Below are 56,117 nucleotides of genomic sequence, written 5' to 3'. Positions count from 1 at the left end.
CGCCTACCGCATCGACGGCGCCTTGTTCTTCGCCGCCGCTCACCGCTTCCTGCTCGAATTGGCGGACGTCTCCGACGTCAAGGTCGTCATCTTGCGCATGTCACGGGTGACCGCGATCGATGCCACCGGCGCCATCGTCCTCAAGGACGCCATCGACAAACTCGAACACCGCCATATCACCGTCTTGATTTCCGGTATGAAACCGGACCACCTCCGGCCACTGAAAGCCCTCGGTGTCTTCACCACCTCCGACAGCGAACGCCGACACATCTTCTCCGACACACCACGCGCCATCGAATACGCCCGCATGCTGGTGCTTCCGAGGAACCAGTACCTATCGATGAACATCGAGGAATGAAACACCATGTCCCAGAACGGAACCATCGCACATCCCACCTTCGCCCAGCACCTCAAGTACCTCGCCGGACGCACCCTGCCGGACGAGTTCATTCCGTGGGTGATCGAGGACATCACCGGCCCCGGCGCCGCCCGCCGCTACGCGACACGGTGCATCGTCCCCTTGCTGCCGATCCTGCTGGGGCTGTTGCTGATCCCCGGCCCCTGGATCATCCGGATCAGCATGGTGCTCCTGCTCTTCCTGCCCTTCGTCTATTTCCTTCTCGCCTTGAAAAAGATCTACCTGCGGCACCGTCTGGTCAGCCACGGATTGAGCCCCGCGCTCCTCGACGTGCACGAGAAAAAGAAAATGGACGAGGAAAAGCAGGCCTACGAATCCCGCTACCGCCCATGACAGCGCGGCCGTTGACGGCGAATGATCCGATGAATCCGCCCCTTCCCTCCCTGACCGCGGCGATGGCATCCGCTGCCGCTGTGGTGCTGGCGATGACCGCAGTGTTCTACATCCTCACTGCCTGAACAGACGCACGACAACATCCGATAACAGGCCATTTCACCGACGCGGTCTCGGCAATCGACCCCCGAGACCGTCGCAAAAGACTGGAGAACGCGTTGAACACGACCACTGTGATTGTTGCGGGAGCTCGTACCCCGATGGGTCGACTCCTCGGATCGTTGAAAGACCTCTCCGGGTCCGACCTCGGCGGCATCGCCATCAAAGGCGCCCTCGACAAGTCCGGAGTCGCCCCCGAACAAGTCGACTACGTCATCATGGGACAGGTCCTCACCGCCGGCGCCGGCCAGATGCCCGCCCGCCAAGCCGCCGTCGCCGCCGGCATCCCCATGAACGTCCCCGCCCTGAGCATCAACAAAGTGTGCCTCTCCGGCATCGACGCCATCGCCCTCGCCGACCAACTCATCCGCGCCGGCGAATTCGACATCGTCGTCGCCGGCGGGCAGGAATCGATGTCCCGCGCACCCCACATGCTCGAAAAAAGCCGCGAAGGCTTCAAATACGGCGACGTCACCCTCCGCGACCACATGGCCTACGACGGCCTCCACGACATCTTCACCGACCAGGCCATGGGCCTGCTCACCGAACAAGTCAACCAACAAGAAACCACCCACATCACCCGCGCCGAGCAGGACGCCTTCGCCGCCGCCTCACACCAGAACGCGGCCCGCGCCTGGAAAGACGGCTACTTCGACAACGAAGTAGTCCCCGTCTCCATCCCCCAACGCAAGGGCGAGCCGATCGTCTTCGCGCAGGACGAAGGCATCCGCGCCGACACCACCACCGAATCCCTCGGCAAACTGCGTCCCGCGTTCAGCAAGGACGGCACCATCACCGCCGGCTCCGCCTCCCCGATCTCCGACGGCGCCGCCGCCGTGATCGTGATGAGCAAAACCAAAGCCGAAGAACTCGGCCTGACCTGGATCGCGGAAATCGGCGCCCACGGCGTCGTCGCCGGACCCGACTCCACCCTCCAGTCCCAACCCGCCCGCGCCATCGCCAAGGCCTGCGCCAAGGAAGGCATCGACCCCACCGACCTCGACCTCGTCGAAATCAACGAAGCGTTCGCCGCCGTCGGGATCGCCTCCACCCGCGAACTCGGCCTCGACCCCGCCAAGGTCAACGTCAACGGCGGCGCCATCGCCGTCGGACACCCCCTCGGCATGTCCGGCGCCCGCATCGCCCTGCACCTCGCCCTCGAACTGCAACGCCGCGGCGGCGGCATCGGCGCAGCCGCACTCTGCGGCGGCGGCGGACAAGGCGACGCACTCATCATCCGCGTCCCCAAGGCGTAAGCGTCCACGTGTGCACGGCCGACGAGTCACCAGAACCCGGGCAAGGTTTCGTCGGTGTATCGCGGCCGGTGGCGGGCACGTCGACTCTGCCTCAGCGCCGTGAACCCGGCGAGACGTGTCACGAATCGAAGAATCAGTATGCCGAACAAGGAAGAGGATGGCCCCCGTGAACAATGCACTGCCGCCGTGCCCACAATGCTCCAGCGAATACAGTTACGAGATGGGGGCGCACTGCGTGTGCCCCGAATGTGCTCACGAATGGATATCTCACCAGGGATCGCAGATTGTCGACCGGTCCATCGTTGTCGACTCCGTCGGAAATGAGCTTTCCGACGGGGACGCGGTCACCGTTGTGAAGAACTTGAAAGTCAAAGGCAGTCCGACAGGAATAAAAGCTGGAACCAAGGTGCGTAACATACGCCTGGTCGACGGTGCCGACAACCACAATATCGAATGCAAAATCGCCGGAATCGGGTCGATGCAACTGAAATCCGAGTTCGTCAAGAAAGCATGACAACCCAGGCGAGGCTACGGCGCGGTGAGGAATTCTCGTGTCCATGATCCGGGTACATGTGGTCTTCGCCGTTCTCGCGGTCCTGGGCCTCGCAGTTGCCGCGCCCTACGCTGCTCTGGCTTGCACGGCATCGCCATACCGGCGCTGTCGGCGGTGGGTGCTCGCGTGTTTCGGGTTTGTGATGATCGCTGTCGCGGCGATAGGCATTGTCGTCACCGGCATCTAGCCCGCCGCATTCCGTGCGTTGGCACATCGGGTCGTGTCGATACGAGTCCGGTCTGGGAGATTCGCCGTCACAGATACTCACCGACGAAATGTGTGCGCCAGATTGTCTTCGAAGATTTTCGCGCACGGCGACGAACGTGGTTGTCCGGTCGGTACGGTCTTTTCCCGTTCCGGAATCACGCTTGTCGAGTGAGCGCGCGTCGGTATCGTCGTCGAGGTATCGCGAGAAGAACAGTAGCGAACCGCTGATGACGTAGACCAGGACCAGAGGAGGAAATTTCACCGCCGGCGCCGCCAACGCCGCGGTCGATATCGTGACGAATACCGTACGACGGATGACGTGTCTGATGTTCGTATTCCTCTCTCCTCTATCCCGTTTCACCGCTCACATACCCCCACTGAACGTCGGGACGGCTCGGGTGATCCTCGCTTGAGAGGCTCGGCGAGGATCACCGCCGTGGATACGACTGGATCAGAGAAGTTCGAGGATGGTGGCGTTCGCTTGCCCACCGCCCTCACACATGGTCTGCAATCCGTAACGCGTTCGTGTGTTTCGCATGTGATGGATCATCGTCGTCATCAAGCGTGCACCACTACCACCGAGGGGATGCCCTAATGCGATCGCTCCGCCGTGCGGATTGAGCCGCTTCGGGTCTGCCCCTGTTTCGGCCAGCCAGGCAAGGGGCACCGTGGCAAAGGCTTCGTTGACCTCGAAAACTCCGATATCGGACAACGTCAAACCGCTGCGCCACAAGGCTTTCTCCGTGGCCGGAATCGGTGCGGTCAGCATGATCACCGGATCGGCGCCCGCCAGGACGGCAGTATGGACTCGAACGATCGGTGTCAGCCCCAACTGCGTGGCCTTCTCGCTGGTCATCATCAACAGTGCGGCCGAACCGTCGGAAATCTGGGAACTGTTTCCCGCCGTCACCACCCCGGTGTCGGAGAACGCGGTCTTGATCCCGGCCAGGGTTTCCGGCGTTCCGCCGCGGCGGATCCCCTCGTCGCGGGCGATCTTGGTGCCGTTGGCGAGCACGATCGGCAGGATCTGGTCGTCGAAGCATCCGTCGTCTTGCGCGTGCGCGGCTTTCGCATGCGAGGCGAGCGCGAAAGCGTCACATTGACGGCGCGACAGACCCCACTGCTCGGCGATCATTTCCGCACCGACCCCTTGCGAGGGGGCGACGCCGTGATAGCGCGCCAAGAACCAATCTCCCAGGGGATTCATCCCGCCGGACGAGGATCCCATCGGAACCCTGCTCATGGATTCGACGCCACCGGCGACCACCACGTCGTACTGGCCTGCAATCAACCCTGCGGCAGCGAAATGCACCGCCTGCTGTGATGACCCGCACTGCCGGTCGATGGTCACCCCGGTGACGGTGTGCGGCCACCCGGCCGCCAATACGGCGGTCCGTCCGATATCACCGGTCTGCTCACCGGCCTGACTGACGCATCCCCAGATGACATCGTCGACGACTGCGGGATCGAGGCCGGTGCGATCGGCCAGCCCCACCAGAATCTGGGCCGACAAATCGGCCGGATGAATGGTCGAGAGCACTCCGTTACGGCGACCCAAAGGGGTTCGCACGGCTTCGACGATCACTGCATCGCGCATTGTGTGTTCCTTCATCCATCAGCCGGCGAGATGCCCGGCTTCCCTCGGAGCTCACCAAACCCATGCGACCGAGTTGGTCACCGAGAGTCGCAAGCATCCCTGACCACAGCTACTTGCTAATCTTCTTAACTAGATATTATGGCAAGATGGCGTGAGCTTAGCCCTACCTGTCCGAGAGCACCAGAAGCCGAACACCACCCGTTCATTCGAAGGGACGTCATTGATGGCCAGCACGCAGGAAACCATCGTCACCGAGCTCGCACAGATCGTCGAAGAGGTCACCGGAATCGAACCGTCCGAAATCGGTATCGGCACGTCCTTCGTCGACGATCTCGGTATCGACTCACTGTCCATGGTGGAAATCGCGGTACAGACCGAAGACAAGTACAGCGTGAAAATTCCCGACGAGGATCTGATGGGTCTGCGCACGGTCGGCGACGTCGTGGACTACATCCACACCCTCGAAGCTGCGGCAGCGCTCGAACTCGCCGCGCCGAGCAGCGACAGGTGAGCACCACCGAGGCACGCTCCTGGCTCGGCCGCGCACCCAACGTCGTCGTCACCAGCCTCGCAGCGACCACATCGGTCGCCGGGGACGTCGCCGGCACATGGAGGGCGCTCCTCGCGGGAGAGAGCGGAATCGGTCTTCTCGACGATTCGTTCGTCGAGGAATTCGACCTGCCGGTCCGTATCGGCGGTCACTTGAAGGTCTCTCCGGACGATGCCCTCACCCGGGTGGAGATCCGGCGGATGAGTTGGCCGGCGCGGGTCGCGTTGACACTCGCTCGCACGGCATGGATCGACGCGGGCTCACCCGACGTCGACAGGGATCGTCTGGCTGTGGTCATCGGCACCGGACTCGGAGGCGGCGACACCCTGATCGATGCGGTCGACCGGCTCAGAACCGGCGGCTACCGCAAAGTGTCCCCCTTCGCAGTGCAGATGGTCATGCCCAACCGCCCCTCCGCGACGGTGGGCCTCGAACTCGGCGCCCGCGGCGGGGTGATGACCCCGGTGTCGGCATGCTCGTCAGGCGCGGAAGCCATCGCGCAGGCTTACCGGATGATTGCGATGGGTGACGCCGACATGGTCGTCGCCGGCGGAGTCGAAGGCCGCATCGATTCGTTTTCCATCGCCAGCTTCGCCACGATGCGCGCGCTGAGCTCGAACAATGCCGACCCTGCCGGTGCGTCGCGTCCGTTCGACAAGGACCGGGACGGTTTCGTCTTCGGCGAGGCCGGAGCGCTGATGGTCCTCGAAACCGAGACGCATGCCCTCGCACGCGGTGCGACGATCCATGCGCGTCTGCTCGGCTGCGGTACCACCTCCGACGGTTACCATCTTGTCGCTCCCGACCCCACCGGCCGCGGAGCCGCTCGCGCGATGACCCACGCCATTCAGCGAGCCGGGCTGACACCCGCCGACATCACCCACGTCAATGCCCACGCCACCGCCACCCCGGCCGGCGACATCGCCGAAGCACAGGCCATCACCACAGCGGTCGGCACACACGCGGCGATCTACGCCCCGAAATCTGCCCTCGGGCACTCCGTCGGAGCCGTCGGAGCGCTCGAAGCGGTTCTCACCGTCCTCGCCGTCCGCGACGGCGTCATTCCCCCCACACTCAACCTCGACACGCTCGACCCGAGGATCGACCTCGACGTGGTCACGACAGCGCCGCGCATCGGCCCCGTCGACTATGCCGTCAACAATTCCTTCGGCTTCGGAGGACACAACACCGCTCTCGTCTTCGCTCGCCCTTGACCCACCTCACGAAAACAGGACCCATGCCGACCGTCACCCTCAACCATGTTCCCGTCAACTACGTCGTCACCGGCTCCGGCCCGCGTGTACTGCTGATCATGGGAGCCGGCAGCCCCGGCCGAGTATGGAACACCTACCAGGTTCCTGCACTGGTGAAAGCCGGCTTCGAAGTCGTCACGATGGACAACCGCGGAATCTCGAGCATGGCCGGAATCGACGGGATGAGCATCGCCGACCTCGCCGCCGACGCAGCGGCACTGATCGAACATCTCGGCGGACCCGCCCACGTGATCGGCACATCACTGGGCTCACGAGTAGTACAAGAGCTGGCGATCACCCGCCCCGAACTGCTCGCCAAAGCGATCATGCTCGCCGCCACCGGCCGACCACACCCCGTCGAAGCCGCCCTCAACCGCGGACAAAAGGCCCTCCACCAGGCAGGGATCGACTTGCCCCCTTCCTACACCGCGGCCATCAGCGCGGTGCTGAACCTCTCCCCGCACACCCTCGCCGATCCGCAGAAGGCCCAGGAATGGCTCGACATCTTCGAATACTCCGCCCCCACCACCACCTCTGCCGGTGTCCGCGCCCAGACCGCGATGGATCGATCCCACAATCGACTGACCGATCTCGCCGCGATCCAAGCACCGACCCCCGTCATCGGATTCGGTGACGACCGCTTGACCCCGCCGGCGCAGGGCATCGAAGTCGCCGCAGCCATCCCCGGTGCCCGATACGAACAAATCGCCCAGTGCGGTCACTTCGGCTACCTCGAGCGACCCGAGGAGGTCAACGCTCTGTTGATCGCTTTCCTCCACGGCCGGCCCTTGCCGCAGCAGCCATGACGGACCGGCACCTTCCCTGCCGCAGCGAGCGACTGTCCGCACGCGGCGAGAACACACCACCTCAGGACAACATGACCGCTGATCACCCCGACCTCGACGCACCCAACCGACAACACGCCACGAATCCGATGCTGCCGGCCGGCGGGAAAGTTGTTGTGATCACGACAGATCCGATGTGGAGTCTCCTGCGTAGATTGCACCGCAACCGCAGGACCTGGGGTGAGGGATACGCCGCGCTCATCCGCTACCGCACCGCACTACGCGCGGAGCACACCGCACTCTCGTTCAACGACGTTCCGCGGTTGGTCGAAACCATTCTCGCGCTCCCGGATCACGTCGAGACCGTATTCCTGATCGGACTGCCGCCCTACGGGACCGCGATCGTTCAGCACGAAGTGGCTGCACATCACGGCCCCCTCGTCATCGCGGACAACGAGACCATGACCGCGTCACTCGCGGCCCTGACGCTGACCGCCCTCGACAGGCAAGGCGTGTGGCCGTGGATGGCGACTGTCTACATTTCGCAGTCCCGGCACGCGCCACTACTCGAAGATGTGCTGACCCAGTGCGGCATCGGCACCGTCACCGACATCGATACCACCAACTCAACACGCGAGGACACCCGCCGGATCATCGAACAGTGCGATGTGTTGATCGACTTGTCCACCACCGAGAAATCGATCTCACCTCTTCGGTGCATTCGCCCGCCAGCAGATCCCTTCGAATACTCGTCGTTGCCGCTCGCGGGCCTGCTCAGTGCAGGCTGCGGTCACCGCATCACCATGATGACCCCGAATCTGATCGCCGCATCGGCACGCGCTCTGCACTCGCGCACCGCCGCGCACCGCTTCCTACCGGACATCACCGATCGCACCCTCGTGCGAACGGTCTCCGAGCACGTCGGAGCAGCTATCACGGTCTCCGCGCTTCACACCAGGCTCCAGCGATGAGAACCCGACCACCGGTGCACCGCCACGGAACAGCACCACCTCGACCCGCAGTAGTGGCCGCACGAAAAGCCGTGACCCTGCGCAGGGTATTACACCGAAGTTCGTTCCGACACCGCACAACTCGACAGACTCCGGACCGTATCGCAGTCACCCCGCCAGATCATCCCGAACACTTCACCTGCAGGAGCCCGTCATGCGCTTTCGCTACATCGGAACAGAGGAAATGATCTACCAAGGACCGCCTGCCCGCGTTCTCGGATACGGCGACATCGTCAGAGCCCTCACCAACCCCAACCCCCGATACTTCGAACCACTCGAAGCGAACCCGGAACTGGACGGACAAGAACAGTAGGCACCCGTGCCCGCGCCTGACAAACCCACGATCATGGCCGCCCCAGAGGGTTAAACAAGAGCAACCCGTACAGATTTGCGCCGCGTTTAGGCCCGGCCACGGTGGCAGGTTCAGGAGATCGAAAGATCCCCTGAAGTACAGCCAGGCTCACCCGCACCGATCGAATGCGCTATGAAGCGCCTTCTCTCGCTCTGAGGTAGATGGACCAACTGGTGCTCGCGTACCGGGTCCGTGGCAGGGAGCTATCGGTGAGGTATCACCGCAACTACTCGGCGTGGTCTTCCTCATTCTGAAATTCTTTTGGGTAAGTGTCGTTGGGACGAACGATATCGATACCGGCGACGAGGCCGCGCGCGCCCATCAAGGAGATCTTCCCACGACGCCCTTCGACCCAGACGAACCGATAATGAACGAACCTCACGTGACCGACAGAGCGAGCCTGTCGAGAAGCAACTTCTACTCGGGGCGGCCTCGCTTTGAGCTTTGCGGAACAGACCTGCCACTTAAGGGTACCCGTCACGCTCGGTATCCTCGATGGAGGTCTGCATACACAATGCTTTGCTCAACGACGCTTCGACGAAGCGGATCAGGTTGTAGTTCTTGTTTCGCGTTCGAGTCGCCGCGCCGCTCTCTTGAGCGCTCATTGCCTTACTCCATTCTCACCCCGCCCGACTTTCCTTTGTCACTGGGGCGATACCTGACACAGAGGTCCTCCATGCACCGTTACCACACGAGAGAATCTGGCTCTTCCGGATCTGGAGTGCATGAGTCGATCCACCGGTGATCAAGTGAGGCAAAAGATGTAGAGGGTCCTGGGATACGAGGAGGAAGGTTCCGAGCCCGAATCCGAACACATCACAGGACCCATGGACCAGACTACTAACCTTGTCGCCGACACCATCTGCAGAACCGTCGAACTCGGCGTCACTATCACCGGCGCCGCCGTCGCAGAACACCTCACCCACATCGACTGCCGGCCCGTCGAACACGACCCGACCTGCCCAACGTGCGGCCAGCCCGGTCGGCTCCGCGACCACGTCACCCGCACTCTCCCCGTGGTCGCCGCACCACCGGCTAAATCCTCGAACGACTCGCCTGCGACAAGACATCCGTTTCGGCGGCGGCTGCAGCGTTGGGGTTGAGTTGGGACGTGGTAAACTTCCCGGCTCTGTCCACGGTCCGGCATGTGGTCTACGACCAGTCCGGTCACCTCGACAGGGTGCGAGCCTTTGGGTGCGGACGAGCACAAGCGGAAACACGTTCGCGGGCAGGGTAATCCGAGCTTCGTGACCGTGATCGTGATCAGGCGTTTCGGGACCGGGTGAAGGTCGTCTCGATGGACGAGTTCACAGGCTACCACTCCGCCGCGAAGGACGTATTACCGCAGGCCAAGAGGGTGATGGACCCGTTCCATGTCGTGCACCTCGCCGCCGAGACACACCGTGTGCCGGCAGCGGATCCAGCAGGTCACACTCGGGCATCGTGGCCGGTCCGGCAACCCCGGGTGTACGCCATCAAAAGGGCGCTGCTGACCCGCGCGACGTCAAGCAGAAAGCGCGACGCGAGGCAGTGTTCACCGACGAGGAACACATCGATGTCGCGGTCACCGAACGCACATTCCGACACATGCGATCGGGTGATCATCTATGCCCACAACCGCACTATGCCCCGCAACAGAAGTCGCACCGACTGAATCAGCACATCGGTGCATTCAGGCTTAATGCCACAGGTGTTTCGTTTCATATCTTATAGATTTTCATTTTTCGATACAGCGATGATCGAGCAATTCCGAGGCTCTTTGCTGTACGCATTCTGTTTCCATCATTCTCTTCCAGGCTTTTTACTATAGCCTTGCGCACCGACGCAGAGTCTGCATCACTCTTAGACGACCTTGTCGGTCCCCGCACCTCGGTGGTCTCGGACGAGCTCGATGCCGACGCCTTGACCACGACATTGGTCGCGGAGATCAACAGGTTGACGACAGCGGGTGCGGAACGGCTGATCCTCGCGGCGAAGACCAAAGGCCGTGAGGCGCTGTTCAAACGGATCATTCTCGAGAGCTTCCCGAGACATCTCCTCGGGTCAGTCCCCGTTCTCTTCAGCTGGGAATTCGCCTCCGACGAACTTCGATCACGCCGAATCTGGTCCGGCATCATCAACTCGTTCCTCCACCCCACCGTAGAACGCTTCCTCTACAGCGCCGAACGACGCCTACGCACCTACAAGATCAAGAACCCGCTCCTCATCTACCGCAATGACGGGGCGTCCTCGCGGGTCGCGAAGTCCGTGGCACTCAAGACCTATTCTTCCGGACCTCGCGGAGGGCTCGAAGGCACACGCGCACTTGCCCAAGCGTACGAGCTTCCCCATGTGCTCATGATCGACGTAGGCGGAACTACCACCGATGTAGGGACGGTGAAGAACTATGCCATCGCCACCGAACGCCGGGGTCATATCGCCGGTGTTCCTGTCTCGTACGAGCTCAGTGACGTTCACTCCACAGGAGTCGGGGGCAGTTCCATCATTGCGGTAGAGAACGGCCGGATCGTAGTCAGCCCGGAAAGCGTCGGCGCGTCCCCCGGACCCGCATGCTTCGGTTTCGGCGGCAAGAAGGCCACCATCACCGACGTCAATTTGCTCTTGGGTGTTCTCGATCCCGACACCTACCTCGACGGTGAAATGTTTCTCGACGCCGAACGATCCCGCGCCGTGATCACTGAGAGCATCGCCGAGCCTCTGGGGCTCACTGTCGAAGAAGCCCTGCTCGAGATGGCATCGGCCTATGCGGCGAAGGTATCGGAATCGTTCGCCTCTTCCGTCGAAAGCGCTGAGACGACAACTGTGGCCGCGTTCGGCGGCGGCGGCCCGATGAGTGCGTGTGATGCCGCACGAATCGCCGGAGTGCGCCGGGTACTCGTCCCGAGACTGGCCGCGGTGTTCTCCGCGTACGGTATCAGTTTCTCCGACATCTCCCAGTCCTACGAAACCAACATCACCGACTGCACCCCTGAGCAAATCGACGCAGCGAGAAACGAATTACGTTCCCGCGCAACACGAGACATGTTCCAAGAAGGATACGACACCGCAGAGTGCTCGTTGGAGTGGACCTCTGTAGTCGAGGACGCGGATGGGATGGCGGCGCGCACCCAGTTCGAGCATGATCTCGATGTCAGTTCTACCGCGGGAAACACGACCATCCTCGCACTGAAAGTGACACGGGAACTCCCCCATTCGGTTGTCAAGGGCGGGTCTCCCAAGAAGAAGACGCCGGCGGTGTCGACGCTGGCGAGATCGGTCCGCACCTCCCCCACGCTGGTCGAGGAACTACCTGTCTATCTACTCGATCAGCAGATCGCAGGTGCGGTCGCATCCGGTCCGGCCATTGTCGAGGGGCAGTTTTTCACAGCTCAAGTCCCGACCGGCTGGAACCTGGAGGTCTCCAATTCCGGTGACCTCATCCTGACCGACACCGTGTAATCGGGCCCGGCGGTACCGCCCGAACGATCACATCGACATTTCTCGACACGAAGGTAACGAACATCATGCGTATCCCCATGACCGAATATCTTGCAATCGATCTCGACTCCGAGCGGTGGCTCTGCCGGGTCTGCCAGCACGACCTGGGCAATGCTCGGGGGAACTACAAAGAAGGCACTCTGGTCTACGACCGAGACCCCGCGAGATTCACCCCTCAATTCTCGATCCGGAGAAATACGAGTACACCTTCGCCCCGGATCCGTTGTTCTGCCGCATCCTCGAATTCTATTGCCCGGGGTGCGGTACGCAGATCGAAACCGAATACACCCCACCCGGACACCCACCGACCGTCGACATGATCTGGGACATCGACGCACTCAAGAAGCAGTGGGCCGACCGCGACGGCGATCCGGAAACACTGATCAACTACGGGCCCGGCGAGAACGCCATCTCCGAACCTCGCACTTCGCATTCGCACTCCCATTCACACGCTCAGCGCTGACCCCGGATCGAAGGAGACTTTCATGAAACGCATTTCTGTTGACATCGGTGGAACATTCAGCGACTGCTTCTTTGTCTGGGACGACATTTACGTCGAAGCGAAGGCGTTGACCACCCACCACAACCTGGCCCTCGGCTTCAACGAAGCACTCGATTTGGCATGCTCACGCGCCGGCGTCAGCCGCAGTGACGCTCTACGCGAGGTCGACTCGGTCCGCTACGCCACCACCCTCGGCACCAACGCACTCATCGAAGGCAAAGGCCCCAAGGTTGCCGCTCTGGTGACACACGGATTCGAAGACACGATCCACCTCTCCCGTGGCCGCGGCTACGGCGAGGGCCTCGACGGCATCAAACAAGGTGACATGGCAGACGCCCAACGACCGGATCCTCTAGTGCCGCGTCACCTGGTTCGATCCGTCAAGGAACGGGTCGACGCTGTCGGCGAGATCCTCGTTCCACTGATGGTCGACGATGTTCGTCAGCAGGTTCGCGAGTTGGTGGACAACGGCGCCGAAGCCATCGTCGTGGCGCTGACCAACGCCACCGAGAACTCCGCCCACGAGCAACAGATCCTCGAAATCATCCTTGATGAATACCCCACGCACCAGCTCGGCGCGATCCCCGTTCTGCTCAGCAGTCAGGTATCGGGCCGAAAAGGCGAATACGTGCGAGCAACATCGACGATTGTCGACGCCTTCCTCCACGAGACGATGTTCCACGCGCTCAACCAACTGTCGAGCAATCTGCGTGACTCCGGGTACGAGAAGCCGATGCTGGTCATTCACAATTCCGGCGGCATGGCCCAGCCGAACTCGACCGATGCGCTCCAGACTATCCACTCAGGCCCGATCGCCGGAGTCGGTGGGGCACAACACTTGGCGGAAACCACCGGAATCGGTGACGTCGTATCGATGGACATGGGAGGAACATCGTTCGACATCGGCCTGGTCCCCGAAGGCGGAGTTCGGCACTACGATTTCCAGCCGACCATCGGCCGCTGGCTGGTGTCGGTCCCGATGATCCATCTCAACACCCTCGGCGCCGGCGGCGGCTCGATCGCTTCTTTCGACAGGATCCACAATTCGGTGCAGATCGGCCCCGAATCGGCAGGTTCGGACCCCGGCCCCGCCTGCTACGACCGCGGCGGTTTGCAGGTGACGGTCACTGACGCCGATTTGGTGCTCGGATACCTCGACCCCGAGAATTACGCCAACGGCTACATCGCGCTCAACAAGAAGCGCTCTACCTATGCGATCGACGAAAATCTCTCCGACGAGCTCGACATGGACGCTGTCGACGTTGCGAAGGTCATCAAGCGCACCGTCGACGAGCAGATGGCCATCGGCATCGAGAAGGAATTGCGCTCGCGTGGCGGTCTCGTCGAGGACTACACCATGCTCGCGTACGGCGGCAACGGCCCGCTGCACGCCTGCGGGATCGCATCCAAGGCCGGAATCAGCAAGATCCTCTTCCCCCCGTTCGCATCAGTTTTCTCCGCCCTGGGCGCGGGCAACATGAAGCCCCTCCACATCCACGAACGGAGCGCGTACATCGTGCTCTACGAACCTCGCGAGCGAACCATCTACGACCAGTACGAACAGCTCAACACCTACATCGGCGAGCTTGAAGCCAAGGGCGCCGAGGACCTGGTCCGTCAGGGCTACAACCGCAGCGACGTCAAGTACCGACTCGAGATGGACATGCGTTACGGCAACCAGTTGGTCACCACCGCAGTCTCTTTCGACATCAACCGAGTCAACGGTGTCGCCGATGTGCTGTACCTGATCAAAACGTTCGCCGAAATCTTCGGCCAACGGTACGGCGAAGGCACCCAGGCCCCCGAAGCCGGTGTCCGCGTACAGACCTTGCGCGTCGCCTCCTACATCGACGGCGACGTCGTCAAATTCGATTCCATCGACGCCGGCGGTGACCGCGCAACCCCGGCACCTGTGACCACCCGCAAAGTGCATTTCACCGACATCAGCGAACCTGTCCAGACCCCGGTCTACGACGAGAACGCCCTCCACCACGCGTACGTGATCGCCGGCCCCGCCATCGTGACGACAGAAAGCACCACTTACCTGGTCGAACCGGGCTGGCGACTCGAGCCGACAGTGCAAGGCGCCGTCTGGCTCCTCAAAGACTGACGAGCAGTCGAATCAAACCACAGTTCTTACTAAGGAGCCTGAAAACATCATGACGATTTTAGACAACGGCACCGGGCCATCCGCAGACCGCGACGGGACCCAGCAACTCAGCGAGCAAGAGCAGCAGTGGGTCGACAAGTTCATGGACGAGACCACCCTCTTCCTCGGACCCGACCCCGACATCATGCGTCATCACCAGATCGCGCCGCGCACAGCGCACGAAAGCTATTGCATGACATCGGATACCGATCCGATCGAAGCCGACCGCATCCGCAAACGCCTCGCAGGCGCACTGGACGAGGCCTTCGAGATGTGCGAAAGCATGGGCGCGGCACCCGGCGCAAAATGGGCTGACCTCTCCGTCGCCGTCTACACAGCCGAAGGCGATGTCAGCTACCTTTCCGCCCGCGGCGTCATCGCCTTCTCCGCAGTGTTGCACCACCCGATTCGCTACATCATGAAGAACTGGAAAGACGAACCGACAGTCGGGATCCGGCCCGGAGACGGCTTCTTCCACAACGATTCCCGGTTCGGCATGGTGCACAACACCGACCAATCGATGCTGGTACCCGTCATGCGAGACGACCGGATCATCGCCTGGGTAGGGGCCACCATCCACGAAGGTGAAAACGGTGCCTGCGAACCCGGCGGCATGCCGTCAGGCTCCGAAACGCCCTTCGACGACGGGCTGCGCGCATCGCCGATCAAGATCGTCGAAGGCGGGCGACTGCGCCGCGATCTGTTGACCTTCCTCCAGCACTCGACACGTGACCCCAAACTGATGCTCGCCGACATCAAGGTCAAGATGGGCGCCGTCAGCAGAGTGATGGACACCGTCGACCGCCTCATCGACGAAGTCGGTGAAGAAGCATTCGTCTCTACTCTTCGCACCACCGTCGAGAACGTGGAAGCCGAGGTACGGCGCCGCATTTCGGATCTTCCGGACGGCACCGTCACCTTCAACCAGTTCGTCGATTCGACCCTCAAAGAAAACATTCTGATCAAGTTCGCCTGCAAGATCACCATCAAGGGTGACACGATGACCGTCGACCTGACGGGTACCGGGCCGGAGATCCTCAACCGGGCGATCAACTCCCCCCTCGGCTCGACCAAATCGTTCATGACGCAAGCGATTCTGTCGTACTGGTGGCCGGACCTCCCCCGCAGCACCGGCGCCCTCTCCCCCATCGAGGTCATTTCCGAGGAACACACCTGGGCCGACGCCGGATACGACGCACCCGTCGGACAGTCGCTCCAAGCCTCGTTCCGCGGATTCTCTGCCCTACAGACCGCGTACGCGAAACTTCAGTTCTCCTCCCCCACCAAGTACTCGAACGTGATCGCCCCCTGGTTCAACCAGATCAACGACTTCCTGTGGGGCGGAACCACGCAGCACAGTGAGCAGGTCGGCAACCTCTGTGCCGATCTGAACGGAATGGGCGGCGGCGCCAAGGCATTCCGAGACGGCGAAGACGGCGTAGCACCACTGTTCTGTGCAATGGCCGACATCGCCGAGCAAGAAGTCATGGAAGAAGAAGTCCCGTTCCTGCAACTGGTCAGTAAGCGACTGGTCACAGACAATCAGGGCTTCGGAAAGTACCGCGGCGGCATGGGCTACGAAATGATTGTCGCTTCACGCGGCACCCCCAGCTGGGGATTCATGACCGTCACTTCCGGCTCGAAGTTTTCGTCGGTGAGCGGAATGTTCGGTGGCTACGGATGCCCCACCTATCCGTTGTCGATGGTCAAGAACATCAATATCTACGACATCATCCGCAAGGACCCATCACAGTTCGACTTGTCGATCGAACGGGTGATGAACGAACAGCCCTACGAGGGCGGCAAATACCTGACCGGCCACATGGGGTTGCAGTTCGATGTCGCCAAGGAAGGCGAGCTGTACATGATCAGCCAAGGCTCCGGCGGCGGATACGGGGACATCCTCGAGCGAGATCCAGAACTGGTCATGGCTGACCTGCAGCTCGCGCGGATCTCGGACAAGGTGGCCGGCGAACTGTACGGCGTCGTCTACGAACCCGACACATTCGTCGTCCGCGAAGAAGAAACCACAGCGCTACGCGCACAAATGCGCCAGGACCGCTTGAAGCGAGGCAAGCCGTACAAGGAATTCGTAGCCGAATTCGTCAAGCCCGAACCTCCGAAAGAGTTGCTGTACTTCGGTTCCTGGGGCGATGACAACGACCAACTGGTTGCCACGCACTGGGGCAAGAGTGCGCCGGAGCGGGTAACCGCGCGGCTCGAGGATCTACCCCTCATCATGATTCCGGACCGTCGCGTGCTCAAGATCGAGGAGCTGAGCAAGCGGGTACGCGAGCTCGAGACCAAGTGCGGCGAGAAAGTCCAGCACAAGTCCTGACCCTGCCGATTTCGCGCGGTGATGCTCCGCTGACCCAACATCACGTCGGTGTGAGCATCACCGCGCGGTATCGCACCAATCTCTCGAGGAAGACCATCATGACCACCAGCCTTCTCACCGCAATCGCCTCACCACCCTCGGGCCGCGCCACAGCCCTCCTACTCGATCACCACGCGTACGCCCAATCGGTGTTTCTGCGCAACCGGCCCGCCCCCTGGGACGACCCCACCAGCTACGCCCGCTTCTTCAACCAAGCACAAGGTCTACTCAAACCCGACCTGGCCATCCTCGACCTGAACCACTTCTACACCCATCACCTCGAACAGAACCCCGCCCTGCGGGATTCAATGTCTCAGAAGAAACGAACCGGATATGCCCTGCGTACCATGCTCGCGGACAAGGGCCTCACCCGTAGCGTCATCGATCTTGCGCAAACACTGACAGCAATGGCGTCAGGACCAGTAGTCCTACAGATCCCCTCCCCCATGCAGTGGCTACGAGCCACACACCACTATTCGGGTTCTTCCGACATTGACAGCCTCGACGCCGACGACGCGGAAAACTCGTCAATGTACGTCGCCGATTGGCTCCGCGGCTTCGCAGCACTCCCATTCGCCGCGATACTCCTCGACGACCGACCGATAGACCCCTCCGCACCAACCACACCGGTCGGGTACGACGCCTACACCCCGATCACCAACATCACCGCGCACTACCGACTTATCGTCGGCATGCGCGACTCCCATGGGGTAACCCTCCATCAGCAGACCATCCGCGGAAGTGTCCTCCCCGAGAACTACTGGCGCGGAGAACAAACAACACTTCCTCCCTGCGACTTTCACATCACTCAGATCCCCGCCACCGCAGTACCCGAAGTAGTCCTCAATCAACTTGCCCAGCTCAAGTAACACAAACTCATCCGAACCAACCAACCCGACCCGAAATCGCAACGAGCGAGTCGTCAAGCCCCTTCAACAGGCATCAGCGCCACGCACCCTATGGGAACCGCATGAGCGTGCCGCTCGGATGAATAGCGGGTTGACACATTCATCCAGATACTCTCGATTGACCTCACGGAGGGTTCTCTGCATCTGCAAGATATTCGCGTACAGAGCCGACGCCGTCGGAGTGGGCACCCCGAACTCTTGGCGATATCCGTGAATGCCATACCCGCAGTAGGCCTCTCATACGCACGCTGCCGACGTGCAATCCGTTCGGCGAGCTTGTCCCGCTTGGCTTGCCTCTCGCGGCTTCCGCGGAATGACATTCTCCCGCTTAGCTTCCTGCCGTATCACTGCAAGATCGGGAATAGAACTGCATGCCAGTCACCATTCCAGCGGCAATTGGGCATCAGCTGCACATTGCTGCGAGCATCGTCACCTTGGCTGTGCTGGTGACCGCTGGGGTGGTGGGTGACTGTGATCACAGCCCAGAATTCGTCAGCCACGCCGTGTGACTGTATTACCGCTTCACGTTGAGCCTGCGTGATGTGGAGGAACTGATGTTCGAGCGCGGCGTCGTGGTCTCCCACCAGACGATCCGGCAGTGGTGCGCGATGTTCGGCCGGTCCTATGCCAATGAGCTGCGTCTCCGAAGGCCCCGCCCGGGCAACAAGTGGTACCTCGATGAAGTGTTCACCTCGAATCAACGGCGAGCAGAAGTATTTGTGGCGCGGGGTCGATCAGGACGGCCTGATAGCGACGCTATCGTCCAGTCGGGTCGAAACGCCACTGCTGCCAAGCGGTTCTTCCGCAAGGTACTCAAGGGTCTGCGGTACGTGCCGACGGTGCTCGTGACCGCCAAGCTGGCCAGCTACAAAGTGGCGTACCGCGAGATGCTGACCTCTGCCGAGCATCGCCGGTCGAAGTATTTTCAGCAATCGGGCCGAGAACTCGCGTCAGCCAATGCGACAATGGGAGCGCCGGGTGAAGAGAATCGCTTCAGCCGGGCAGGCGCAACGGTTCATGCTGGCTGTATTCGTCTAAGTGATCTCGCGGATGATGCGAGCGGTGTTACCGACAGTTGGTGCGTGACCCGTACGTCTTCGATTTTCTCGACATCACCGAACGTGTCGCGGAGCGGGAGCTGGAGTCCGCGCTGATGCGTCGGCTGGAGCAGTTCCTCCTCGAACTGGGACACGGGTTCGCCTTTGTTGGACGCCAATACCATTTCGAGGTCGGTGATCAGGATTTCTATATCGACTTGCTGTTCTTCAACTGGGTGCAAGCGAGGTTCGTCGTCGTCGAGTTGAAGGTAGGCAGGTTTGAGCCGGAGTATGTCGGGAAGCTCGGCTTCTATGTTTCGTGGATCGACGACAACCTCCGCAACAAGGACATCCACGCCCCGACTGTGGGAATCTTGCTCTGCGCCGGCCGCAACGACAACGTCGTCCGGTATTCACTTGCCGGGACAACTGCACCCCTCGCCGTAGCCGACTACACCTATGAGACTCTCCCCTCCCAGGTTCGCGATCTCGTCCCTACCGACGACGAGATCGCGGCAGCTGTGGAAGCCACTGTCTCCGAACTCGACTCCCAACTGCCCGTCAAACCTGACAACTCCGGCTGAGAGGCGCCATTCGATTTTCGAACCTGGCCGACATATCCTCTGGTGCCGAGATCGCTACCGGTGTTTCGCACGAGGGTCTGCGAACGCGATGCCTGGTCCCGCCCGGTGCGTCGAGGAGCAGGGCAGTTCTATGTCCAGTCGATGTGGACGGATTCGATGGAATCGAAGTGAAATCCGAAAGTGTCGCCGTACTGGTCGAATCCCTTGTTTTCAGGGTAATCCATCGTGGCGTGACGTTCGAGGATGGCAACCACCCGGGCATGATCGTCGTTGGCCAAAGCCATGGCGAGTTCTCGTGTTTCGTCGAGACTGAAGGGGCTGTCGGAGTTCGCGAAATCGAGGGTACGCACTCGATAGTCGTAACCTTCTTCGGAACCGTTGCGGACGGACACTCCCCCGCGGACTCGGATGGTGGCCTTTTTGGGTTGCCCGTCGGGTCGTAGGACGCCGGCGCGGTCCATGACGTCGTGCGCTTTGACGTTCTTGAGTTTCTTTTTCGCGTCAGCGCGCAGCTCGTTCGTTTCGCCGGAACGGTAGCGAGAGACCGCTGATCGTGAACGACCGATTTTCTTTGCGACAGCGTCGATTCCACCGAGGCGTTCGATGGCGGCTCGCCGTTGTGCACGTTCGGTGACGTCGGGGTGCGGGATTCGTCCTTGCTGCGCCCAGCGGCGCAGTGTTCGGTCAGATGGGGGCTTTCTCCCGGCGTCGACAGCTGCTTGCCGTAGGCCTTCTTTACCGATTTCGGTACGGATCTGACGTACGGAGACTTTGCTGGTGAGTCCGGCCAATCCCCCACTTTTGACCGATTTCGATTTTTCGACACCACTGGTCGCTGCTGTCGAGACAGATACGTTGAGTCCGTCCAAACCGACGGTCTTCTGTGCGGGTTTGGTAGATCGCGGTTTCGGAAGATGCAGGGCCACTATATGTTTCCTTCATCTTCGTCGGTGAACGCAGCTTTGAGTGCGAGGTTGATCTCGTGGGTGTCGCGGGCGTCGGTCAGCATGACGGTTATGTTTTCGGTGAGCGGGGCGCTCTTTTCCAGAGTCATTTTCCCGAGTGCGTCACTCTCGTCTGCGATGTCGATGCCCAGGGGCAGGGGGTAGACCCAGGAGTCGGTGACGGTGCGCAGTGGCCAACGCCCGGTTTCGCGCGCGATGCGCATCGCGACGCGGCGGCCTCGCCAGCGGCAGTGTGCGATGATCGCTGCTCGCCAGAGCGGCTGATGATGGTGTTGCATTTGTTTGGCGGTCCACATGTCGGGGTTGACCATTCGGCCGATATAACCCTTGTAGCAGGCGCCGATGAACCGTTTCATTGCTGTGTCGCCGGTGTCAACGGCAACTTTGCGGGCCTCTCTCAAGATTTTCGCCCACTTGTCGAGGGCTCGACCCTGTTCGGGGTAGACCCACGCTTCTGCGATGTCGAGGTCGTCGAGTTCTGCGCCGATTCCGCCATCGGCGATGGACGTTTGAAGTGCATCGAGGCTGACGGTGGTGATCCAGGTCTGCACAGGTTGGTCGGCGAGCATGTGTGGGTGAGGCAACGGTAGAGCGGGTGGGAGCGCCAGCATGTCACCCGGTGGGAGGGTTACACGCCAGAGTCCGAACGGGGTTTTCGATTGCCGCGCAGCATCGAGCGCGTCCTCGCCGCGAAGATGTCGAGGTTTTCCGTAGCCGAATTCGAGCATGCCAGCCGAAGCGAGGTACGCAGCTCGTTGGTCTATCGATACCAGTTGTGTTGCATCGGAAAGTTCTTCGAGGTCCGGGATGCGGGTCCATCCGAGGGCAGGTTCGAGATCTCCGCGGGGTTCGCCGTCCAACGGTGGGACCGGTCCACCGACAGTGACGACGATTCCTTTACCGCTGCGGGTGCGGTCGCGTTTGATCTTGTCGACGATGGCGGCGCCGGTGCGTGCGGGGGTGGGCCCGGGTAGCACGCCGAGGTGTTGTGCGCACCAGGCGAGTCGGCGTCCCAGTTCGCGGGCAGCGGGGAGGTCGTCGTCGGGGAGGTAGGTTCCGGCGGCCGGTGACCCGAGGATCCCCATGTCCCCCACGCGATTGCCCCATCCGAAGTCCTTGTTCCAGTAGGTCCACACGTAGGGTTCGATGAAAATGTCGACCATGGATGTGAAGTTCCCGGTGGTGCGGGAGAGGTGAACGACGTGGCCGGGTTCTCCGCGCAGTTCCCATCCTGCGGTCAGCATCGGGGTCAGCGTGGCGTGGAGGATCGCGGTGAGCTCTTCGGCAGCGCGGGTACGGAGGACTTCCATGTCGTCGACATCGTCTTCACTGCCCGGGTCGATGATCCATCCGAGCATCTCGCACGCTTCGATTCCCACTATCCAGATCTGTGCCGGCGCGCCCAGCGGGGTGAGCGTTGCCCATCTGATGAGTTTGTCAAGTTTTTCGATGGAATCGACTGGGCCGGTGAGTGTATGGCCAGACGGTGTGTAGGTGCCGGCTGCTGTGACAATGACGGCGTGGCCGTCTGCTGCCTCGCCGGCGGGAGGAAGGGCGGCCGGTTCGGTTGCGCCCCGTTCGGACGCCGGGGGAGGTTCCGGTCCCACGTCAGCAATGGGCTTATCTTGGGGCACAACTGTTTCCGTGCTGTAATCCGAAGACGGTGACGAGTCCGTACCTTGCCACGCTATGGGGGCGCTTTCGCCTGCCACTGGTTCGACCTCTGGTTCCGCGGCGACACGATCCTCCGCAATCGGCGCACGGGCATCCATCACGTCAGCATCGGGATCCGGCGCCGCGGCGTCGTCGAGATCGAAGAGCGCTGGTTCAGAATCGACCTCAGAACCATCCCCATGAACTCCGGGCACCGGAGAAGGATCGAGGTCGAACAGGGGAATCTGCTCCCACTTCCTCACCACCATCGCTGCCCCATCCCCGCTACTGGCGTCCTAATGACTCGAGATCAAATGCTGATCGCAATGCCCTGGTCAACAACACTTCCTGAGCAGGCAAGAGAAATCCTCGATTCACCCCGAGTGCCGACACCGGGATGGTCGTCACCCCGTCGCAGTCGACAACCGATCCGTCCTCGACACCGTTGTCTTCGCCCAAACTCAGCTCGGTCGATAACCCCCGCCCCTCCGCACGAACGGGAGCAACAGTGACCGTCCCCAGATGAGGCCGAACCAGCTCCCTCGTCAGAACCAAGACCGGACAGAGCGTTTCGAGGTGGGCGTCATGGATTGGCCGCACTCAGTTCTTCTTCCCGTGCGCGGCGGCGATATTCACATCGCTACCGGTTCCGAGACCATCAGACAAGATCTCCACGTCTCGGGCTGCAAGCTGTCGACGCTGCTCACGCTCCAACGCTCGAAGCACAACTTGAGCACGGCTTTTCGCGCGCCCACCACTGACCTCACTGTCGAGAAACACCACGATGTCCTCGGGTAGCCGTACCGCGATCTGCGTGCTCATAATCATCATGATACCGAATTGGGATGTAAACCGGTACCGGCCATTCCGTTCATCTTCCCTCAGCCTCCGCCCCTGACACTCCCGGTGCCGTGGACTGCCGGCCGAACGTCCGTGGACTGCCGGCCGAACGTCCGTGGACTGCCGGGCCGTCAGTGCCCCGATTACTCGGTGCCGTACAACTCGGCGGTGTAATGCCCCTCCCCATTGCGTGTGGCCTCATCCCAATCGACGCCCAACGCGTCGGCCAGGTGATGTGCATCGGAGAGGAAGTCCGCGAACACGGTGGGCAATTCTTCGGTGCCGGTTCCGCAGCGGCGGGCATACGCGATCATTCCGTCTGCTGCCCGCACAGCGCGGACGCCGTTGTCGTGGATCTGCGACTCGGGGTCTTGCTCGTAGCGGAAGTCATCGCGCTTGCTGCCGCCTGCTGTCGATGCCGCGACTGCATCGAATGTGTCTATTCCTTCCCAGACGCGTGCACGGTATTCGATCTTCGTTGTGTCGGACATTTGTTTTGTCCCTTTCATTTTCGGTTGAACTACACAGCGGGGGTGCTGCGCAGCGCGGCCAACAGGCCGGTCTGGACCTCGAGCGCGGACGACGGCGCACCATGTGCAAGAACGCTCGCAGTCGCGCTGTCGATGACGACGGACATGTGGGCGCGGTGACGCGAGAGCATCACACAGGCACGGCCCGCATCGAGGTTGAAAGGTTCGGCGGTCCGGTATCCCGCCAATGGGTGCAGCACCACGACGGCAGGACGCTCAAGGCCTTGCAATGAGTTGGCGGTGCCGACCAGTACGTCGGGGTACTCGCTGAGTAGGGCACGGATTGCCGCAGCCTGGGTCACGTGCGGGACCACCACGGCCACGTCAGCGGCCGTCATTGGCCGCTGGCCTGCGGTGGTGACCAGATCCGCTGCCAGTAGCTCTCGCACCCGCGCAGCGCATGCAGTCACCAAGGCAGGATCGGACGGGCCTCCGCAAGCTGTGATCGGGCGATGCGCCAATTCGAGCCACACAACTCCGCTCGAATCGGTGAGGTGTTCCGGGGGCCGCTTGGAGGTGAACGGCAAATCGGGGTAGAACAGTGGCGCGATCAGTGCTGTGGTGTCGGGTCCGAGTCGCCAGGTGTGCGCCAACCGCACCATCCCCACCGCATCGCCGTGTGCAGCCAACAGCGCGATCGGGGCGGGTAGATCGGGCGCGGTTTCGCTTCCCTCCCAACGAGATACATCGCCGGTCACCACCGGGTCGATCTGTCCGGGATCACCGACGCACACCACCTGTTTCGCCATGGCTCCCAGCGCTCCCAGATCGGCGTAGGTGCATTGCCACGACTCGTCCACGATCAACACGTCCGCGCCGACTCGGTCCGGGTCCGAGAACAACCATCGCGCCGTCGTGCCGATCAGAATTCCCCCGACTTCGCCCTGCCAGCGCACTTTCTGCCCCGACACCACCGGCGTGTCGCCGCTGTCCGGTGCCGGTGCTTTCGCTTTCCACATCAAGGCGGCGCGGTCGGTGAGTGTTCCCAATCGGCGTGCAATCTCCACCGCCTGTTCGCGGGTCTGCGCCGCGATCCCTACGCGCAGATCCGCCCGGTGCGCCAATGCCGCAGCCAGTAATGCAACCAATCGGGTCTTGCCTGCGCCGGGAGGGGACGGCACCACCACCGCAGGATCACCCGACCACACCGAGAACAGCACACGCGCTGTGATCGGGTCGGCCATGATCTCCGACCCCGGCCACCCCGTTAGTGAGGGAGCAGGCGGGCGCGGCGGTGACGGGACCGGCCCGGAGGGGGCAGCGATATCCGACGACGAGGCAGTAATGCGCATGACGAATCAATCCTTTCCTGGAAAAGCTCTCTGAACTGGCTATTTACCTACGGCAGGTATGCTGCCGGTGCTATTTCTCTGCGCCCGCTATGAGCACGTCCAACGGCACTTCACGCCGGGAAGGGACGGGTGTCTGCCCCGTCGAAAGCCAGGACCGCCGACCTCGGTAGAGCCGCCAGTACCGGCCACGACCAGCGCGCATCGTGTGCGGTGACGCCGCTTGCGGCATCAACACCACCGACGCGCCACTCGGCGGCGCATACATCCCCACCGAACCGAGTCCGAGCACCAACTTCCCGCCGACAACCTCGGTCGATGTGACCTCGACGGTGAACTGCTCGAACGGTCGCCGTCGCGGTGTGCCGACCCACCCGGTGACAGCAGATCCGACCCGCAGCCGTGAATCCAGACGCTCACACGTCACCGACAGCGACCCGTTGCGCCGACGTGAGCCTTTCGGTGGCGGCGTCATCGATGCCACACCTACCGCGACGTGGCCGGTGTGCAGTGCGCGCTCGCGCCACATCGGATCATCGAGCAAGGCTGATGACATCACATCTGCTGCGTCACAACGACTTCGCAGGCCCATCGCGGCGCTGGCCGTGTTGTCGGGACGCGACCAGTCGTGACCGTCCACCAGTGCAGACTGTGCCCGAGAAAACGAATACGCGTCGTCTTCACCGATCGCAGCGAGCAGCGGCAGCAACGGGCCACTGCCGATCGCACGCGCCCACTCGTGCATCCCGGCGACACTCTCGTCCGCGATCTGCAACCACGTCCGCCACACCCGCGCCGACCGCTGCGCTTCCGGCACCACGCCGAGCACGTAGCGGGCACTGGACGCGGCCGGAAGATTCACCACCGCCGACGTGCCGGGATGATCCGCCCGATCTGCCCACCACCCCACCATCGCGGCGCTACCGGAGATGTTCGGGTCACTGTGGTGAGCGTGCGCCCGCGCCAACCCCACCAGCGCCGGAATCGTGCCGCCGTCGTCGGTGAGCAACATCGCCGGGGCATCCGCCGCCAGCGTGCCGCCCAACCTGGCCAGCAACGCCAACCCGGCCTCGTCACACGCGGTTTCCTCACCTCCACCGACCGCCGCAGCGGACACGCTCACACTGCCGCCGCGTACCGTCGCCCGCACCGCCAGCGCCGACGCTGACGGGGTGAACGTAGTGTGTGCGAGCCGAGCAACGGGACGCCCCGTTTCGGCGGCATAGAGACGCTGAGCCAGATCGAACCATTCCACGCTCACGACACGTCCTCCGTCTGTTCGCACGCCAGGACCACCGGATTCGCAGCGCACTCCCACCCCGCACGCAAGGCCAGCGCCGCCGCATCCTCGCCGGTACCGACGACCACGCTCGCCACCTGATCCGGCGCGTGACCGGTACCCGTCAACACTTGCTGCGCGTACCGCAACAGATCACCGCTCACCGCGTTCACGACGCACCGACCGGGATCTGCACACGTGACGCCCATTCCGGGGTCCGAGACAGTGCGGCGTCGTTGCCGATCACCGCGCACACCAGATGCGCCCGCGACGGCCGATCCGGCCACGGCGTATCCCCGTCCGTCAACACGATCACCACGTGCGGGGCAGGACGGGCCGCGTTCCCCGCGTCGATCCCGACGCGCATATCCGTACCGCCGCCGCCCACCAACTGCACATCGGCCACCGACCGCACCGCCTGCGCAGACGTCGATGCCGCATCGCACGAGAGAATCCGTACCCGCTCCCGCGCCACACCGCCCGCCCGCAGCACACCCGCCACCTCACCCATCGCCGCCGACAGATCACCCGCCGACATGGACCCCGACGTGTCGATCACAATCGACACCGTGATCGACGGACCCCGCATCGCCGGGGCCACGATCCCCGGCAGGCTGCGCCGCGACGGACGCGCATAGCTGTAGTTCGTCCGCCCCGACTGATCCGCCAGCGCTCGCCGGATCACCGCACGCAACACCCGATCCCACGGCACGGTCGGCGGCGTGAGAACCTCACCGGCCCAGCGCGCCAACCCTTGCGGCGGCATCCCGCGCCCCTTCCCCTGCGCCGCCTGCACCGCCCGCGCCACATGACGGCGAACCAGATCTGCTTCCGCGCCGTCCAACCCGTCCGCGACCTCCCCCGCTGCCGCGCCCAACTCCCCCGGCACCGGCGCGCATCCCGCACCGGATCCGCAACCCACGTCGTCGTCGTCTGGAAACTGTTGTCCCGTAGCCGGATCGATCAGGTGCGTGTAGTAGTCCTCTGCGATTCCGCCGTCCTCGCACCCGAACGATTGTGGAGTGATCACCCCGTCCGGTAACCCGACGCCCGCCGCCAGCAAGTCGTCGTTGATTTCCGCGTCCGCCGCGTAATTCCACGCCACGTGGTGCACCGGCTTCGGCAAGGACTGCCCCCGCACACCGTGTGCCCGCAGCAAGTGCCCGACCTCGTGCAGCAACACCGCACCCGCCACCGGCACCGGCCACGCACCCGCCCCCACCAACAACGCCGGATCTAGATAGAGCCGCCATTGCGCATCCACCGCGAACGTGCCCAACCCCGGTGCAGCAACAGGCTGCGCCGCGAACAATGCCCGCATGAAATACGGCATCTGTTCGGCAGAAACCAGTCGTGCCAGGCGAAACGCCCGCAACTCATCCGGCGCGAGGACCCGAACCCCGCTCATGCTGCCGCCTCCATCAGACCCGCAGCGGTCAACATCGGCGCGAACCGACGAGCAGACGCCGGGACAGTCGCCTTCGCCGGTCGCGCCTTCGCCAGCGTGCGCGCCGCCGCGCCCGCCACGTCCGGTGCGCCCGCCTCCGCAGCCGCGATCAGCGGACCCCACGCACTGCGCCAGGCCTCCACCGTGCCCCGTCCCACCGCCCACGCCGTGACACCGGACAGCACCGCCCACACCAGATCAGGACGCGACTGCCAATCGAACGCCGAATCGGGATTCTCCACCACCGCAACCGGATCGGGAAGATCCGCGCTACGCCGCCACTCCAAGAACTCCACGCCCGCGCCCTCACCGATCAACCCGAACACCGCCGTGTTGATCGCCGCGTTGTCGTCCTCCCGCAAATGCGGCAACACCGCCGCCAACATCGACCACGTACGACGCGACGGCCACGCACCACCGGTCTGCGCAGCCGACGACGGAAACGCATCCAACGCATCAGGATTGCGCTGCACAAAGCCGGTGATCGAACTGCGCACCAACGCAACCCGTTGCTCATCGGTGGCCACCGCACGCGAGGCAGGCGGTGCACCCCACCCCGTCGCCATACCGTCCAACCACTCATCCACAGACGGCGTGAACTCCACATGGCAGAACCGATTCGCCAACGGCGCTTCCAACTCGTACCCACCAGCAGCGCAATCCGGAGGATTCGCCCCCGCAATCACCCGAGTCCCCTTCGGCAACTGCACATCACCGACAGTCAAATCCAACGCCACCGCCAACATCGCCGCCTGCACAGCAGGCGGACTCGTCGTCAACTCGTCCAAAAACAGATACCCACCACCACCGGCAACCAATTCCTTCGCCCACGCCGGAGCCTCCAACGCCACACCGTGCTCCCGCACCACCGGCAACCCCGCGAAATCCGACGGCTCACGCAACGACCCCAACACCGTCTTGCACAACACCCCATCCGCCGCAGCCAACCCACGAACCAAACTCGACTTGCCCATACCCGGACCCGAAATCAACAACGACGGCACACCCGCCCGCCCATTCGCATCCAACACAGTCACAGCAGTAGCCAAATCAGCCACAGGAATCCTCCAGAATCGAGCGAACTGGTCAGGTCCGCTACCGAATTAGACTCCCCAATTATATAGGTTGACCTGCGCAAATAGGCGCTAGAATCGTTTCTCACGTCCCCGGCGCACCCTGTGCCGGGGACGTGAGAAACCACTACCTCACCGGCCGCCGGCACCACCGCAGACAGGCGAAGGAAAGGTGGCTACAAGACCGCGATTTCGACCTCCGATCAGCGGTCCCCAGCATGCCGACCTCTACGACATCTTTTCGGGCCGGCATCTGCACACAAGAAGTCAAACCTGCGAAACGCCACGCTAAAAAGCGGATAGACCGCAAACGATGTCCGGGCTTGGCTGTCAGCTCTTGAGCTCGCCGACCCACAACACCTCAAACAACCCGTTACTCAAGTCGAAATATGTACGGAGAGTTCGTTTCACCGTCGATACGACGCTGAAACTCAACTTGGACTTGCTGCAGCAACTCGAGGTCGTCCCAAGCAGATGAGTGATCCTTGCTCTGTTCTCGAGAGTCAAACAACAGATTCACCCACCGGGCATTGTGGGATGACCACATCACAAAGAAGACATCCGGCCACATCACCCAGACGGTGTCTACGCCAACAATCCCGTCCAGTGGGTTCAGAAGGTGTGCCACGATAGGAGCAACGTCCATTTCAACGACGGGATAGTCAAAGGGATGGGCAATCAGAAATATGTTCTTCGAGTGCGCAACCCTCACTTTCTTGTTTAGTTGGCGGAGCGCGCGATCAATCTGATTGAGGCCTTCACCTGCCAGGACCTCGTTTACAGTCGTAACAGCTGCGGTGAACGTCGTCACCATCGGAATTTCGCCACGCCCAAGGGATTGATCAATCGTGGCGTCAAACTTTCGGTACCAAAGACCAATCGATTTCACTTCGAAGTCCGCAAACCTCTTATTCGCCAAACCCATCGACGATATGGGGCTGCGCTCCGATTTCGAATGCGAAAGATCGAAGATCAAGTCTGGTTCGCCAGCACAATCAACGCTAGTCGGCGCACAGGCTAGGAATGCAGTCGTTGAAATGGCGGCTAGGTCCTCGCCCGATCTCACTTTCAGTTTTCGAAGCACCTCGTGCGGCAACGCACGGCAGAGCTCGTCGACCGCCCACCATAAAGTTCGTTGCGGTATCACCACTACGTCACTGCCCTTTGCGCCCGGATCGAGCATGAACTTATAGTCGCACATCGCAAAGCAAAGCCCCGGGAGTTCGGGTCACTTCAATCCCGGGCTTCGGCGATAGCATCAGCGGTCACCAGCATGTCGATCTCAACAACATTGGTTCCGCCGGCATCGGTGACGCGCACGGTTACTCCGGCGAGCTTGTGTACCGTCGGTCATTGACCGCAGAGGGGAAACCGAGATGCTGTTGTCTTCCTGGCGAGTGTGTATCACCGAGAGTCGTGTGGTCCGACCCCGGATCACGGCATACCGGAGCGCGGCGAGAGAAGCCGTCGCCACCATATCCAGCCAACGAAAATGACCAGCCAGAAGTCGATTCCTACTCCCGTCAGGCCTTACTCAACGCCGCCAATGCATCTGTGCCGACGGGTTCTTCGGCGAGCATCGGGACGATGGCGGTTCGCTGGCTGTATTTGTTTGTGATGCTGTCGATTTCGGTGATCTCTCCGGCTGCGCGTTGCTGCAGGAGCGTCGAGGTCGGTTCGGCTGCCGCGAGGGAGTTGTTGACCACCCACGCCCAAGGGTGAATGCCTGCGCGTTGCAGGTCGGCTTGCAGACCGGCGGCCTCGAGGACAGGTGTGGTTTCAGCGAGGGTCACGAGTAGGACTTTCGTGGCGTTCGGGTCCTGGAGCCGCATGAGCGGGGTGGTGAAGTTCGTGTTCTCACCCATTTGGCGGGCGATTTCCCGGTGGTAGGAGCCGGTGGCGTCGAGCAACAACAAAGTGTGCCCGGTCGGGGCGGTGTCGACGACGACGAATTTGCGGCTCGATTCGTGAATCACCCGCGAAAACGCCTGAAAGACCGCCACTTCCTCGGTGCAGGGTGATCGGAGGTCTTCGGCGAGGTTCGCGCGTCCGCGTTCGTCGAGGTTCTTGCCTTTGGTGGTCAGAACCCGGGTGCGGTACTGCTCGGTGGCTTCGGCGGGGTCGATTCGGGAGACCTGGAGGTTGTCGAGTTCCCCGTTCAAGGTTTCTGTCAGATGTGCGGCCGGGTCGGTGGTGGTCAGGTGCACCTGGTGGCCGCGTTCGGCGAGGGCGACAGCGATGGCGGCTGCGATGGTGGTCTTGCCGACTCCGCCTTTGCCCATGCACATGATCAGGCCGTGATCGTCGGTGTCGAGTTCGTCGATCAGGGATGAGAGCGGAGCACTGGGTAGCTGCAGGGCCGGGTCCGCTGAGGCGGCGGATACCGGGCTGAGGTCGGGGGTGAAGAGGCTTTCGAGTGCGTCGATGCCGACGATATTGGTCGCTTTGAGCGGGACCTGATCGGTGGGCAGCTGCGCCAATTCGTCGGGCAGGCCGGCTATCGCGGCTTGTTCACGCCGGTAGATCGCGGTCGCGAGTGGATCGGTGTCGTCGCCCGGTGCCGGGAGGACACCGTTGATCACGACATGCTGATGGGTCAGTCCGATGTCGGCGAGTTCGCGGTGGGTGCGGGTAATTTCGGCGAGCGTCGAACGCTGGGCGCGCGAGACCAGGACGAGGCGGGTCCGCTGCGGATCTGCGAGCGCGGCAACAGCGTCAGCGTAGATGGCTCGCTGCTTCTCGAGCCCGGACAGCGGCCCCAGGCACGATGCGTCGCCCCTACCGTCGTCGAGGAACTCGGTCCACGATCCGGGAAGCTGCAGCAGCCGGATGGTGTGCCCCGTCGGAGCGGTGTCGAAGAGGACATGGTCGAAGTCGGCGGTGATGTCGCCTTGGCAGGAGAGCAGTCCGGTGAACTCGTTGAACGACGCTATTTCGGTGGTGCAGGACCCAGAGAGCTGTTCGGCGATCGCCGCGATCTCCTTCTCGGGGAGCAGTCCGCGGACGGGGCCGATGATCCGCTCGCGATAGGCGGCGGCGGCTTGTTCCGGGTTGATCTCGAGCGCCGACAATCCGGGAGCGGCGGGAATGTCGGTGATGGTGTTGCCGATGCTCACGCCGAAGACCTGCCCGACGTTGGAGGCGGGATCGGTGCTCACGAGCAGCACTTTCTTCCCGGCGCGGGCGAGGGTGATCGCGCTCGCGCAGGCGATGGAGGTCTTTCCGACACCGCCTTTGCCGGTGAAGAACAGGAATCGGGGTGCATCGTTCAGGAACTTCATTGCGTTGTGGGTGCTTTCAGCAGCAGGTGGTGGAGTCGGCGTCGTCGGTGGAGCAGCATGCTGAGCCGTCGGCGAGTCCGAGCATGGCGATCCCGGCCGGCGCGTCCGCGGCTCCGGCTTCGGTGATGCCGGCCCATTTCGCGAGCTGGTTGCGGGTGGGATAAGTACCGGTCAGGGCGGTGACTCCGTCGACGATCGCCAGCGGGAGTCCTTCGGAGCCTGAGATTTTGAGGAATGCTGCGACGGTGTCGTTTCCGGCGAAGGCAAGGGGGTCGTTGGCGAGGTTGTGACGGGTGATGGTGCCGCCGTTGCTCGCGACCCAGTCGAGGTCGGCGGTGAAGGTGATCAGCGCTTGGTCGACGTCGTCGCCGCAGACGCCGGTGTTGCAGCACAGGGCGGGTTCGAATACTTCGATGGTGCTCATGATGTGTCCTCTGTTTTGTTTCGGATGTTGCTCAGATGGCCGGGACTGTGAAGAGGTCGTCGTCGAGTGCGGTGATGGCGTCGCGGGCGGTGCGGCCGACTCCGATCAGGGTGGCCGATGCGGGACCGGTCCAGTCGCCGTATCCGAGGAAAATCAATCCGGGTTCACCGGCGACGTGCGCTCCGTCGAGTTCGATGCGTCCGGTGTCGCCGTCTCGGAGTCCAAGGGGCTGAAGGTGCCGTAGTGCGGGGCGGAATCCGGTGCACCAGATAATGGCGTCCACCTGTTCGACGTGATCGCCGAATCCCAATCCGGTGGCGGTGAGGCGGTCGAACATCGGGTGCGCCACCATCACGCCGCGCTCGCGGGCGGCTTGGACCGGGGGCACCATCACGATGTCGCCGAGGCCGGCGATGCCACCGGAATCGGTTTCACCTGAAGCGATTTCACGGGCATGTTCACGGGCGACGTCGAAAAGGATCCGGCCGTCGACGTCGTCGGGCAGGAACCGCGGTTCCCGGCTCGTCAGCCAGAGTGTCTCGGCGACGGTGGAGACTTCGGCGACGATCTGCGCGGCAGAGTTTCCGCCGCCGACCACGGCGACCTTGCTACCGGCGAACGGGGTCGGCGAACGGTAGCTGGTGGTATGGATTTGGGTGCCGGTGAACTCGCGGATACCGGGGTAGATCGGCCAGAATGGTTGCCGCCACGTCCCGGTGGTGTTGACGACGGCCCGCGCGGACCAGCTGCCGTGATCGGATTCGACGAGATACCCGTCACCGGAGCGGGTCACGGACGTGACGCGGACCGGGCGGCGGACCGGTAGGTCGTATCGGGTCTCGTAGGCGGTGAGGTAATCCACGACGTGTGAGGCGGGCGGGAAACCGGGACTCCAGCCCGGCATCGGCCAGCCGGGCAGCGAGGAGTATTCGGCTGGTGAGAACAGGTGCAGTGAGTCCCAGTAGTGCTGCCAGGATCCACCGGGCGCTGTTTCGGCGTCGAGGATGACGAAGTCGCGGCCGGAGCGGCGCAGGTAGTACCCGGCGGCCATTCCGGCTTGACCACCACCGATCACGACAACGTCGACCGTGATCGGTGTCCCTTGCGAGTGCACGAGTGTCCTTTCCTTATCCAGATCTTCTGCTGACAGCCGGGGTGATACGTCGATTACGTGGTCAGACGCCCGGCCAGGGCGTCGACGCGGGCAGCGATGTCGTCGCGGACCAGCCGCATTCGTTCGATTCCGTCGATGCCGCGTTCGGACGGCTCGTCGGTGTCCCAGTTCTCGAAGTCGGTACCGGCGACGGGATCGACCTTCGCTTCGCTGCCCAGGGTGACGACGAGGTCGACATTGCGCACCAGTTGCGGATCGATCAACGTCGGGGTCTCACCGGAGATGTCCACCCCGACCTCGAGGAGCGTTTCGGCGGACAGGGCGTTGACCGCGTCGCCGGGTTTGGTGCCGGCCGAGTACACGTCCACCTGGTCGCCGGCGGCTTTGCGCATGAGGCCGGCGGCCATCTGGGATTTGCCGCCGTTCTTGACGCACACGAACAGCACTGAAGGCTTGCTCATCGAAGTTCCTTTCGCTGGGTGTGGGAGTCAGACGGCGTCTACGGTGTGGCCGGCTGCGTCGAGCGTGTTGGCGGTGATGTCGCCGCGGTCGGCCAGCCAGCGTTCGGCGTCGATTGCTGCGGAGCATCCGGTGCCGGCAGCGGTGATCGCCTGACGGTACGTGTGATCGACCAGGTCACCGGCAGCGAAGACGCCGTCGACGGAGGTCGCGGTGGAACCGGGAGCGACGCGCACGTATCCGGCGTCGTCGAGATCGACCTGGTCCTTGACGAGCTCACTGCGCGGGTCGTGGCCGATGGCGACGAACATGCCGGTGATCTCGAGTGTGGAAGTTTCGCCGGTGACGGTGTCGCGCACGACGAGGCCGGTGACGCTGTTCTCACCGAGCACCTCGACGGGCTCTGCGTTGGTCAGGAAGCGGATCTTCTCGTTGGCCTTGGCGCGCTCGAGCATGATCCGTGAGGCGCGGAACTCCTCGCGGCGGTGCACCAGGGTGACCGAGCGAGCGAAGCGGGTGAGGAAGGTTGCTTCTTCCATCGCGGAATCGCCGCCGCCGACCACGACGATGTCCTGGTCACGGAAGAAGAAGCCGTCGCAGGTGGCGCAGGCGCTGACGCCGCGGCCGAGGAGGCGTTCTTCACCGGGAATGCCCAGGTAGCGGGCTGCTGCGCCCATGGCGAGGATGATCGCGTGCGCGGCGTAGGTTTCGCCGTTCGCGACGACCGTCTTGATCGGGCCGCTGAGATCGATCTCCTCGACGTCCTCGGTGCGGATGTCGGTGTCGAAGCGCAGTGCCTGCTCGCGCATCTGTTCCATCAGATCGGGGCCCATGATTCCTTCGCGGAATCCGGGGAAGTTCTCGACCTCGGTGGTGGTCATGAGGGCGCCACCGAACTGGGTTCCCTCGAAGAGCAGGGGCGCGAGCTCAGCGCGCGCGGTGTAGACACCAGCGGTGTAGCCGGCCGGTCCGGAACCGACAATGATGACGTCATGGACCGCGGACGGGATGGTCATAGTGTCTCTTTCACGGGATCGAATACGGGCAGTACGAGCGGTCAGCGCGATACCGACGGGGCGGTGAGTTCGCTGATCAAGGCTTGGACGCGGGTTTTGATCTCGTCGCGGATCGGGCGAACCGCGTCGATGCCTTGGCCGGCGGGATCGTCGAGGACCCAGTCGCGGTAGCTCTTGCCGGGGAAGATCGGGCAGGTGTCGCCGCATCCCATCGTGATCACGACATCCGAATCCTGCACGGCGTCGGTGGTGAGGATCTTCGGGGTCTGGGCAGAGATGTCGATTCCGAGCTCGGCCATCGCCTCGACCGCGGCGGAGTTGATGGTCTCCGCGGGGGCAGATCCGGCGGAGCGGACCTCGATGGCATCGCCGGCGAGGTGGCTCAGGAATCCCGCGGCCATCTGCGATCGGCCGGCGTTGTGGACACAGACGAACAGGACGCTGGGCTTGTCGGTCATGGGGCTGAAACCTTTCCGTCAGTGGGTGTGAAGCGTTTGCGTAGAGCAAGGGAGACATAGACCAGCCCGACGAGCACCGGTACCTCGATCAGCGGGCCGACTACGCCGGCAAGAGCTTGCCCCGAGGTGGCGCCGTAGGTGGCGATGGCTACGGCGATCGCGAGTTCGAAGTTGTTGCCCGCGGCGGTGAACGCCAGGGTCGTCGTGCGTTCATAGCCCAATCCGATTGCGGCGCCGAGGACGTAGCCTCCGCCCCACATGAGCGCGAAGTACGCGAGCAAGGGCAGCGCGATCCGGACGACGTCCCAGGGCTGGGAGGTGATCTGTTCGCCCTGCATCGAGAAGAGCACGACGATGGTGAACAGCAGACCGTAGAGCGCCCAGGGGCTGATCTTGGGGATGAACTTGTTGTCGTACCAGTCGCGGTCTTTGGCGCGTTCACCGAAGAAGCGGGACAGAAAACCTGCCAGCAGCGGGATACCGAGGAAGATCAGGACCGATTTCGCGATCTGCCAGGGCGAGGTGTCGATGGTGGTCTGTTCGAGGCCGAGCCACCCGGGCAGGACCGAGAGGTAGAACCAACCGAGCACGGCGAACATGATCACCTGGAACACCGAGTTGATGGCGACCAGCACCGCGGCGGCTTCGCGGTCTCCGCAGGCCAGGTCGTTCCAGATGATCACCATCGCGATGCAGCGAGCGATGCCGACGATGATCAAACCGGTTCGGTATTCCGGCAGGTCAGGCAGAAACAGCCAGGCGAGGGCGAACATCAGCGCCGGGCCGAGAACCCAGTTCAGGAACAGGGAGCCGGCGAGGAGTTTCTTGTCCCCGGTGACAGTGTCGAGGCGGTCGTAGCGAACTTTCGCCAACACCGGGTACATCATGATCAGCAGGCCGAGGGCGATCGGTAACGAGATGCCGTCGATCTGCACCTTGTCCAGGGCAGTGTTCACGCCGGGGATCCAGCGTCCAACCAGCAGGCCGACGACCATGGCCACGCCGATCCAGACCGCCAGATAGCGGTCGAGGGTGGAGAGTTTTCCGACGACTTCGGGGTGTTCGGTACTGGACGGGGCGCTCATACGGCGGTCTCCTGTGGGACGTCGGCGGCAGTGGATGATGCTTCCACGAGCAGAACGGCGGAAAGTTGTTGCAGGGCTGCGGGTATCACCCAGTAGTACACCCAGGTCCCGCGACGTTCGCAGTCGAGGAGTCCGGCCTGGCGCAACACCTTGAGGTGATGCGAAATCGTCGGCTGGGACAAGTCGAAGGTGTCGGAGATGTCGCAGACGCAGGCTTCACCGCCCTCGTGGCTGGCCACCAGGCTCAGCAGTCGCAGCCGGACGGGATCGCCGAGCGCTTTGAACATCCGGGCCAGATCACCAGCCCAGTCTTCGGTCAACGGTTCACGGTTGAGTGGCGAACAACAGGCGCCGGTCTCCGCCACATCTTGATTCGACATACATCAATATTGACATCGATCAAATCAGTTCGCAACATGGGGCACGCCTCTGGTTCTGCAGCACGGGAAGGCCCCTTCCCTGGACGCGGATTTCTCGATGGCCGCGCATACGGCACTCAGATCGGCGGGTGAGGGCATCCGCCGTGCGACAGCCGTGATGGCCACTTGGATGTCGATGGCCTCGGTGGCCGGCTCCCAGTCGAGCGCGATCACGATCTCACTGATCTGCGCAGGTGAGAGCCGTTGATCCATCAGAGCCAGTAGCGGGCTGTGACCGTATCTCGGTGCGTCCTGCGGGTAGCCGCTGCGAAGCCAGTGCACAAAAGCGGTGACCACTGCCGGAATGAACATGAGAGACCTTCTTCGCAAGGAATTCATCGACGAGCATCAGTGCTGGGCGGCGATGTCGATCTCGTCGAGCAATGTGAGTACTCGCCGTTCGATCTCGTCACGGATCGGGCGGATCGCGTCGACCCCGAGACCTGCGGGGTCGGGAAGGACCCATTCTTCGTAGCGGCGTCCGGGGAAGATCGGGCATGCATCTCCGCAGCCCATCGTGATGACGACGTCCGCTGCGCGGACCACTTCGTCAGTCCATGGCTTGGGGTATTCACCGCTGATGTCGATGCCACGTTCGGCCATTGCTTCGATGGCAGCTTCGTTGACGCTGGCGCCGGGTTCGGATCCGCCGGACCATGCGACGGCACGTTCCCCGGCGAGTTTTTCGAAGAATCCCATGGCCATCTGGGAGCGTCCGGCGTTGTGCGTGCACAAGAACAACACGGTGGGTTTGCCGTCGTTGGAGAGTCCTTCGACCTTGGCCAGGGCGCGTAGTCGCTGCCGGGCGAAGCGTTCGGCCAGGAGAGGGAGGTAGTTGACGACGGAGGCGCGGCCGGCGAACTGGTCGTAGGACGAATGCAGGAACCGCTCGATGGTTTCGGTGTTGAAGACGTCGGTGAATTCCGTGGCCAGGTGTGCGGCGGCACTTTTGAGGGCCAACCGTTGATCGATGGTCAGGTCGTCGCGGTGATGTGTTGTGGTGCTGAGGTTGTCGGTCATGAGAGTTCTCCGTTCGGGAGGCAATGGGGGGCGAGTCGAGCGACTCGGTGGTCGATGTCGTCGAAGGCTCGGTCGAACGCTGCGGCACTACCGGTGCGGGCAGGGTCCGGAATCGACCAGTGAAGAGAGTTCGGGTTTTCGCGCATTTCTTCGTGGGCGTTGTCGCACACGGCGATGACCATGTCCCCGGGCGCGAGGACATCGGCGACATCGGCCGGGCGCGTGGCGTCGAGAGGTAGGTCGTGGCGGCGGGCGGCGGCGAGGGCTCCACTGTGAACTCGGGGAGCGGGGTGGGTGCCGGCCGATGCTGCCGGGATGTGGGATTGCTTGTTCCACAACGCCGCGGCCAGTTGCGAGCGCGCGGAATTGTGGGTGCACACGAACACGATCCGCGTCACAGCCAAGGGCGACGAGGTAGGAACGAGCACCTCCAGCGCGGTGGGCTCGAGTCGTAGGTAGGTACGGCGCTTGTCACCTTCGGATCGCGATCGGTGCACGAGACCAGCGCGTTCGAGGACCCCGAGGTGGTGGGCGAGCAGATTCGAGGAGATGGAGAGTCGGCGTTGCAGTTCCGACGGCGATGCGTCGCCGAGGACGAGCATGTCCACGATCGACAACCGTGCCGGATCGGCCAGGGCGCCATAGAGAGCGGCGCGTTGTTCGAGCGAGAACTTTTGCTCAATAGTCATTGAGTCAATACTCACTGAGTTAATTTGGGATTGTCAAGCAATACCTGCCGGTAGCCGGGCTGTTCATTCAACTTTCGCCCATGGATTCATGTTCCGTTCATTTTCGCAGCGATATCCGTTCATCCCCGGCCTCTAGGTTCATCACCCGAGCGGCAATCAGCGCTGCTCAGTGTCACTCGATCTCGGTGGCCGCGCGCCGCGCGAGCAACCCCGATACTTCGAAGGAACTACGTGAAGCTCAAGCGATCTGGCGCCGCCCTCAGTGTGCTGGCGGCCAGCACCCTCCTGCTTTCAGCGTGCGGCAGCGACAACAACACCGGCGCGACGGGTTCGACCGGAGCTACTGGCGCGGGCTCGACCTCGAATGTCGAGTGCGGCGGCAAGTCGGCACTCAAGGGCAGTGGTTCCACCGCCCAGGCCAACGCCATGACGCGTTTCGTGAATGCGTTCGAGCAGGCGTGCAGCGGACAGACCCTCAACTACACCTCCAACGGCTCCGGCGCCGGTGTGAGTGAGTTCATCGGAAACCAGACCGACATCGGTGGTTCCGATTCTCCGCTCAGCAAGGACAAGGGCGAGTACGACCGCGCGAAAGAACGCTGCACCAGCGACGCCTGGAACCTTCCCGTCGTCTTCGGCCCGCTCGCGGTGACCTACAACGTCAAGGGTGTCGACGACCTCGTCCTCGACGGCCCCACCTCTGCCAAGATCTTCAACGGTGCGATCACCACCTGGGACGATCCGGCGATCAAGGCTCTCAACGAGGGCGCTTCGCTGCCGTCGGAGAAGATCAACGTGATCTACCGCAACGACGAGTCGGGCACCACCGACAACTTCCAGAAGTACCTCGACGCAGCCTCGGACGGCGCCTGGGGCAAAGGCGCGGGCAAGTCGTTCGTCGGTGGCGTCGGTGAGGGCGCCAAGGGCAACGAGGGCACCTCCGCCGCCATCAAGAGCACCGAAGGCGCGATCACCTACAACGAGTGGTCCTTCGCCAAGGCTCAGAACCTGCAGACCGCCAAGATCGTGACCTCCGCCGGTCCCGAACCGGTCGAGATCACCACCGAGACCGTCGGCAAGACCATCGCCGGCGCCACCATCAAGGGTGAGGGCAACGACCTCGTGCTCGACACGTCCACCTTCTACAAGCCCGCCGAGACCGGCGCGTACCCGATCGTGCTGGCTACCTACGAGATCGTGTGCTCGAAGTACCCCGACGCCGAGGTCGGCACCGCTGTCCGCGCGTTCCTGCAGTCCACGATCGGCGCCGGCCAGAACGGTCTCGAGGAAAACGGGTACATCCCGCTCCCGAGCGCGTTCCAGCAGAAGCTGACCACCGCAGTCAACGCGATCTCCTGATTGCCTGATCAGCGATGGCTCTGCACCCCGACGACGTAACCCGCTCCCCGGAGACGCCCACTGCGGCGGCTCCGGGGGCGGGCGGAAAGATACCCGGCATGCCTGATCACAGCGGCAAGACTTCCCCGACCATTCCCTCGTCTCTTTCGACCGGAAAACACCAGTTCGGTGACAAGGTCTTCCGGTGGCTGGCCACCGGTGCCGGTGCCACGATCGTCGTCTCCATCGGCCTGATCGCCATCTTCCTGCTCATTCGCGCCATCCCGTCGCTGCAAGCGAACAACGCGAACTTCTTCACCAGCACCGAATTCGTCACCAGCGATGCATCGAATCTGCGTTTCGGTATCCGTGACCTCCTGACGGTCACCGTGCTCAGTTCGGTGTTCGCTCTGGCGATTGCGGTGCCGATCGCACTGGGTATCGCTGTGTTCTTGACGCAGTACGCGCCAGCGCGTCTCTCCCACGCTTTCGGCTCGATCGTCGATCTCCTCGCCGCAGTGCCCTCGATCGTGTTCGGTCTCTGGGGAATTTTCATCCTCGCCCCCAAGCTCAGCCCGGTCGCGGAGTTCCTCAACGACAACCTCGGCTGGTTCTTCCTCTTCAGCGAAGGCAACGTCTCCTTGACCGGAGGCGGAACCATCTTCACCGCAGGAATTGTTCTCGCGGTGATGATCTTGCCGATCATCACCTCCGTCACCCGTGAGGTATTCCGCCAGACACCGCGCTCGCAGATCGAAGCGGCACAGGCCCTCGGCGCCACCAAATGGGAAGTCGTGCGTATGACCGTGCTGCCTTTCGGGCGCAGCGGCATCATCGCCGCGTCGATGCTCGGTCTGGGTCGCGCTCTCGGTGAAACCGTGGCCGTGCTGATCATCTTGCGTTCGGCTGCCAATGCCTCGACCTGGTCGCTCTTCGACGGCGGTTACACCTTCGCCTCGAAGATCGCCTCTGCAGCGGCAGAGTTCAGTGCTCCCCTTCCGACCGGCGCGTACATCGCCGCTGGTTTCGTCCTCTTCGCATTGACCTTCGTCGTCAACGCACTCGCTCGCATGGTCGCGAAAGGCAAGGTCAACGGATGAGCGCCGATCTCCTCGATGCGCCGGCCAAGGCGCCGACGTTCCAAAGCATCAGCACCAGCCGCAAAGCCAAGAACGGTATCGCCACCGTACTGTTCTACGCTGCCTTCGGTATCGCGCTGATTCCTCTGGTGTGGGTGCTGTTCACCGTCATCGAAAAGGGATGGCGCGCCATCACCTCCTCCGGTTGGTGGACGAATTCTCTGCAGGGTGTGCTTCCGGAACAGTTCGCCGGCGGCATCTACCACGCGCTGTACGGCACCTTGATCCAAGCAGCGATCGCAGCGCTCATCTCCGTCCCGCTCGGCATCATGGCCGCGATCTACCTGGTCGAATACGGGCGCGGAGCCTTCGCTCGCACAGTGACCTTCATGGTCGACGTTCTCGCAGGTGTGCCCTCGATCGTTGCGGCGTTGTTCGTTTTCAGCCTGTGGATCGCCACCCTCGGATTCGAACAGAGCGCTTTTGCCGTCTCGCTGGCGCTGGTGCTGCTGATGCTGCCGGTCGTCGTACGCAACACCGAGGAAATGCTCAAGCTCGTCCCGGACGAGCTTCGGGAAGCCTCCTACGCACTGGGCGTCCCGAAGTGGAAGACGATCATGCGCATCGTCATCCCGACCGCGATGCCGGGCATCATCAGCGGAGTCTTGCTCTCCATCGCCCGAGTCATGGGTGAAACAGCTCCGGTCCTCGTGCTCGTCGGCTACTCCCGCTCGATCAATTTCGACGTCTTCGAAGGCAACATGGCCTCGCTCCCGCTGCTGATCTACACCGAGCTGATCAACCCGCAGCCTGCAGGCCAGCTCCGAGTGTGGGGCGCAGCCCTGACGCTGATCATCGTCATGGCACTCCTCAACCTTCTTGCGGCGCTCGCGACCCGCTTCCTCACCAACAAGCGCTAGAAACGGACAGGAACACCAGACATGGCCAAGCGCCTCGACATCAAAGATCTCAACATCTACTACGGCAAGTTTCACGCTGTCGCCGATGTGGGCCTGTCCGTCCCGCCCCGGAGCGTGACCGCGTTCATCGGTCCGTCCGGCTGCGGAAAGTCGACGGTCCTGCGCACTCTCAACCGCATGCACGAAGTAATTCCCGGTGCGCGCGTCGAGGGTTCGGTCCTGCTCGACGGCGAGGACATCTACGATTCCAGCGTCGATTCGGTAGGCGTTCGCAAGACCATCGGCATGGTCTTCCAGCGACCCAACCCCTTCCCGACCATGTCCATCAAGGACAACGTCGTCGCCGGCCTGAAACTGAGCGGTGAACGCAACAGGAAGAAGCTCGACGAGGTGGCCGAGCGTTCGCTGCGCGGCGCCAACCTGTGGAACGAGGTCAAGGATCGCCTCGACAAGCCCGGTGGTGGCCTCTCAGGCGGTCAGCAGCAGCGTCTGTGCATCGCGCGTGCCATCGCCGTCTCGCCCGACGTCCTGCTCATGGACGAGCCGTGCTCCGCGCTCGACCCGATCTCGACTCTCGCGATCGAGGACCTGATGACCGAGCTGAAGAAGGACTTCACCATCGTCATCGTCACGCACAACATGCAGCAGGCTGCGCGTGTGAGTGACCAGACGGCTTTCTTCAACCTCGAGGCAACCGGCAAGCCCGGTCGACTCGTCGAGATCGACGACACCGAGAAGATCTTCTCGAACCCGACACAAAAAGCCACCGAGGACTACATCTCCGGTCGCTTCGGCTGAGCGACACTGTGGCTGTGCGGGCAGTCGACCTCCTCCTCACCGGCTACTTCAGGTGAGACAATGGGTACGTTCTGAAATAGGGGGTCGACAGTTGACTATCGAATTGCGTCAGCCGGACCGGGAGGTCGCTGCGGGAGCGCATTACGGCTACTCCTTGGCCGATTCGCATACGCGTCTGCTTCTGGCGGAGCCGGACCCAGCCACCGCTGCGCAGTTCATGGCGGCCGCCGACCACATGGGGATTCGCACCGACTGGTGCCGTGACGGTGCCGAGACTCTACTGGCGGTGGGTGCAGAGGTGCCGACCGTCCTGATCTTGGCTGCTCACACCGACAACGTCGACGCCGCCCGAGTGGTGGCCACGATTCGAAGCCGGTCCGATGTTCCGATCCTGGTCGGTGCAGCCAAGTCGGGCGACGAGCGCATCGTGCGCGAAGTCCTCGCCGCGGGCGCGTCGGCGGTCGTTGCCCGCCCGTACGACATCACCACCATTGCTCCGTTCGCCGGCATCACCGCGCTCTCCCTCGCCGAAGACAGTGTCGTCACCGCCGGACCGATCCGGGTCAACCCCAGTGGCTACGAGACCCGCGTCGGAAACCGCGAAGTGCAGTTGACGCAGCGGGAGTTCGAACTGCTCGTCTACCTGATCAAACGCCGCGGCCACGTCGCCAGCCAAAGCGAGATCAGCCTCGCAGTCTGGGGTCACAGCGCCGAAACGAACACCGTCGCGGTGCACGTGAAGCGGCTACGTGAAAAACTCGGCTCGGACACCCAGCACGGACAGTTCATTCGCACCATCCGCGGCGCCGGCTACCGCCTCGCTCCTTCCTTATGTGCATGAACCCATCAGCTCCCTGCGGTAGCAGAACCCGGAAGAACTCCCAGGTCGTGTGATGGGCGCACCCACAGACGACTGGGAATCAGGATTCCGAGCACTGACGAAGTTCGTCGAACTCAAAGGTCATGCCGGCCCCGCAGGTCGAGTCCATGCGTTCGGAATCGACCTCGGCGGCTGGGTGGCACGTCGACGGATCGCATACTGGGACGGCACACTCTCCGCCGCTGAAGCCGACCTCCTCGAAAACCTACCCGGCTGGACCTGGGGGAAACCGCGACGCAAAAGTTGGCGAGCAGCACTGTCCGCATTATCGGACGAGCTCGCCGCGCGCCCCGACACGGACCTGTCGTCGACTCTCGTGATCGATGGTATCGATCTGGTCGCATGGGCGAACGCCCAGCGCACAGCCCACCAGAATGGCGAGCTCACCGACACCCAGATTCTCATGCTCGAAGCCCTACCCGCCTGGATGTGGGACAACGACACCGTTCGTTGGGAAACCGGGCGCTCTGCACTCGAGATGTACCTCCGAGAGCACGATGGTGCCGATGTCCCTCGCTCAGCGCGCGCCAACAGCTTCGACGTGGGCAAATGGGTGTTCCGCTGCCGAGAAGAGCATCGCGCCGGCACCCTGCCCCCGGATCGTATCGCCGAACTGAACAAGCTCCCAGGGTGGCGATGGGGCCGCGAGAGCGACGCGTGGATACAGGGGATCTCGGCCCTTAAGGCCTACACCGCCATCCACGGAACAGCCTCCCCCCGACAATCAGAGATCCTCGACGGGTTCTCCCTCGGACAGTGGGTCCACCACCGGCGCCGCGACTACAAAACCGGCACCCTGGCGATCGAGAAAATCGCCGCCCTCGAAGCGCTGCCCGGCTGGGACTGGGATCCTTTCCAAACACAATGGGAGAGAGGGTTTTCCGTATTGACTCAGTTCGTCGCGAACTCCGGTCATGCTCGACCATCCAAGAGCGCGGTCACCGGAACTTATCCCCTCGGCGAATGGGTCAGCACCCAACGAAAACACCACCACCGAGGAATTCTGTCCGACGCCCGCTCCGCACGACTCGAACAACTTCCAGGTTGGCGCTGGATCGACGACAAACAGCACGAGTAAACCCGGCAAGTGAACCGTCGCAAGACAACCCCACTCATGCTCGCCAGCAACCTTGGATCACAGCGATGCAGGTTTCGCAGAGGATTCCTGCTTTCCAAGGCAAGGCGAAGTGCACATGGCTCCCTGGGAACGAAAGTTCCGGAAACGCTCAATGGTGACCTCGGCCCCCGAGTGGCGGCGCCTGTCAATTCCCGCACCCGGAGAATCCGCCGAATCGATGTTCCCGACAGATCCCGACACCACTACTTCTGCACCGGACTGATCAACACACCGGCAACACCGCTACAACCGCTTCGCTCACCTCATCACATTGCTGAGCGCCGAACCTGCTGAAACAGGGGGGTGCACCCGCAATCGATTTCACGATTCAGCAACACCGTCCTGAGGCTCAGATTCCAGGATCCAGCACACACCGACATCGTCGGTTTCCGGCGGAATCCCACTTTCCGCTCGACCCAGCAGCGCAACAAGGTTTGTTTCGAGGGTGGCAAGTTCGCGGATCTTGCCACGAACCTGGGAGAGATGCTCCGAGAGCATCTCCACGACCTGCTCACAAGGAGCCGCCCCGCGGTCATGGGTGGTGAGGATCTGGCGGATCTCTCGCAAGGTGAGACCTGCAGACTGGGCGCTGCGGACGAACCGCAAACGCGAAAGAGATTCCGGACCGAAATCCCGGTAGCCGTTGGACTTTCGGACCGGGACGGGAATCACCCCACTGTCCTCGTAGAAACGCAGCGTCTTCGGGGCAACGCCACTCCGAGCGGCCAGTTCACCAATTTTCACGAGATCCTTGACCTTCCATCGCACTGGAATGTCCATTATGGATGACGTTCGGGAACCGCAGGTGACTCGGACCGCTCGTCGTCGCGCTGACGGCGAACGCTCAGAAGGAGGTGTGAAATGAACCCACTGGAGATGTTGTGCGACTGGCTGTGTCGAGCGATGGGTCCTTGCTGTCCCCCCATGTGATGCCGTGGCGAGCAACTCGGAATCTACCGATGTCACTTCGCCGTTCCTGGTGAGGTACGTCGGCCGGCCACCGTTCGGCTGGCGTACCGCATTCACTTCCAAGTCCGGTGCATCACCCTTCCTCGAATCGCCCTACATTGCTATCATCGTTTTATGACGATGAATAACGAGTCGGGATGCCTCGCTGCAACCGGCAGCGGGTCCAGTCTGGATGCGGCAGTGGCACTGTTCCACAGTCTCTCGGATGGCACCCGGTTGTCGATCGTGCGCCGTCTCGCCGAAGGAGAAGCGCGGGTTGCGGATTTGATCGGTGAACTCGGCCTCGCCCAGTCGACGGTGTCCGCACATGTCGCATGCCTACGTGATTGCGGTCTGGTCGACGGCAGACCAGAAGGTCGGCAGGTGTTCTACTCGCTGGCCCGACCGGAGTTGATGGACCTACTCGCCTCGGCGGAGACGCTGCTTGCCGCGACAGGGAACGCGGTTGCCCTGTGCCCGAATTACGGCACCGACACCGGAGATAGCCGTGAGTGACGCGTGCGGCTGCGGCCACGACGAACCCCGCGCCGAGGGCGAGGAAGAACACGAGATCGAAAAGTGGTGGCAGGTTACCGAGATCCGGGCGGCCGCAGCAGCGGGCGTGCTGCTGATCGCGGCCCTGACAGTCCGGCTGGCCGGCGGGCCTGATGCTCTCGGGATCGGCTTCGAAGCGGGCGCGCTGATCATTGCCGGCTACACCTTCGTCCCGTCCACTCTCACACGCCTGGCCAAGGGCAAGATCGGCGTCGGCACCCTGATGACGATCGCGGCCGTCGGCGCGGTACTGCTCGGCGAGGTCGGCGAAGCAGCCATGCTCGCATTCTTGTTCGCGATCAGCGAGGGACTCGAAGAGTATGCCGTCACCCGCACTCGCCGTGGCCTGCGCGCCCTGCTGTCCCTGGTCCCGGACACCGCGACAGTGCTCCGCGGCGGCCGGGAGGAAACCGTCCCGCCCTCGGAGCTCGAGCTCGGTGAGGTCATGATCGTCAAGCCCGGGGAACGGATCGCCACCGACGGCATCATTCGCAGCGGGCGCACCGCCCTGGATACCTCCGCGATCACCGGAGAGTCGATGCCCGTCGAAGCCGGTCCCGGCGACGAGGTGTTCGCCGGGTCGATCAACGGCACCGGCGTCCTCGAAGTCGAGGTCACCGCAGATGCGCAGGACAATTCGCTGGCCAAGATCGTGCGGATCGTCGAGGCCGAGCAGTCCCGCAAGGGCGAGGCGCAACGCCTCGCCGACAAGATCGCCAAGCCGCTGGTTCCGGGCGTGATGATCGTCGCCGCGGCTATCGCCGCGGTCGGTAGCATGCTCGGTGATCCGCTGGTGTGGATCGAACGAGCCCTGGTGGTACTGGTCGCCGCGTCGCCGTGCGCGCTGGCCATCGCGATCCCCGTCACCGTTGTCGCCGCAATCGGCGCAGCATCCAAGCTCGGCGTCCTGGTCAAGGGCGGCGCTGCCCTCGAAGCGCTCGGCCGGATCCGCACCGTCGCGTTGGACAAGACCGGCACCCTTACCCGCAACCAACCCGCCGTGATCGACGTCGCGACCGCGAACGGCGCCGACCGCGGGGACGTTCTCGCGGTGGCCGCAGCGTTGGAAGCGCGTAGCGAGCACCCTCTCGCTCGCGCGATTCTCGCCGCCGTCGAGGACTATGTGCCTGCCGACGACGTGGACGCGGTCACAGGGGCGGGCTTGACCGGCTACATCGACGGCATACCTGTGCGCCTCGGTCGACCGGGCTGGATCGACCCGGGTCCGCTGGCAGGGGATATCGAGCGGATGCAGCATGCCGGCGCCACTGCGGTGCTGATCGAGCGCGCCGGAACGGTCATCGGGGCGGTCGCCGTCCGTGACGAGCTCCGACCGGAAGCACGTGAGGTGGTTGCCGGGCTACGACGCGGCGGGTACACCGTCGCGATGCTCACCGGCGACAACGAACGCACCGCCCAAGCGCTGGCCGCCGACGTCGGCATCGACGACGTGCACGCCGACCTGCGCCCGGAGGACAAGGCACGGATCGTGGAAACCTTGCGTGCGCGCCGCCCGACGGCAATGGTCGGGGACGGTGTCAACGACGCCCCCGCCCTGGCCACCGCCGACTTGGGCATTGCCATGGGCGCGATGGGATCCGACGTGGCCATCGAGACCGCCGATGTTGCTCTGATGGGCGAAGACCTGCGGCACCTGCCGCAGGCGTTGGCGCACGCGCGCCGCTCCCGGACCATCATGCTGCAGAACGTCGGACTGTCGCTGGCGATCATCACCGTCCTGATGCCGTTGGCCTTGTTCGGGGTCCTCGGCCTGGCCGCCGTGGTCCTGGTGCACGAGGTCGCTGAGATCGTGGTCATCGCCAACGGTGTCCGGGCCGGCCGCGCGCAAGCCTTCCCCACCGGATCGGTACCCGCACCGGCGGGGAAGGTCGAGGCCCGCACGTGAGCGAATTAGCGGCTCGATCAATCCGCACAGGTAGCACGCGGCGGGTGATTCTCGTGGTCGTCGGTCTCGCTCTCATCGCGATCGCACTGTCGGCCGAACCCGTTGCGCGCCGTACCCTTTCCGGTGCACGCACCGTCGATATGGGATTGCTGCAACTGAAGTTGGCGTACAACAGCGGTGTCGCGTTCAGCATCGGCCAACAGCTTCCGGCCTGGATCATCCTCGCGGTCACCGCCGCCATCACTCTCGGCGTCGGAATTTACGCCTGGCGCACCGTCCCCACCGCTTCACTGGTGGGGACGGTGGGTTGGTCGGCGATCCTCGCCGGAGCTGCCGCCAACGTGATCGATCGTGCCGTCGACGGAAAGGTCACCGACTATTTCCACACCGGCTGGTGGCCCACCTTCAACCTCGCCGACACCTACATCACCTGCGGCGTCGTGCTGCTCGTCGCATCACTGATCTTTGAGTCCACCCACGACCCGGCCGATCCCCCGCCCGCACAGGAGAGTTCGAAATGACAGCAATACCCGAGATCAGGCCGCGCCGCGGCAGCCGCCGGATGCGAGGATGATCGGCACCATCGCCGCGGCGGTAGCGATGTTCGCCGGCACCAACATCGACGACATCGTCGTACTGACCGTCCTGTTCGTCGCCTCCGCCAGTCAAGGACGGCCGCGGGCATGGCAGATCGTTGCCGGCCAGTACCTCGGCCTGATCACCCTCGTCGCGATCAGTGTGGTCGCCGCCCTCGGGTTGGTGATCGTGCCCGAGGACTGGGTTGGACTACTCGGATTACTTCCCCTGTCGCTAGGAATCTGGGGACTGATCCAGGGCTTACGCAGCGACGGAGACGGTGAACCCGTAGTGGTCGCGGCCGGGACGATCAGCGTCGCCGCCATCACCATCGCCAACGGCGCCGACAACATCGCCGTCTACACCCCGGTCTTCCGCACTCTCGGTGCGCCCCAGACCATCGTTACCATCGCCGTGTTCCTGATCTGTGTCGGACTCTGGTGCGCCGCCGGCAGAATGCTCGGCACCCACAAGAAGGTCATCGACACCCTCGAGCGCGTCGAGCACTGGCTCGTGCCCACAGTCTTCATCGGGCTGGGCGTCATCATCCTGCTCGAATCCGGTGTGATCGGCCGCCTGATCGCCGCCGCGGCATGACCGACACTGCTGGCACGGTGGCACCTTGATCCGTCCCGGCTCCTCGCGGTCGCCGGGGCACGCGGATGTCTGCGACTCCGCGCACCGCATCCCGGCCGGAACCGTGCATGGCGCGTCACAACGGTCCGGCCACCGAAGCAAAGGCGAGCGGAAGATCCAGTGCGAATTGGCAGAACGACAAACTCGGACGGCGCCCGAATGATCGTTGGACCAGCGGTGGCCGCCTTCTCGGACGTCGGCACGGGCAGGGGTTGGGCTTCCTGCCCTCTGTCGGAATTATCCGATGGCCGTTTGCTGAAATCGGGGAGATCAGCCCCGTGAACCACTCGCATCGTGCGGCTTGCGCAGCGGCGGCGCATTCGTCAGGCGGGCGATGTGTGGAGGCCGAGCTGCACGGCATGCTCGTAGTCATCGTCGATGAGGACCACTGTGCGGTGTTCGCGGTCGAGAAGTGAAGCGGCGATCGATGCGCGGTAACCGGATGCGCAGTGCACCCACACTTCGGCCGCGGAAACTTCCTCGAGTCGGTGTGGTAGCTCGTGGAGGGGGATGTTCACGGCACCAGGAAGGTGGCTGTCCGCGTACTCGGACTGTTGACGCGCATCGAGGACGCTTATCTCACGTTCGCCGGTGGCCGCCGCGAGTCCGGCGAAGTCGGATACATCGTAGGAGCGGACCTTTCCGTCGCCGACGAGCGAGTGAATCTCACCGACGGCGGATCCGGAGGGACTGTCGATGCCGATCCGAGCCAGCTCGCGGGTCGCCTCGGCGATCTGGTCGGTTGTTTCACCGATCAGCGTCAACGGCACGCCCCACTGATAAAGCCATCCGAGATAGGTGACGAAGCTGGTCGACAGTTCGAACCCGAGAGAGCCATCGACGTGGCCGGCGGCGAAAGCGGTGCGTGCTCGTAGGTCAACGACCCATTGCCCGGCGTCGATGCGGCGACGTAGTTCGTCTGGATCGACGGGCTCGGGCATGGACAGGTCGATCGGGGCCGGCCCTTTGGTGTTGATGACGCCCATATGGGCGTAGTACGCGGGATATGCAGACAGGCCCGCGATCAGCTCGTCGACATAGGTGTGTTCGTCCTGAGTCAGTGCGGGGTTGGACTGCTGCTGTTCACCGATGGTGGATGAGTCCCCGCTGGTCGGAGTTGCGGCACAGAAGCTACCGAACCCATGTGTGGGGTAGACCTCCACCTCAGCGGCCAGTTCGGCCGCGATACGGCGGACCGAATGGTACTGCGCGTGGGTCAGTTCATCAGTGTGCTCGGAGCCGAGCAGGTCAGTGCGCCCGGTGGACCCGTAGAGCATGGAGCCGCCGGTGAAGATTGCGATCGGCTCGCCGCGCCGGTGCAGAACGTAACTGACGTGGTGATGAGTATGCCCTGGGGTGTGCATGACCTCGAACGTCGTCGATCCCGCGTCGACGACATCGCCGTCGACGACTGCTCGGCGCTCGTATTCGACCGGATCGCCGTCCGGGACGACGTATTCGGCACCCGTGGCGCGCGCAAGTTCCAGGCCGCCAGTGACGTAGTCGTTGTGGATGTGAGTTTCCAGCACGTGGGTGATGACAGCGTTCTTTTCTGCTGCCAGCGCCCGGACGCGGTCGATGTCGCGTTGTGGATCGATCACCACGGCGATACCGTCGTGGCTGATCAGATAGCTGCGGTCGCCGAGGCTGGAAGTTTCAATGATGGCGATGTCCGGGTCGGTCGTGCTCATGGGGAGCTCCTACATGTTGTCGGTCGGCCTCGTTCCTGATGTGAAGCGGGCGTTCAGGCCAGCGCCAGGAAGAGCTTTTCCAGTTCTGCTTCGGTCATGGGTTCTTTGTTGTCTGCCGCTTCGCCTGTCATGCACTCTCGGAGACCGGTAGCGACGATCTTGAAGCCAGCTTTGTCGAGGGCCCTGGAAACAGCGGCGAGCTGGGTGACAACGTCTTTGCAATCGCGTCCGTTCTCGATCATGCCGATCACTCCCGAGAGTTGGCCGTGTGCGCGGCGGAGGCGGTTGAGGACCAATGCGATGCTGTCTTCGTCGCCGATCATGGGGTCTCCTTCAGATGCATGATGATGCCAGAAATTGCCAGATTACCCCCGGGGGCATCCAACGGGGTGCACGGTAGATCATCCGAGAACGAGAGTGTCGATGAGGACGTAACCTGCCACGACAAACACCAGGTAGGCGAACCACTGCCGAAGTGAGTCCGTGGCGATGCGTGTACCGAATCGTCCGGCCACCAACGAACCCGCAATGGCTGAACCTGCGAACGCTGCCGTCAAGGGCCAGTTTCCACCTAGGCCGTCGGCCTGAGCGATGAGTCCGGCGGCGGAGTTGGCGACGATGACCACCAAAGAGGTTCCGACGGCGACACTCATCTCGATTCCCAGCAGCAGAACCAATGCGGGGATGATCAAGAAGCCCCCGCCGACGCCGAACAGTCCGGTAAGGACACCGACGCCGAATCCGGTCGGTATGGACCGAGGTGCGCATCGGCGCCAGTTGATCCCGGAATTGCTCGTCCTGCAGGCGGTTCCGGGATTGTCGGGGCTGCGCAGCATGCGTGCCCCCGCGAGGATCATGACGATCGCAAAGCCGATCATCACGGCAGTTTCAGGTAGATGCTTGCCAAGGGCAGTGCCGGCCAGGGTGCCGAGGACTCCGGTGGCGGCGAAGATTGCCGCGAGTCGCCATTCGATGAGCCGCGCCCGCACCTTGGAGATGACCCCGACCGCGGAGGCGACACCGATCACCAACAGCGAAGTCGGTATCGCCTCCGGCAGGGGGAACCCGAGAGCGTACACGAGGATCGGGACAGCGAGGATCGATCCACCGCCTCCGAGGAGACCGAGCAGGATTCCGACGGTGAGGCCGAGCGCCAGCGCCAGGGTCAACGTCATCAACTGCGCACTGCATCCCGACTGCCGAGCGTGTCCAGGGCGGCTTGGAGTTTGGTGGTGGCCTCGGCCGCGACATCTGACAGTGCTGGTTCGCCCGTCACTTGGACCATGAGGTCCGGGTTCATCGCCTCGACGATGACCGATCCGGCGGTGGTGTCGGCACGGACGACGACGTTGCAGGGCAGTAGCAGGCCGATCTCACGCACGATTCCTACGGCGCGGTGTGCAAGCGTGGGATTGCACGCGCCTAGGATCAGATACTTCTCCATGTCTGTGCCAAGTTTGGCTTTCAGGGTGGCCTGCATGTCAATTTCGGTCAGCACACCGAAGCCTTGCTCGGACAGTGCTGCTTTGGTGGCGGTGACCGCCGTCTCGAAGTCGGTGTCGGTCAAGGTGGTCGAGAGTGCGATGGTCATGGTGGAGAATTCCTTCCGTTCGTCGAACTGCGGCAATTGTGTGCCTATCCGCTTCGGGGGTGGCGAAGACTTGGTACGCCCGCTCTGGTGAGAAGCGCACTTGCCGGGCACCAGCCGACCGCGGCGTAGAGGGCGAGGTTCGCGGCGGCGAAGGCGCTGAGCAGCCTCCACCGTGGTGCGTGGAGTTCGCCGAGGGTCAGGCCCGTCGCGGTGACGCCGGCGGCCAGTGCGGGGACGATACGTTCGATCGGCCACCCGGCAGACGTGCTCGAATGCGTGATGTTCGGATCGGTCATGATTCCTCCGTGAGGTGTTGTAATGGTCAGTGCGAGAAGCGGATCGACGGCAACATTCTGCGCAGCCAGCCCGGTGCCCACCATGCAGCGTGACCGCTCAGCCGGAGCAGGACCGGGAGCAGGATCAGCCTGATCAGGAAGGCGTCGAGCAACACCGCGACGCCGAGGATGATGCCCATTTCCTTGGGTGGGAGCGGATCGGAGAGCGCGAAGGTGAAGAACACGGCGACCATGACCGCCGCAGCGGCGAAGATGACGCGTCCGGAGTGCGCGAGGCCGTCGACCTGAGCAGCCTTCGGGTCCCCGGTCTTCTCGTAGTGTTCTTTCGCGGTGGCGAGCAGGAACACGGTGTAGTCCATGGCGATGGCAAAGATCATCGCGAAGAAGAACACCGGCCCCCAGCCGTCGAGGAAACCTTGAGGGGTGAAGCCGAGCAGCGACGATCCGTGTCCGTCTTGGAAGATCAGCTTCGCAACCCCGAACGCTGCGGCGGTCGACAGCAAACTGACGGCGGTGCCGAGGATCGCGATCAGTGGTGCCTGCAGAGCGACGAGCAGCAGGATGAAGCCGAGGGCGAGGATGATCCCGATAACCAACGGTAGGTAGTCGTTCAGGGCTTGCTGCAGGTCGAGGTTCTCCGCTGGCGCGCCGCCGACGAGCGCGGACTCCGGTAGTTGTGCGCGTAGGTCACCGAGGATCGTGCCCATGGCCTCTGCGGAAGGGTCCACGGCAGGAAACGCTTGCAGCAGTGTGTAGTTCGAATCGTCTGTTGATGGTGTGGGCGGGGTGACCATCGAGATCCCGTCGACGCTGCTCGCTGCCGCGGCGGTAGCAGCCGCATCGGAAGACGGGACAACTATCTGCAGCGCGCCGGGTGCCCCGTCACCGAACTGGGCCTGAACCAACTCGTAACCTTGCCGAACGGGCGCATCGTCGGGAACGACAGCGATGGACGGCATTGCCACCTTCAGTCCCAGGACAGGTAAGGCCAGGGCGACGAGGATGCCGACGGAGACCAGCGCGAACGGCCATGGGTACTTGTGAAGCAATTCGCCCCACGCAGCGAACTTCGGGGATCGGTGCTGTTGGCGTTTCGCGTAAGGCAGGGATGCTGCGTTGACCTTGGGGCCGAGTGCGCCCAGCGTGGCCGGAAGAAGTGTCATGGTGGCGATCAGAACGAACGTGACGGCCAGCATGATGCCTACGGCCATGGTGCGCACGGCCGGTGCGGGAACGAGCAGCACTGCCGAGAGGCTGACCAGGACGGTAAGTCCGGACAGGAGCACCGCTTTGCCTGCGGTGTCCATGGTTTCGGCAACGGCTGCTCGTGGATCGGCCGTACGGAGGGCGTCGCGGAAGCGGGCGACGATGAACAAGGCGTAGTCGATGCCGAGAGCGAGGGCGAACATCATCGCGAAATTCATCGCCCATACCGAGATCGGTGTGACCTCGTTGAGCAGCACCAAACCGCCGGCGGAGGCGACGAGTCCGGCCACTGTGAGCAACAGCGGCAGCCCGGCAGCGACGAGGGAGCCGAATGCGAGCACCATGATCGCCAAAGTGACTGGCCAAGAGAATAGTTCAGCCTGAATCATCGCATCGTGGTTGGCTTTGTTGAAGTCGGACCACAACGCGGAGGATCCGGTGGGATAGACCTCGATACCGTCGCCGGAGAGTGCGGTCAGCTCGTCTTTGACATCGTCGACGGCTTTGACCATGTCGTCCGCGTTTGCGTTGGCGCCGGCGATGAGGATGCCGGTGTGGCCGTCGGGGCTGATGGTCATACCAGGCTGTGGGGCGATGACGGCACCGAACCGGGTGTCACCGTCGAACACAGCTGTGACGTCGATGAGTCTCTGCTGCACGGTGGGATCGTCGATCGACGCGGTGTCCGAATGGACCACCACCTGAACCGCGGCCGAGGAGTTCCCGCCGAAATGCTGTTGCGCGAGTTCACGGACCTGGACCGATTCGGATCCGTTGGCTTGCCACCCAGCACCCGCCAGTGACGAAAAAACCGACGGCGCTGCAGATCCGAGCGCGACAAGCGCGATCAGCCAGACACCGAACACCCATCGGCGGCGTGCGACCATCGCGCTTCCCAGGCGTCCGAGTATGCCGGGTGTAGATACGCGATCACGATCGTCACGACCGGTGGCCGTCACGGTGTCGGGCACAGACATAACTTCTCCTAAAATACGGGCTGGGGTATTCAAATGAGCGAGCTAGACCTCGGTAAACCTGACCCAATTGGAAGGTTAGGCCCTTGCACTCGCGACCGGGATTGGCGGCGAAACAGCGATCGCGAGGCGCTGGCGCCGATCGATAGGACCAACGGTCTCAGCAGAGCAGGTGCACTGCCGAGGCCGTGAAACATCCTTCGTGACGTCGTCGACATGTCGATCGCAACCTGCCCACGCGATCTTGTCGCATATCGGGCACGGGACGGGGTAACACATAGACAGTCCTTTCTGACGAGCGTCTACCCACTGTTGCATATACCCAGGGGGGTATGCAAGTACCCCTGGGGGTATACGCTCGGGTAGGCCGTTCGCTCCTCTCGGGCGCCCACCCGAGGGGGTGGGCCGTCCGGGTCGTCGAGTGCCCAGGCGAGGTACCGCTTTCTGGGTAGCCGACGCACACGTCGGCGCATCCGTCGAGACGACTCAGTCCGGGTGCGGCGGCCACGCCATCGGTGAGAGGTCTCGGGAACTCGTGGCGTGGATCGAGCGCGCCGGAACCGTCATCGGGGCAGTCGCCGTACGAGACGAGCTCCGACCGGAAGCACGTGAGGTGGTTGCCGGGCTACGACGCGGCGGGTACACCGTCGCGATGCTCACCGGCGACAACGAACGCACCGCCCAAGCGCTGGCCGCCGACGTCGGCATCGACGACGTGCACGCCGACCTGCGCCCGGAGGACAAGGCACGGATCGTGGAAACCTTGCGTGCGAACCGCCCGACGGCAATGGTCGGGGACGGTGTCAACGACGCCCCCGCCCTGGCCACCGCCGACTTGGGCATTGCCATGGGCGCGATGGGTTCCGACGTGGCCATCGAGACCGCCGATGTTGCTCTGATGGGCGAAGACCTGCAGCACCTGCCGCCGGCTCTGCATCCGATGAACCGAATGCTCGCACAATTGCGCAGTGTCTACACGAAGCGCATCGCTTGCACGACCGACACAGCGCCGTCGCGTTTCGGCCCGCAAAGAGGACCGCAGCCGGCCGCACCAGCGA

Annotated in this window: 62 protein-coding genes and 3 pseudogenes (2 of these 65 only partly in view); 32 read left to right on the top strand and 33 right to left on the bottom strand. The window is 63.1% G+C overall.

Going from position 1 to position 56,117, the window contains the following annotated elements; translation table 11 throughout:
• The 5 genes from ACSW29_RS30165 to ACSW29_RS30145 form a co-directional block, all read left to right on the top strand.
• A protein-coding gene (locus ACSW29_RS30165) for a SulP family inorganic anion transporter (protein ID WP_042920142.1) crosses the window boundary here: on the top strand, positions 1-358 show its end. 1,373 nt of this gene lie to the left of the window's left edge; only the last 358 of its 1,731 coding nucleotides appear in the window; its start codon lies off the left edge, out of view; it ends in the stop codon at positions 356-358.
• A 6-nt stretch (positions 359-364) separates the two neighbouring features.
• Positions 365-751, top strand: a complete 387-nt coding sequence (locus ACSW29_RS30160; protein WP_042920144.1) for a DUF5313 family protein — start codon at positions 365-367, stop codon at positions 749-751.
• The gene (locus tag ACSW29_RS30155) at positions 748-876 is read left to right on the top strand and encodes a hypothetical protein (protein WP_257784574.1); all 129 of its coding nucleotides are present in this window, start codon (positions 748-750) and stop codon (positions 874-876) included. Before ACSW29_RS30160 ends, ACSW29_RS30155 begins: the two co-directional genes overlap by 4 nt.
• Positions 877-969: 93 nt before the next feature.
• A complete protein-coding gene (locus tag ACSW29_RS30150; RefSeq protein ID WP_042920147.1) occupies positions 970-2,166 on the top strand; it encodes an acetyl-CoA C-acetyltransferase in 1,197 nt (398 codons plus the stop codon).
• Between the two features lie 166 nt (positions 2,167-2,332).
• Positions 2,333-2,680, top strand: a complete 348-nt coding sequence (locus tag ACSW29_RS30145) for a zinc ribbon domain-containing protein YjdM (RefSeq protein WP_042926495.1) — start codon at positions 2,333-2,335, stop codon at positions 2,678-2,680.
• Here ACSW29_RS30145 and ACSW29_RS30140 read toward each other — a convergent pair.
• Entirely contained in the window at positions 2,667-3,188 is a 522-nt protein-coding gene (locus ACSW29_RS30140; RefSeq protein ID WP_042926483.1) for a hypothetical protein, read from the bottom strand. The two genes, ACSW29_RS30145 and ACSW29_RS30140, sit on opposite strands and share 14 nt — an antisense overlap.
• Before the next feature lie 189 nt (positions 3,189-3,377).
• Positions 3,378-4,523 (bottom strand): thiolase family protein, encoded by a 1,146-nt coding sequence (locus ACSW29_RS30135; RefSeq protein WP_042926492.1) that lies wholly within the window; start codon positions 4,521-4,523, stop codon positions 3,378-3,380.
• A 223-nt stretch (positions 4,524-4,746) separates the two neighbouring features.
• Here ACSW29_RS30135 and acpM point away from each other — a divergent pair, with 223 nt between their 5' ends.
• The 5 genes from acpM (at position 4,747) to ACSW29_RS30110 (ending at position 8,434) form a co-directional block, all read left to right on the top strand.
• Positions 4,747-5,034 carry a meromycolate extension acyl carrier protein AcpM gene (gene acpM / locus ACSW29_RS30130; RefSeq protein WP_042926481.1) on the top strand — a complete coding sequence of 96 codons (288 nt, stop codon included), beginning with the start codon at positions 4,747-4,749 and terminating at the stop codon, positions 5,032-5,034.
• Positions 5,031-6,287, top strand: coding sequence for a KasA/KasB family beta-ketoacyl-ACP synthase (locus ACSW29_RS30125; RefSeq protein WP_042926479.1), 1,257 nt, complete (start codon positions 5,031-5,033; stop codon positions 6,285-6,287). The genes acpM and ACSW29_RS30125 overlap by 4 nt, the downstream gene beginning before the upstream one ends.
• A 23-nt stretch (positions 6,288-6,310) precedes the next feature.
• Positions 6,311-7,132 carry an alpha/beta fold hydrolase gene (locus tag ACSW29_RS30120; protein ID WP_042926476.1) on the top strand — a complete coding sequence of 274 codons (822 nt, stop codon included), beginning with the start codon at positions 6,311-6,313 and terminating at the stop codon, positions 7,130-7,132.
• Positions 7,129-8,082, top strand: coding sequence for a hypothetical protein (locus ACSW29_RS30115; protein WP_042926474.1), 954 nt, complete (start codon positions 7,129-7,131; stop codon positions 8,080-8,082). Before ACSW29_RS30120 ends, ACSW29_RS30115 begins: the two co-directional genes overlap by 4 nt.
• 193 nt (positions 8,083-8,275) lie before the next feature.
• A complete protein-coding gene (locus ACSW29_RS30110) occupies positions 8,276-8,434 on the top strand; it encodes a hypothetical protein (RefSeq protein ID WP_167349918.1) in 159 nt (52 codons plus the stop codon).
• A gap of 503 nt (positions 8,435-8,937) precedes the next feature.
• Here ACSW29_RS30110 and ACSW29_RS30105 read toward each other — a convergent pair.
• Positions 8,938-9,078: a hypothetical protein gene (locus ACSW29_RS30105; RefSeq protein ID WP_231917508.1), complete on the bottom strand. Its 141-nt coding sequence runs from the start codon at positions 9,076-9,078 to the stop codon at positions 8,938-8,940.
• 692 nt (positions 9,079-9,770) lie between these two features.
• Between ACSW29_RS30105 and ACSW29_RS30100 the strand changes: the two genes are divergently transcribed.
• On the top strand, positions 9,771-10,127 hold the full coding sequence (locus tag ACSW29_RS30100) for a transposase (RefSeq protein ID WP_082654954.1): 357 nt from the start codon (positions 9,771-9,773) through the stop codon (positions 10,125-10,127).
• A 46-nt stretch (positions 10,128-10,173) separates the two neighbouring features.
• Here the strand turns inward: ACSW29_RS30100 and ACSW29_RS30095 are convergent, their stop codons facing one another.
• Entirely contained in the window at positions 10,174-10,245 is a 72-nt protein-coding gene (locus tag ACSW29_RS30095; protein ID WP_408990032.1) for a helix-turn-helix domain-containing protein, read from the bottom strand.
• A 40-nt stretch (positions 10,246-10,285) separates the two neighbouring features.
• Here ACSW29_RS30095 and ACSW29_RS30090 point away from each other — a divergent pair, with 40 nt between their 5' ends.
• From ACSW29_RS30090 to ACSW29_RS30050, 9 genes and pseudogenes are all read left to right on the top strand, one after another.
• A complete protein-coding gene (locus ACSW29_RS30090; protein ID WP_231917490.1) occupies positions 10,286-11,911 on the top strand; it encodes a hydantoinase/oxoprolinase family protein in 1,626 nt (541 codons plus the stop codon).
• Positions 11,912-11,976: 65 nt separating this feature from the next.
• Positions 11,977-12,245, top strand: a pseudogene (locus ACSW29_RS30085) (acetone carboxylase subunit gamma); the annotation flags it as partial.
• A gap of 21 nt (positions 12,246-12,266) precedes the next feature.
• Positions 12,267-12,413, top strand: a complete 147-nt coding sequence (locus ACSW29_RS30080) for a hypothetical protein (RefSeq protein WP_358345479.1) — start codon at positions 12,267-12,269, stop codon at positions 12,411-12,413.
• 22 nt (positions 12,414-12,435) lie between these two features.
• Positions 12,436-14,562: a hydantoinase/oxoprolinase family protein gene (locus ACSW29_RS30075; RefSeq protein WP_042926470.1), complete on the top strand. Its 2,127-nt coding sequence runs from the start codon at positions 12,436-12,438 to the stop codon at positions 14,560-14,562.
• A 49-nt stretch (positions 14,563-14,611) separates the two neighbouring features.
• Positions 14,612-16,939: a hydantoinase B/oxoprolinase family protein gene (locus ACSW29_RS30070; protein WP_448278972.1), complete on the top strand. Its 2,328-nt coding sequence runs from the start codon at positions 14,612-14,614 to the stop codon at positions 16,937-16,939.
• A gap of 98 nt (positions 16,940-17,037) precedes the next feature.
• Positions 17,038-17,847 carry a hypothetical protein gene (locus ACSW29_RS30065; RefSeq protein WP_042926486.1) on the top strand — a complete coding sequence of 270 codons (810 nt, stop codon included), beginning with the start codon at positions 17,038-17,040 and terminating at the stop codon, positions 17,845-17,847.
• Positions 17,848-18,257: 410 nt separating this feature from the next.
• Positions 18,258-18,395 carry a hypothetical protein gene (locus tag ACSW29_RS30060; protein WP_448278971.1) on the top strand — a complete coding sequence of 46 codons (138 nt, stop codon included), beginning with the start codon at positions 18,258-18,260 and terminating at the stop codon, positions 18,393-18,395.
• 45 nt (positions 18,396-18,440) lie between these two features.
• Positions 18,441-19,040 (top strand): DDE-type integrase/transposase/recombinase, encoded by a 600-nt coding sequence (locus tag ACSW29_RS30055; RefSeq protein WP_074447156.1) that lies wholly within the window; start codon positions 18,441-18,443, stop codon positions 19,038-19,040.
• A pseudogene (locus ACSW29_RS30050) lies at positions 18,956-19,507 on the top strand (PDDEXK nuclease domain-containing protein); the annotation flags it as partial. The gene ACSW29_RS30055 and the pseudogene ACSW29_RS30050, both read left to right, overlap by 85 nt.
• A 128-nt stretch (positions 19,508-19,635) precedes the next feature.
• On the opposite strand, the gene ACSW29_RS30045 reads toward ACSW29_RS30050, so the two are convergent.
• The 22 genes from ACSW29_RS30045 to ACSW29_RS29940 form a co-directional block, all read right to left on the bottom strand.
• Complete coding sequence (locus ACSW29_RS30045) at positions 19,636-20,433, bottom strand: hypothetical protein (RefSeq protein ID WP_058228359.1); 798 nt, start codon at positions 20,431-20,433, stop codon at positions 19,636-19,638.
• A complete protein-coding gene (locus tag ACSW29_RS30040) occupies positions 20,433-22,394 on the bottom strand; it encodes a hypothetical protein (protein WP_231917492.1) in 1,962 nt (653 codons plus the stop codon). The genes ACSW29_RS30045 and ACSW29_RS30040 overlap by 1 nt, the downstream gene beginning before the upstream one ends.
• Before the next feature lie 16 nt (positions 22,395-22,410).
• On the bottom strand, positions 22,411-22,725 hold the full coding sequence (locus ACSW29_RS30035) for a type II toxin-antitoxin system PemK/MazF family toxin (protein WP_042926284.1): 315 nt from the start codon (positions 22,723-22,725) through the stop codon (positions 22,411-22,413).
• Complete coding sequence (locus ACSW29_RS30030) at positions 22,726-22,947, bottom strand: hypothetical protein (RefSeq protein ID WP_042926289.1); 222 nt, start codon at positions 22,945-22,947, stop codon at positions 22,726-22,728. It abuts the gene before it with no gap.
• Between the two features lie 161 nt (positions 22,948-23,108).
• Positions 23,109-23,456, bottom strand: a complete 348-nt coding sequence (locus ACSW29_RS30025) for a hypothetical protein (RefSeq protein WP_448278970.1) — start codon at positions 23,454-23,456, stop codon at positions 23,109-23,111.
• 29 nt (positions 23,457-23,485) lie between these two features.
• Positions 23,486-24,787: a DEAD/DEAH box helicase gene (locus ACSW29_RS30020; RefSeq protein WP_448278969.1), complete on the bottom strand. Its 1,302-nt coding sequence runs from the start codon at positions 24,785-24,787 to the stop codon at positions 23,486-23,488.
• Positions 24,788-24,857: 70 nt separating this feature from the next.
• Complete coding sequence (locus tag ACSW29_RS30015) at positions 24,858-26,045, bottom strand: hypothetical protein (protein ID WP_448278968.1); 1,188 nt, start codon at positions 26,043-26,045, stop codon at positions 24,858-24,860.
• Entirely contained in the window at positions 26,042-26,236 is a 195-nt protein-coding gene (locus ACSW29_RS30010) for a hypothetical protein (protein WP_037129470.1), read from the bottom strand. Before ACSW29_RS30010 ends, ACSW29_RS30015 begins: the two co-directional genes overlap by 4 nt.
• Positions 26,233-27,471 (bottom strand): vWA domain-containing protein, encoded by a 1,239-nt coding sequence (locus tag ACSW29_RS30005; RefSeq protein WP_058228362.1) that lies wholly within the window; start codon positions 27,469-27,471, stop codon positions 26,233-26,235. Before ACSW29_RS30005 ends, ACSW29_RS30010 begins: the two co-directional genes overlap by 4 nt.
• Positions 27,468-28,568 (bottom strand): ATPase AAA, encoded by a 1,101-nt coding sequence (locus ACSW29_RS30000; RefSeq protein WP_042926277.1) that lies wholly within the window; start codon positions 28,566-28,568, stop codon positions 27,468-27,470. Before ACSW29_RS30000 ends, ACSW29_RS30005 begins: the two co-directional genes overlap by 4 nt.
• A 388-nt stretch (positions 28,569-28,956) precedes the next feature.
• A complete protein-coding gene (locus tag ACSW29_RS29995; protein WP_128638076.1) occupies positions 28,957-29,766 on the bottom strand; it encodes a hypothetical protein in 810 nt (269 codons plus the stop codon).
• Positions 29,767-30,106: 340 nt separating this feature from the next.
• Positions 30,107-31,864 (bottom strand): arsenical pump-driving ATPase, encoded by a 1,758-nt coding sequence (arsA, locus tag ACSW29_RS29990; protein WP_003944661.1) that lies wholly within the window; start codon positions 31,862-31,864, stop codon positions 30,107-30,109.
• A gap of 16 nt (positions 31,865-31,880) precedes the next feature.
• Positions 31,881-32,288 (bottom strand): arsenite efflux transporter metallochaperone ArsD, encoded by a 408-nt coding sequence (arsD, locus tag ACSW29_RS29985; RefSeq protein ID WP_003944649.1) that lies wholly within the window; start codon positions 32,286-32,288, stop codon positions 31,881-31,883.
• Between the two features lie 31 nt (positions 32,289-32,319).
• Complete coding sequence (locus tag ACSW29_RS29980) at positions 32,320-33,402, bottom strand: ArsO family NAD(P)H-dependent flavin-containing monooxygenase (protein WP_003944597.1); 1,083 nt, start codon at positions 33,400-33,402, stop codon at positions 32,320-32,322.
• A 53-nt stretch (positions 33,403-33,455) separates the two neighbouring features.
• Complete coding sequence (locus ACSW29_RS29975; protein ID WP_003944607.1) at positions 33,456-33,863, bottom strand: arsenate-mycothiol transferase ArsC; 408 nt, start codon at positions 33,861-33,863, stop codon at positions 33,456-33,458.
• 27 nt (positions 33,864-33,890) lie between these two features.
• Entirely contained in the window at positions 33,891-34,877 is a 987-nt protein-coding gene (gene trxB, locus ACSW29_RS29970; protein WP_003944628.1) for a thioredoxin-disulfide reductase, read from the bottom strand.
• 41 nt (positions 34,878-34,918) lie between these two features.
• Complete coding sequence (locus ACSW29_RS29965) at positions 34,919-35,335, bottom strand: arsenate reductase ArsC (RefSeq protein ID WP_003944644.1); 417 nt, start codon at positions 35,333-35,335, stop codon at positions 34,919-34,921.
• On the bottom strand, positions 35,332-36,420 hold the full coding sequence (gene arsB / locus ACSW29_RS29960; RefSeq protein WP_003944591.1) for an ACR3 family arsenite efflux transporter: 1,089 nt from the start codon (positions 36,418-36,420) through the stop codon (positions 35,332-35,334). Before arsB ends, ACSW29_RS29965 begins: the two co-directional genes overlap by 4 nt.
• Positions 36,417-36,800 carry an ArsR/SmtB family transcription factor gene (locus tag ACSW29_RS29955; RefSeq protein WP_037131620.1) on the bottom strand — a complete coding sequence of 128 codons (384 nt, stop codon included), beginning with the start codon at positions 36,798-36,800 and terminating at the stop codon, positions 36,417-36,419. The genes arsB and ACSW29_RS29955 overlap by 4 nt, the downstream gene beginning before the upstream one ends.
• Positions 36,801-36,824: 24 nt before the next feature.
• The gene (locus tag ACSW29_RS29950; RefSeq protein WP_054186447.1) at positions 36,825-37,151 is read right to left on the bottom strand and encodes a DUF3349 domain-containing protein; all 327 of its coding nucleotides are present in this window, start codon (positions 37,149-37,151) and stop codon (positions 36,825-36,827) included.
• A 36-nt stretch (positions 37,152-37,187) separates the two neighbouring features.
• Positions 37,188-37,859 carry an arsenate reductase ArsC gene (locus ACSW29_RS29945; RefSeq protein WP_448278967.1) on the bottom strand — a complete coding sequence of 224 codons (672 nt, stop codon included), beginning with the start codon at positions 37,857-37,859 and terminating at the stop codon, positions 37,188-37,190.
• Entirely contained in the window at positions 37,856-38,548 is a 693-nt protein-coding gene (locus ACSW29_RS29940; RefSeq protein ID WP_448278966.1) for an arsenate reductase/protein-tyrosine-phosphatase family protein, read from the bottom strand. Before ACSW29_RS29940 ends, ACSW29_RS29945 begins: the two co-directional genes overlap by 4 nt.
• 231 nt (positions 38,549-38,779) lie before the next feature.
• Between ACSW29_RS29940 and pstS the strand changes: the two genes are divergently transcribed.
• From pstS to ACSW29_RS29910, 6 genes are all read left to right on the top strand, one after another.
• A complete protein-coding gene (gene pstS / locus ACSW29_RS29935) occupies positions 38,780-39,907 on the top strand; it encodes a phosphate ABC transporter substrate-binding protein PstS (protein WP_054827611.1) in 1,128 nt (375 codons plus the stop codon).
• A 14-nt stretch (positions 39,908-39,921) separates the two neighbouring features.
• Positions 39,922-40,986, top strand: coding sequence for a phosphate ABC transporter permease subunit PstC (gene pstC / locus ACSW29_RS29930; protein WP_425611646.1), 1,065 nt, complete (start codon positions 39,922-39,924; stop codon positions 40,984-40,986).
• On the top strand, positions 40,983-41,885 hold the full coding sequence (gene pstA, locus ACSW29_RS29925; RefSeq protein ID WP_003944617.1) for a phosphate ABC transporter permease PstA: 903 nt from the start codon (positions 40,983-40,985) through the stop codon (positions 41,883-41,885). The genes pstC and pstA overlap by 4 nt, the downstream gene beginning before the upstream one ends.
• A 21-nt stretch (positions 41,886-41,906) precedes the next feature.
• A complete protein-coding gene (pstB, locus tag ACSW29_RS29920) occupies positions 41,907-42,683 on the top strand; it encodes a phosphate ABC transporter ATP-binding protein PstB (protein ID WP_003944636.1) in 777 nt (258 codons plus the stop codon).
• A 91-nt stretch (positions 42,684-42,774) separates the two neighbouring features.
• A complete protein-coding gene (locus tag ACSW29_RS29915; protein ID WP_003944618.1) occupies positions 42,775-43,524 on the top strand; it encodes a winged helix-turn-helix transcriptional regulator in 750 nt (249 codons plus the stop codon).
• A 52-nt stretch (positions 43,525-43,576) separates the two neighbouring features.
• On the top strand, positions 43,577-44,641 hold the full coding sequence (locus tag ACSW29_RS29910; RefSeq protein WP_448278965.1) for a helicase associated domain-containing protein: 1,065 nt from the start codon (positions 43,577-43,579) through the stop codon (positions 44,639-44,641).
• 360 nt (positions 44,642-45,001) lie between these two features.
• On the opposite strand, the gene ACSW29_RS29905 is transcribed toward ACSW29_RS29910, so the two are convergent.
• Positions 45,002-45,424, bottom strand: coding sequence for a heavy metal-responsive transcriptional regulator (locus tag ACSW29_RS29905; RefSeq protein ID WP_011331632.1), 423 nt, complete (start codon positions 45,422-45,424; stop codon positions 45,002-45,004).
• A gap of 339 nt (positions 45,425-45,763) precedes the next feature.
• On the opposite strand from ACSW29_RS29905, the gene ACSW29_RS29900 reads away from it, so the two are divergent.
• The 4 genes from ACSW29_RS29900 to ACSW29_RS29885 are packed head-to-tail and all read left to right on the top strand — an operon-like array spanning position 45,764 to position 49,262.
• On the top strand, positions 45,764-46,144 hold the full coding sequence (locus ACSW29_RS29900; RefSeq protein ID WP_003944657.1) for an ArsR/SmtB family transcription factor: 381 nt from the start codon (positions 45,764-45,766) through the stop codon (positions 46,142-46,144).
• On the top strand, positions 46,137-48,089 hold the full coding sequence (locus tag ACSW29_RS29895; protein ID WP_003944623.1) for a heavy metal translocating P-type ATPase: 1,953 nt from the start codon (positions 46,137-46,139) through the stop codon (positions 48,087-48,089). Before ACSW29_RS29900 ends, ACSW29_RS29895 begins: the two co-directional genes overlap by 8 nt.
• Positions 48,086-48,610 carry a signal peptidase II gene (lspA, locus tag ACSW29_RS29890; protein ID WP_011133466.1) on the top strand — a complete coding sequence of 175 codons (525 nt, stop codon included), beginning with the start codon at positions 48,086-48,088 and terminating at the stop codon, positions 48,608-48,610. Before ACSW29_RS29895 ends, lspA begins: the two co-directional genes overlap by 4 nt.
• 49 nt (positions 48,611-48,659) lie before the next feature.
• The gene (locus ACSW29_RS29885; protein ID WP_003944587.1) at positions 48,660-49,262 is read left to right on the top strand and encodes a cadmium resistance transporter; all 603 of its coding nucleotides are present in this window, start codon (positions 48,660-48,662) and stop codon (positions 49,260-49,262) included.
• A gap of 362 nt (positions 49,263-49,624) precedes the next feature.
• Here ACSW29_RS29885 and ACSW29_RS29880 read toward each other — a convergent pair whose 3' ends face one another.
• From ACSW29_RS29880 to ACSW29_RS29855, 6 genes are all read right to left on the bottom strand, one after another.
• On the bottom strand, positions 49,625-50,992 hold the full coding sequence (locus tag ACSW29_RS29880; RefSeq protein WP_003944677.1) for an MBL fold metallo-hydrolase: 1,368 nt from the start codon (positions 50,990-50,992) through the stop codon (positions 49,625-49,627).
• 53 nt (positions 50,993-51,045) lie between these two features.
• Positions 51,046-51,315 (bottom strand): metal-sensitive transcriptional regulator, encoded by a 270-nt coding sequence (locus ACSW29_RS29875; protein WP_003944639.1) that lies wholly within the window; start codon positions 51,313-51,315, stop codon positions 51,046-51,048.
• A 78-nt stretch (positions 51,316-51,393) separates the two neighbouring features.
• Complete coding sequence (locus tag ACSW29_RS29870) at positions 51,394-52,167, bottom strand: sulfite exporter TauE/SafE family protein (protein WP_003944622.1); 774 nt, start codon at positions 52,165-52,167, stop codon at positions 51,394-51,396.
• Positions 52,167-52,583, bottom strand: a complete 417-nt coding sequence (locus ACSW29_RS29865; RefSeq protein ID WP_011133463.1) for a DUF302 domain-containing protein — start codon at positions 52,581-52,583, stop codon at positions 52,167-52,169. Before ACSW29_RS29865 ends, ACSW29_RS29870 begins: the two co-directional genes overlap by 1 nt.
• Positions 52,584-52,627: 44 nt before the next feature.
• Positions 52,628-52,879: a YgaP-like transmembrane domain gene (locus tag ACSW29_RS29860; protein WP_003944652.1), complete on the bottom strand. Its 252-nt coding sequence runs from the start codon at positions 52,877-52,879 to the stop codon at positions 52,628-52,630.
• A 26-nt stretch (positions 52,880-52,905) separates the two neighbouring features.
• Positions 52,906-55,062 (bottom strand): MMPL family transporter, encoded by a 2,157-nt coding sequence (locus ACSW29_RS29855; RefSeq protein WP_030538075.1) that lies wholly within the window; start codon positions 55,060-55,062, stop codon positions 52,906-52,908.
• A gap of 544 nt (positions 55,063-55,606) precedes the next feature.
• On the opposite strand from ACSW29_RS29855, the pseudogene ACSW29_RS29850 reads away from it, so the two are divergent.
• Together ACSW29_RS29850 and ACSW29_RS29845 are read left to right on the top strand one after the other, a co-directional pair.
• Positions 55,607-55,993: pseudogene (locus ACSW29_RS29850) on the top strand (HAD-IC family P-type ATPase); the annotation flags it as partial.
• Between the two features lie 56 nt (positions 55,994-56,049).
• A protein-coding gene (locus ACSW29_RS29845) for a DUF3703 domain-containing protein (RefSeq protein ID WP_087503898.1) crosses the window boundary here: on the top strand, positions 56,050-56,117 show its beginning. The gene runs 358 nt beyond the window's last position; the window shows 68 of its 426 coding nt (coding positions 1-68); it begins with the start codon at positions 56,050-56,052; the stop codon falls past the right edge of the window.

The organism is Rhodococcus sp. GB-02 (assembly GCF_053470465.1).
This window is presented reverse-complemented; position numbering and strand designations above follow the sequence as displayed.

What these genes read in the sequence shown, in the direction of transcription:
- ACSW29_RS30160 (WP_042920144.1), top strand. Translation starts at nt 365, where the DNA reads ATGTCCCAGAACGGAACCATCGCACATCCCACCTTCGCCCAGCACCTC.
- ACSW29_RS30155 (WP_257784574.1), top strand. Translation starts at nt 748, where the DNA reads ATGACAGCGCGGCCGTTGACGGCGAATGATCCGATGAATCCGCCCCTT.
- ACSW29_RS30135 (WP_042926492.1), bottom strand. Translation starts at nt 4,523, where the DNA reads ATGCGCGATGCAGTGATCGTCGAAGCCGTGCGAACCCCTTTGGGTCGC.
- acpM (WP_042926481.1), top strand. Translation starts at nt 4,747, where the DNA reads ATGGCCAGCACGCAGGAAACCATCGTCACCGAGCTCGCACAGATCGTC.
- ACSW29_RS30120 (WP_042926476.1), top strand. Translation starts at nt 6,311, where the DNA reads ATGCCGACCGTCACCCTCAACCATGTTCCCGTCAACTACGTCGTCACC.
- ACSW29_RS30115 (WP_042926474.1), top strand. Translation starts at nt 7,129, where the DNA reads ATGACGGACCGGCACCTTCCCTGCCGCAGCGAGCGACTGTCCGCACGC.
- ACSW29_RS30110 (WP_167349918.1), top strand. Translation starts at nt 8,276, where the DNA reads ATGCGCTTTCGCTACATCGGAACAGAGGAAATGATCTACCAAGGACCG.
- ACSW29_RS30105 (WP_231917508.1), bottom strand. Translation starts at nt 9,078, where the DNA reads ATGAGCGCTCAAGAGAGCGGCGCGGCGACTCGAACGCGAAACAAGAAC.
- ACSW29_RS30100 (WP_082654954.1), top strand. Translation starts at nt 9,771, where the DNA reads ATGGACGAGTTCACAGGCTACCACTCCGCCGCGAAGGACGTATTACCG.
- ACSW29_RS30080 (WP_358345479.1), top strand. Translation starts at nt 12,267, where the DNA reads ATGATCTGGGACATCGACGCACTCAAGAAGCAGTGGGCCGACCGCGAC.
- ACSW29_RS30075 (WP_042926470.1), top strand. Translation starts at nt 12,436, where the DNA reads ATGAAACGCATTTCTGTTGACATCGGTGGAACATTCAGCGACTGCTTC.
- ACSW29_RS30070 (WP_448278972.1), top strand. Translation starts at nt 14,612, where the DNA reads ATGACGATTTTAGACAACGGCACCGGGCCATCCGCAGACCGCGACGGG.
- ACSW29_RS30065 (WP_042926486.1), top strand. Translation starts at nt 17,038, where the DNA reads ATGACCACCAGCCTTCTCACCGCAATCGCCTCACCACCCTCGGGCCGC.
- ACSW29_RS30060 (WP_448278971.1), top strand. Translation starts at nt 18,258, where the DNA reads ATGCCAGTCACCATTCCAGCGGCAATTGGGCATCAGCTGCACATTGCT.
- ACSW29_RS30055 (WP_074447156.1), top strand. Translation starts at nt 18,441, where the DNA reads ATGTTCGAGCGCGGCGTCGTGGTCTCCCACCAGACGATCCGGCAGTGG.
- ACSW29_RS30040 (WP_231917492.1), bottom strand. Translation starts at nt 22,394, where the DNA reads ATGGTGGTGAGGAAGTGGGAGCAGATTCCCCTGTTCGACCTCGATCCT.
- ACSW29_RS30030 (WP_042926289.1), bottom strand. Translation starts at nt 22,947, where the DNA reads ATGAGCACGCAGATCGCGGTACGGCTACCCGAGGACATCGTGGTGTTT.
- ACSW29_RS30025 (WP_448278970.1), bottom strand. Translation starts at nt 23,456, where the DNA reads ATGTCCGACACAACGAAGATCGAATACCGTGCACGCGTCTGGGAAGGA.
- ACSW29_RS30020 (WP_448278969.1), bottom strand. Translation starts at nt 24,787, where the DNA reads ATGCGCATTACTGCCTCGTCGTCGGATATCGCTGCCCCCTCCGGGCCG.
- ACSW29_RS30005 (WP_058228362.1), bottom strand. Translation starts at nt 27,471, where the DNA reads ATGAGCGGGGTTCGGGTCCTCGCGCCGGATGAGTTGCGGGCGTTTCGC.
- ACSW29_RS29995 (WP_128638076.1), bottom strand. Translation starts at nt 29,766, where the DNA reads ATGCTCGATCCGGGCGCAAAGGGCAGTGACGTAGTGGTGATACCGCAA.
- arsA (WP_003944661.1), bottom strand. Translation starts at nt 31,864, where the DNA reads ATGAAGTTCCTGAACGATGCACCCCGATTCCTGTTCTTCACCGGCAAA.
- arsD (WP_003944649.1), bottom strand. Translation starts at nt 32,288, where the DNA reads ATGAGCACCATCGAAGTATTCGAACCCGCCCTGTGCTGCAACACCGGC.
- ACSW29_RS29975 (WP_003944607.1), bottom strand. Translation starts at nt 33,863, where the DNA reads ATGAGCAAGCCTTCAGTGCTGTTCGTGTGCGTCAAGAACGGCGGCAAA.
- trxB (WP_003944628.1), bottom strand. Translation starts at nt 34,877, where the DNA reads ATGACCATCCCGTCCGCGGTCCATGACGTCATCATTGTCGGTTCCGGA.
- ACSW29_RS29965 (WP_003944644.1), bottom strand. Translation starts at nt 35,335, where the DNA reads ATGACCGACAAGCCCAGCGTCCTGTTCGTCTGTGTCCACAACGCCGGC.
- arsB (WP_003944591.1), bottom strand. Translation starts at nt 36,420, where the DNA reads ATGAGCGCCCCGTCCAGTACCGAACACCCCGAAGTCGTCGGAAAACTC.
- ACSW29_RS29955 (WP_037131620.1), bottom strand. Translation starts at nt 36,800, where the DNA reads ATGTCGAATCAAGATGTGGCGGAGACCGGCGCCTGTTGTTCGCCACTC.
- ACSW29_RS29950 (WP_054186447.1), bottom strand. Translation starts at nt 37,151, where the DNA reads ATGTTCATTCCGGCAGTGGTCACCGCTTTTGTGCACTGGCTTCGCAGC.
- ACSW29_RS29945 (WP_448278967.1), bottom strand. Translation starts at nt 37,859, where the DNA reads ATGACCGACAACCTCAGCACCACAACACATCACCGCGACGACCTGACC.
- ACSW29_RS29940 (WP_448278966.1), bottom strand. Translation starts at nt 38,548, where the DNA reads ATGACTATTGAGCAAAAGTTCTCGCTCGAACAACGCGCCGCTCTCTAT.
- pstC (WP_425611646.1), top strand. Translation starts at nt 39,922, where the DNA reads ATGGCTCTGCACCCCGACGACGTAACCCGCTCCCCGGAGACGCCCACT.
- pstA (WP_003944617.1), top strand. Translation starts at nt 40,983, where the DNA reads ATGAGCGCCGATCTCCTCGATGCGCCGGCCAAGGCGCCGACGTTCCAA.
- pstB (WP_003944636.1), top strand. Translation starts at nt 41,907, where the DNA reads ATGGCCAAGCGCCTCGACATCAAAGATCTCAACATCTACTACGGCAAG.
- ACSW29_RS29910 (WP_448278965.1), top strand. Translation starts at nt 43,577, where the DNA reads ATGGGCGCACCCACAGACGACTGGGAATCAGGATTCCGAGCACTGACG.
- ACSW29_RS29900 (WP_003944657.1), top strand. Translation starts at nt 45,764, where the DNA reads ATGACGATGAATAACGAGTCGGGATGCCTCGCTGCAACCGGCAGCGGG.
- ACSW29_RS29885 (WP_003944587.1), top strand. Translation starts at nt 48,660, where the DNA reads ATGATCGGCACCATCGCCGCGGCGGTAGCGATGTTCGCCGGCACCAAC.
- ACSW29_RS29880 (WP_003944677.1), bottom strand. Translation starts at nt 50,992, where the DNA reads ATGAGCACGACCGACCCGGACATCGCCATCATTGAAACTTCCAGCCTC.
- ACSW29_RS29875 (WP_003944639.1), bottom strand. Translation starts at nt 51,315, where the DNA reads ATGATCGGCGACGAAGACAGCATCGCATTGGTCCTCAACCGCCTCCGC.
- ACSW29_RS29870 (WP_003944622.1), bottom strand. Translation starts at nt 52,167, where the DNA reads ATGACGTTGACCCTGGCGCTGGCGCTCGGCCTCACCGTCGGAATCCTG.
- ACSW29_RS29865 (WP_011133463.1), bottom strand. Translation starts at nt 52,583, where the DNA reads ATGACCATCGCACTCTCGACCACCTTGACCGACACCGACTTCGAGACG.
- ACSW29_RS29860 (WP_003944652.1), bottom strand. Translation starts at nt 52,879, where the DNA reads ATGACCGATCCGAACATCACGCATTCGAGCACGTCTGCCGGGTGGCCG.
- ACSW29_RS29855 (WP_030538075.1), bottom strand. Translation starts at nt 55,062, where the DNA reads ATGTCTGTGCCCGACACCGTGACGGCCACCGGTCGTGACGATCGTGAT.